This window comes from Streptomyces sp. NPDC059679, from assembly GCF_042734105.1.
Classification (GTDB): domain Bacteria; phylum Actinomycetota; class Actinomycetes; order Streptomycetales; family Streptomycetaceae; genus Streptomyces.
The window spans coordinates 1-57356 of record NZ_JBHWES010000062.1; the positions used below are offsets into that span (position 1 = coordinate 1).

Here is a 57356-nt window from a genome sequence, read left to right on the forward strand (position 1 = left end):
GGTCTCGTTTTTGTTTATCACCCCCCGGCCCCCCCCCCCCGGGGGGCCCAACTGCGCCCGCCACACACCACCCCCCCGCCGGGGCCCGGCCCCGGGTCCGGCCCCGCTTCCTTCGTCCTGCCGCGCCGATCACTCCTCGGCGCTCAGCCACGCGCTACGGGAAGTTCCAACCGTTGCTGTTCCCGTTCCCGTTTCCGCCGTTGCCGGTTCCGCCCCGGTTGCCGCCGGGAAAGCCGTCGTCTCCGCCGATCACGTCCGGCGGGAGGGTGATGTCCGGCCACGGGTTGTCGCCGCCGTTGTTCCCGCCGTTGTCGCGGCCCGGCTTGTCACCGTGGTCCTTGTCCTTGTCGCGGGGCTTCTCATTCGGGTCCTTGATCGGCACGTCGACGAAGTCCTCCGCCGGCTTGCCCTCCAGGGCGCCGGTCATGGCGTCCTTCCAGATGGGGCCGGGGGTGTCCGCGCCGTAGACCTTCTCGTGGAAGACGCCGCCGATCCGGATGTTCTCCATCTTGACGCCCTTGGAGCCGGAGCCGCCGACCCAGACCGCGCCGGCGAGGTTCGGGGTGTAGCCGACGAACCAGGCGGCCTGGCGCTCGTCCGTCGTACCCGTCTTACCGGCGCTCGGCCGGTTCCCCAGACCCGCCTTCTGGCCGGTGCCGTCCTCGACCACGCCGCGCAGCAGGGTGTTCATGGTGTCGGCCGTCTTCTCCGACATGGCGCGGGTGCAGGAGGACTTGGGGACCTGGAGGGCCTTGCCGCCCGGGCCGGTGATCGACTCGATGAACACCGGGGTGCAGTAGACGCCGCGGTTGGCGAAGGTCGCGTACGCGTTGGCCATCGTCAGTGGCGAGAAGCCGTCCGTGCCGAGGGTGATGGCGGGCACCTGGTTGAGCTTCTTGCCGTCGGCGCGGTGCACGCCCATCTTGCCGGCCATCTCGGTGACCGGGCAGACGCCGATGTCGCTGATCATCTGCACGAAGTAGGTGTTGATCGACTTCGCGAGCGCTTCCTCCAGGCCGTACGGGCCCTTCTCCTTCGGGTCCTCGTTCTCGACGGTCGCGCCCTCGGTGTTGGACCAGGTGCCGTTGCAGGTGGACACCGGGCTCGGGTAGTCCATGTCGTACGGGGCCGAGTAGCGCTGGTACGGCTTCTTGCCCTGCTCGAGGGCTGCCGCGGCAGTGATCGGCTTGAACGTCGAGCCGACCTGGAAGCCGTAGTTCGAGCCGCCCATGGCCTTGTCCGCGGACAGGTTGATCTGGAGCTCGTTGGAGCCGAAGCCGTACGGCTTGGACTGGCCCATGGCGACCACCTTGCCGGTGCCGGGCTGGACGAGCGTGACGGCGGTGGCGACCGGGTCGTCCTTGTAGACATGGGTCTTGATCGAGTTCTGGACCGACTGCTGGGCCTTCGGGTCCAGGGTCGTACGGATCGTCAGACCGCCGCGGTTCCAGCGCTGGGAGCGCTCTTCGCGGGTCTTGCCGAAGACCGGGTCGTTGAGGAAGACCTCGCGGACGTAGTCGCAGAAGAACCCGGCGCCGCTCACGGCCGTGATACAGCCGTTCTTGGGCGAGCTGACCTTGAGTCCGAGAGGCTTCTTCTTCGCCGCGTCGGCCTGGGCCTGGGTGATGTCCTTCACATCGGCCATGCGCTGCAGCACGGTGTTGCGGCGGGCCTTGGCCACCTCCGCGTTGTTGACCGGGTCATAGGTGCTGGGCGACTGGACGAGACCGGCCAGCAGCGCGGCCTCCTCCAGCTTCAGGTCCTTGGCGTGCTTGCTGAAGTAGCGCTGGGAAGCCGCCTCGACGCCGTAGGCCTGCTGGCCGAAGAAGGTGATGTTGAGGTAGTTCCGCAGGATCCCCTGCTTGCCCAGTTCCTTCTCGACCTGGATCGCGTACTTCAGCTCCTTGATCTTGCGGCCTATGGACTTCTTCTGGGCCTCGGCGACCGCCTTCTCGTTGTCGCCCGCTTCCTCTACGAAGACGTTCTTCACATACTGCTGGGTGAGTGTGGAGGCGCCCTGGGAGGCGCCGCCGTCCTGCGCGTTGCTGTTGAGCGCGCGCAGCACACCCTTGGGGTCGATCGCCCCGTGCTCGTAGAAGCGCGCGTCCTCGATCGCGACGATCGCCTTCCGCATGTACGGGGAGATGTCCTTGAGGTCCACGATGGTGCGGTCGCGCGAGTAGACCTTCGCGATCTCGCCGCCCTTGGCGTCCAGGATGGTGGTCCGCTCGCTGAGCGGCGGCCTTTTGAGATTGGCCGGAATTTCGTCGAATTGCTCGACCGTTCCCTTGGCCGCGAGCCCGATCGCGCCGACGGCGGGCAGCGCGAGCCCGGCCAGCACCGCTCCCGCGAGCACGCTGACGCCGAGGAACTTCGCGGCCTGCTGAGCGGGGGACAGACCTCCGCCCGAACGCTTGTTACCCATGGGGGCAGCCTACGTGCCGAATCGCCGGACAGGGGACCACCTGTTCGCATACGCTGATTCACGCCAGTCACTTCGGTGCGGTCGAGCACCATCACCCCTCTCACTCAAGTGAGTGATGAGACCTGCCCTATTTGTCAGCTTGTGTCACATCCCGCCCCTTTTAGAGCGGGTGAACTGCCCCTATTTGTGCGGCAAGTCGCACATGTCGTCAGCTCACTCCGTTGGGTGATCTGCCGCGTACCCATAGTCCGTTCGGGCCATCCAAGATTGGGCCCGCAGGGGGTGTTGCACCCTGTCCGCCTTCCGTAACGTCCTCAACTGGCGACGGTGAATATGCCGTTTGTCGCCGTGGGGGAGCTCCGAATCGGGAGAGGACGGCGCCAGCATGGGCTGGGTAACCGACTGGAGTGCGCAGGCCGCCTGTCGCACGACTGATCCAGATGAACTATTTGTTCAAGGCGCGGCACAGAACAGGGCCAAAGCGGTCTGCACCGGGTGTCCGGTGCGCACCGAATGCCTTGCCGACGCGTTGGACAACCGCGTCGAGTTCGGCGTATGGGGTGGCATGACCGAGCGTGAGCGGAGGGCGCTGCTGCGCCGCCGCCCCATGGTCACCTCTTGGCGCCGACTGCTGGAGACCGCACGCCTCGAGTACGAGCGCGGCGCGGGCATCCTGCCGCTCGACGACGAGGAATACGAGCGCTTCGCCGCCGTCGGGTAGCGGGCGGTGGGCGCTCGGGCGGGCGACGGCCGACGTTCGACGGCTGATGTTCGGGCGGTCTGCGGTCTGCGGTCGGTTGGCCGGCCAAGGGCCTCAGGGCGTTGGGGCGTTGAGTCGCTTGTGTCCTTGCGCTTTCGGACAGCTTGGGCCGTCAGGCAATCCATCCTGACGGTGTGACGTTTCGTTTCTCTCATCACCACGTCACGACCCAGGCGGTGGACAGGCGCGCATGCGCGAGTTCCGTGCACATGCGTGAGTTCGGGGTGCCGTGATGCGCTCGCGCGGCTAGCCCGCCGCGCTCTTGGGCTGCCGCTCCGGCTGCTCCGCCAAGCGCTCGCCGATCGCTCGCAACCCCGCGAGGTCATGTACGTCGCCGGGGAGCGCGGCCACTTCCGCCACGGGAACCTCGGGGTGCAGTGTCGTGAAGCGATGGTGTGTGCGCTGCTCTCGGGCGAGCACCTGCATGCGCTCCGCGTGCAGCCGGAGCAGTCCCACGGCCAGCCGCTCTGCCGACGTGGGGGAGCCGTCGGGATCAGATGCCGAGGAGTCGTCCGCCGCTGAGGCGTTCTGCTCTTGAGCATGCCCTGAACCGGGGTCGACAATGCCGTCTTCGGCAAGATTTTCTGGGCTGTTGACGGTAAGGGTCGCGCCCTCGGCCTCGCTCACCTCACCTGCCCCGCCCGCCAGGTCCGCCGGGTCTGCCAGGTCTGTCGAGCCCGCTGGGTCGGCTGAGAGCGCTGTGTTGGCTGACCGTACTGGGTTCGACGCGCCCGATGTCTCCGCCAGGCCCAGGGACAGCGTCTCCGCGGCCGCCAGCGCCCGCTCCGCCGAGAGCTGCACGGCACCGCTCCCGTGCACCCGGTTCAGCACCAGCCCCGCCAGCGGCATCCGGTCCGCGGCCAGCCGCTCCACGAAGTACGCCGCCTCGCGCAGTGCGTCCCGCTCCGGGGCCGCCACCACCAGGAAGGCCGTGCCCGGCGCCTGCAGCAGCCGGTAGGTGGCCTCCGCGCGGGTGCGGAAGCCGCCGAACATCGTGTCCATGGCGGCCGCGAAGGTCTGTACGTCGCGCATCAGCTGCCCGCCCAGGACCTTGCTGACCGTGCCGGTCATCATCGACACGCCCACGTTCAGGAACTTCATCCCCGCCCTGCCGCCGACCTTCGCCGGGGCCATCAGGATTTTGATGAACTTCCCGTCCAGGAAGGAGCCGAGGCGCTTGGGCGCGTCCAGGAAGTCCAGCGCCGACCGGCTGGGCGGCGTGTCGACGATGATCAGGTCCCATTCGTCGCGGGCCCGCAGCTGGCCCAGTTTCTCCATGGCCATGTACTCCTGCGTGCCCGCGAAACCGGCCGAAAGTGATTGGTAGAAGGGGTTGGCCAGGATCGCGCGGGCGCGCTCGGGGTCGGCGTGCGCCTCGACGAACTCGTCGAAGGTCCGCTTCATGTCCAGCATCATGGCGTGCAGCTCGCCGCCCGCCGCGCCGTCGATGCCCTCGACCCGGCGCGGCACGTTGTCCAGCGCGTCGATGCCCATCGACTGGGCGAGCCGGCGGGCCGGGTCGATGGTGAGGACGACGGCCTTGCGGCCGCGCTCCGCGGCCCGTACGCCCAGGGCGGCGGCCGTCGTGGTCTTGCCGACGCCGCCGGAGCCGCAGCACACGACGATGCGGGTCCCGGGGTCGGCCAGCAGTGCGTCGGTGTCCAGCCGCGGTGCCATGTCCATGCTTCTACCGCCTCCTGCGTACGGCGCGTACGGCGCGTCCCGACGCGTACCGCCCGCTCGTACCGTTCATGCTGATTGCGCCGATTGTGTGGATTGCGCTGCTCGTGTCGCCGCCGTCGCCCGTGCGGCTCACATCGGCCACTGCTTGCGCAGATCCGCTGCGAGCCGGTACAGGCCGGCCAGGTCGACGCCGTCGGTGAGCAGCTCCAGCTCGTACAGGGGTAGCTCCAGGCCCGTCAGCTCCGCCCGCTGCGCCCGCTCCAGGGCGACCCGCTCCGCATGTTCACGGGCCTGCTCCAGCAGCGGGTCCACCAGGCGCTCGGCGAGCCCACCGCGGCGCGCGCCGCCCAGCCCCGCCTGGGACAGGGCCTTGGCGACGGCGGCGCGCTGGCCGTCGGCGGCGGCGTCGACGGCCGCGTGGTCGAGGATCGCGGGCCGCACCATGTTGATGATGACCGCGCCAGTCGGCAGGCCGTCGGCGCGCAGCTCCCCGATGCCGTCCGCGGTCTCCTGGACCGGCATCTCCTCCAGCAGCGTGACCATGTGGACCGCCGTCTCGGGGGACTTCAGCACGCGCATCACGGCCTGCGCCTGATTGTGTATCGGGCCGGTCCTGGCCAGCCCCGCCACCTCGTGGTTGACGTTCAGGAAGCGGGTGATCCGGCCGGTCGGCGGCGCGTCCATCACGACGTAGTCGTAGACGAAGCGGCCGTCCTTGCCCTTACGGCGCACCGCCTCGCACGCCTTGCCGGTCAGCAGGACGTCCCGCAGCCCGGGGGCGATGGTGGTCGCGAAGTCGATGGCGCCGAGCTTCTTCAGCGCCCGTCCGGCCGAACCCAGCTTGTAGAACATGTGGAGGTAGTCGAGGAGCGCGAACTCGGGGTCGATGGCGAGCGCGTGCACCTCACCGCCGCCCGGCGCGCCGGCGATCTTCCGCTCCTCGTAGGGCAGCGCCTCGGTCTCGAAGAGTTGTGCGATGCCCTGGCGGCCTTCGACCTCGACCAGCAGGGTTCGCCTGCCGTCGGCCGCGAGGGCCAGCGCGAGTGCCGCGGCGACCGTGGTCTTGCCGGTTCCGCCCTTGCCACTGACGACATGGAGCCTGCTCACACTGGGGAGCCTAACCAGTCGTCGTCCGGGCTACGCACCAGGCCCCGGCAGACAGGCATTACAGTCGGCCCTATGACCAAGTGGGAATACGCGACCGTGCCGCTGCTCGTACACGCCACAAAGCAGATTCTGGACACCTGGGGCGAGGACGGCTGGGAGCTCGTCCAGGTCGTGCCGGGGCCGAACAACCCCGAGCAGTTGGTGGCCTACCTCAAGCGGGAGAAGGCCGCATGAGCGCGGTCGAGGACAAGCTCGCCGAGCTGGGCCTGACCCTGCCGGAGGTCGCGGCTCCGCTCGCCTCGTACGTGCCCTCGCTCCGCTCCGGGGCGTATGTGTACACCTCGGGCCAGCTGCCCATGGTCGACGGCAAGCTCGGCGTGACCGGCAAGGTCGGCGCCGAGGTGACGCCGGAAGAGGCCAAGGAGCTGGCGCGGATCTGCGCGCTGAACGCCCTGGCCGCGGTCAAGTCGGCCATCGGCGACCTGGACAAGGTCGTACGGGTCGTGAAGGTCGTGGGCTTCGTCGCCTCGGCCCCGGACTTCACAGGGCAGCCGGGCGTCGTCAACGGCGCGAGCGAGCTGCTCGGCGAGGCGCTGGGCGAGGCGGGGGTGCACGCCCGCAGCGCCGTGGGCGTGGCGGTGCTGCCGCTGGACGCGCCGGTCGAGGTCGAGATCCAGGTCGAGGTCGCGGACTAGGTCCGGAGGGGCCCGAAACGGGTCCGCCTGGACAGCGCCGGGCGTGGGCGGTCGGTTCCGCCAGTCGGGCGTACGCGGTCGGCCCGGGCAGCCGTCGTGGGTGGTCGGTATGGGCTCTTCGTGGGCCGCTCTCGTGCGCTGCTTCGTGTGCGGCTTCGTGTGCGGCTTTCGCGGGCTCAGCCGGGCGCCGGGGCGAGCACCACGAAGTCCGCGCTGGACGGATCGAGGCAGACGGCCAGCCGCCCCACGTCCGGCATGTCCACCGGGCCCATCTGCACGCTGCCGCCGCCCTCGGTGACCTTGGCGACGGTGGCGTCGCAGTCCGCGACCGCGAACACCGGGTGCCAGTACGGCCGGCCGCCGGTGAGCGCCAGGTGGTCCGCCGGGAGCCCCATGATGCCGCCCTGCGCCCGCTCGGGGCCCAGGCCGGCCGGGGCGATCAGCGTGTACGCGCCGCCGTCGCCCGGCAGCGGCATGTCCTGGGTCTGCCAGCCGAAGAGGGAGCCGTAGAACTTCTTCGCGGCGGCCGCGTCCGTCGTGTACAGCTCGATCCAGCAGAGGGAGCCCGGCACGTCCACCGCCTCCAGGCCCCGCATCGTCCCCGGCTGCCAGACGGCGAACTGGCCGCCCTGCGGATCGGTCAGCTGCGCCATCCGGCCTTCGCCGTCCGGGGCGAACGGAGCGACCCGTACGGAGCCGCCGGACCGCTCCACCGCCGCGGCCGTGGCCTCGACGTCGGGGGTCTGGAAGTAGATCATCCAGGCCGAGCGGGCCCCCTCCTGGGTGAGCCGGCCCAGACCGCCGACGCTCTTTCCGGCCAGCCGGAAGACGCCGTATCCGTCGGCCTCCAGCTCCGGCGGGTCGAGCTGCCAGCCGAAGACCGAGCCGTAGAAGCGGGCCGCGGCGGCGACATCGGGCGCCCCGAGGTCGACCCAGCACGGGGAGCCGGGCACATAGTCAGTGGTGATCATGGCGCTTCCCTTCCCGACCGGTCCCTTGGCGGCCGCTTTCCTTCCGCATCGTTTCCTTCTCCGCCGTTTCCTTCTCCGTCGGATTTCCGACTTGCGCAGGTCCGTATGCAGTCAGGGTGACACCCGCCACTGACATCCGCCCTCCGACGCCTGCCCCGGAGGCCGCCGGGCGGGCCGAGCGGTCCAGGGCGCGCCTCTGACCAGGTCGGACAGTCCCGGACTGTCCGGGACGCCAGGAGACCTTGCCGGACGGCACGGCACAGAAAACGCTCCTTCATGGGCCCATCGCGAGGCCCGTGAAGGAGGTCGTGATGACGGAGCAGACGCGGTCGGCCGGGCCCCCGTCCTCGCAGGTCGTCGGCCACCGCCATATCGGATCCTGAGACGAGGGGAAACGCCTCACCGTGAACACGTCGTCCGTAGACATGCCCTGGCCAACTCGTATGCGCATTAGGCTGCTTGGACAGCCTGAACGCATAGGAGCGGTCATGGAGACGGGGCCTGACCCGAAGGCGGCACGTACTGCGGCCGAGTTCGTCGTCGCGATGCGGCAGTTGCGCAGCTGGGCCGATCTGAGCTACCGCCAGCTGGAGCGGAACGCGGAGGCCGCCGGGGATGTGCTGCCGCGCGCCACCATCTCGGGTGCGCTCAGCCGGGACGACCTGCCCCGGGAGCAGCTTCTCACCGCGTTCGTACGGGCGTGTGGCGGGGACGAGGAGACCGTGGCCGTATGGCTGGCGGCCCGTCGGCGGCTGTCCATAGCCGGTCCCGGGGCCGCCTCGGCCCCGGACGAGCCCGTCGCCTCCTCCGCGCCCGTCGCCTCCTCCGCGCCCGCCTCCGACGGTGCCTCCGCGGCCCTCTCTGAGGCCGCGCCGGAACCCGACGCCACCGACGCCACAGCCGGGCACGCCCCAACGCCCGCATCCGGACCCGTACCCGCCCACGCCGCCGAGACCCGGCAGACCCGGCCCGGCGGCCCCACGCCGCCCGACCCGGACGAGCGGAGCCACGAGATCGGCCCTCCGGCCGAGGTGACCGAGGTGCTTGCCTCCGGCGAGGCGCCCGGCCCGGGACCCGGGAAGCCCACGTCCGGCTCGGCGTGGAGAAGGCGGTATCTGCCCACGCTCGCGGTCGGCCTTTCCGCCGCCATCGGGGTGCTGCTGCTGGCTTACGGGCCGTTCTCCGGCTCCGACGACGGCGGCGGCCCCGACGCCCGGTCCGGAGCCGGCTCCAGCTCGTCAGGCGGCGGGTCGTCCAAGGACGCCGACGCGCCTTCGGACGTCTCGGACACATCGAAGACCCCGGATACCTCGGACAACTCGGAGACGCCGGACACCAAGGAGCCCGTCGCCGACGACACCCCGACCACGTCGCCGACCCGCGACGCTTCCTCGTCGAAGCCCGAGCCGACGGCCACGGGCGCCGCTTCCAAGCCCCGGCTGCCCGCAGCGGGCCCGACGCGGATCCACCCCCTCTCGGCCCCCAGCCTCTGCCTCACCGAGGGCCAGGAACGCAAGACCGGGAGGAAGGAGATCGCGGCGCAGATGCCGTGCGCCGACGTCCCGCTGCCCCGCGTGTCCTTGGACGCGGTCGGCGACGGCGTCTACCGCATCCAGTGGTACCACCCCGGTGAGGGCAGGGGCCTCGGCTGCCTGGCCGTCGACAATAACGCGATGGAGTCGGGCGCCCTGCTCGCCCCGCGCTCCCCCTGCACGAACGCGGACAACATGAAGTTCCGGCTGGAGCCCTCCCACGGCGGGTTCCGGCTGCGCCCGGTCCACAGTGGGCTGTGCATCGGGATCCTGCCGCCCCGTACGGAGGGCGCCGAGGCGATTCAGAACACCTGCACCGGCGAGGCGAACCAGGCGTTCCGATTCACCGCGTCCTGAGGCGGCTTCCCGCGTCCTGAGACGGCGCGCCGCCCCCGGGCCCTCGAACATCCGCGCGCCAGCGCATAGCATCCGGCCATGTCCACTACGAATGGTCAGTGGTATCCGCCCGACTGGCCGGAGCGCATCCGGCGGCTGGCGGTCGGCGAGCTCACCCCGGTGACCCCGCGCCGGGCGGCCACCGTGCTGCTGCTGCGCGACGGGGCCGAGGGCCCCGCCGTGCACATGCTGCGCAGACGGACCTCCATGGCCTTCGCCGCCGGGGCGTACGCGTATCCGGGCGGCTCGGTGGACCCGCGCGACGAGCGCGGGGTGGCATGGGCCGGGCCCTCGCGCCGGGAGTGGGCGCGGCGGCTGGGCCTCTCGGCCGATGACGGGACGGCGGCCCAGGCCATCGTGTGCGCGGCGGTCCGGGAGACCTTCGAGGAGGCGGGCGTGCTGCTCGCGGGCCCGACGCCGCATACGGTCGTCGCGGATACGACGGGCGAGGAGTGGGACGCGGACCGCGCGGCGCTGGTCGCCCGGGAGCTGTCGTTCGCCGATTTCCTGGACCGCCGCGGGCTCGTGCTCCGTTCGGACCTGCTCGGGTGCTGGGCCCGCTGGATCACCCCGGAGTTCGAGCCGCGCCGCTACGACACCTGGTTCTTCGTGGCCGCCATGCCGCACGGCCAGCGCACCCGTAACGCCTCGACCGAGGCGGACCACACCGTCTGGATCCGGCCCGCCGAGGCGGCCGCGGGGTATGACCGGGGCGAGCTGTTGATGATGCCGCCGACCATCGCGACCCTGCGCGATTTGGAGCCGTACGGCGCGGTCGCGGACGTCCTGGCCGCGGCCCCGGACCGGGACCTCACGCCCGTACTGGCGCGGGCGCGGCTGGAGGAGGGCCAGGTCGTACTGAGCTGGCCGGGGTATGACGAGTTCACCAAGCACATTCCCACGGGACCCGGGCCCATGGGGGGAGCGAGCTGATGACGTACGGAGCATCCCTGCCCGGCCAGCCGCGAGGCGGCGCCATCGGCGGCCCGGCCACCGATCGGGCGGTGTGCGTCCTCGCGCCGAACCCCTCCCCGATGACGCTGGACGGCACCAACACCTGGATCGTCTCCGAGCCGGACTCCGACCTGGCCGTCGTCATCGACCCGGGCCCGCTCGACGACGCCCACCTCAAGGACGTCCTGGCCACGGCGGAGCAGGCGGGCAAGCGGGTCGCGCTGACGCTGCTCACCCACGGCCACCCGGACCACGCGGACGGCGCGGCGCGCTTCGCCGAGCTGACGCGTACGCGCGTACGGGCCCTGGATCCGGCGCTGCGGCTGGGGGAGGAGGGGCTGGGGGCCGGGGACGTCATAACCACCGGCGGGCTGGAGCTGCGGGTGGTGTCCACACCCGGTCACACGGCCGACTCGCTCTCCTTCCACCTCCCGGCGGACGCCGCGGTCCTGACCGGTGACACGGTGCTGGGGCGCGGTACGACGGTGGTGGCGCATCCGGACGGGCGGCTCGGCGACTATCTGGACTCGCTGCGGCGGCTGCGCTCGCTGGCGGTGGACGACGGGGTGAGCACCGTGCTGCCGGGGCACGGGCCGGTGCTGAACGACGCACGCGGCGCGGTGGAGTACTACCTCGCGCACCGGGCCAACCGGCTGGCGCAGGTGGAGACGGCCGTGGAGAGCGGCTACCGCACGCCCTCGGAGGTCGTGGCGCATGTGTACGCGGATGTGGACCGGTCGCTGTGGCCGGCGGCGGAGCTGTCGGTCCGCGCCCAGCTGGAGTATCTGGGCGAGCACGGCCTGATCTGAAGCCTGGTGCCTGGTGCCGGGCGCTTGGTGGCGGGCGCTTTCCGCGCCACGCGCGGAAATACGAGGAGGGCCCTCACCGACTGCAATCGATATGCGGCTACCGCCGCGTGGCGATCGCCGCCCGGTGAGGGCCCTCCTCGTAACGCGTCAGCGGGACCGCTTGGCGAGCCGCTCGACGTCCAGCAGGATCACCGCGCGCGCCTCCAGCCGCAGCCAGCCGCGGCCCGCGAAGTCGGCGAGCGCCTTGTTGACCGTCTCACGCGAGGCGCCGACCAACTGGGCCAGCTCTTCCTGCGTGAGGTCGTGGACGACGTGGATGCCCTCCTCCGACTGCACGCCGAAGCGGCGCGAGAGGTCGAGGAGCGCGCGGGCGACACGCCCGGGGACATCCGAGAAGACCAGGTCGGACATCTGGTCGTTGGTCTTGCGCAGGCGCCGGGCGACCGCGCGCAGCAGCGCCGTGGCGACCTCGGGCCGGGCGTTCAGCCACGGCTGCAGGTCGCCGTGGCCGAGGCCGAGCAGCTTGACCTCGGTGAGGGCGGTGGCGGTGGCGGTACGCGGGCCGGGGTCGAAGAGCGACAGCTCGCCGATCAGCTCGCCGGGCCCGAGCACGGCCAGCATGTTCTCGCGGCCGTCGGGAGAGGTGCGGTGGAGCTTCACTTTGCCTTCGGTGACCACGTACAGGCGGTCGCCCGGGTCCCCTTCGTGGAAGAGGGCGTCACCTCGCGCGAGGGTGACCTCTCCCATGGAGGCGCGCAGCTCAGCGGCCTGCTCGTCATCGAGCGCCGCGAAAAGCGGGGCGCGCCGCAGAACGTCGTCCACGAGACTCTCCTTGTCGACATGCACAGGGGACCGTCGTCCCCATGATGCCGGACGGTAAAACAGTGCGATCAATCACAAGTTTGACGCACCTGCCTGCGGCACTGTACGGCAGGGGTCCGATTGAGCGGCTCTTTCCTGTGGTCGGAGCGTATGTCAGTGCCGGGGCTTAGGCTGGCTGGGTGTCCAATAGGCCGGTGAAAGCACGGGGCAAGGGGGCCGGACGGGTGAGCGCACCTCGTAATTCCGCTGTGGGCGAACAAGGGTCGGCCGAGCCAGCGGAAACGGCAAATCCACACAAAACCATCAAGCGGACAAAAGCCGCTAAAACAGCTAAAGCTGCTAAAGGTGCCGAAGTCGGCAGTGCCGCCAAGGCTGCCAAACCCGCCGGCGCCGCCAGACCCCGTAAGGCCGCCGCCGCCCGCCCCGAATCCCGGCTCGCACTCGTCCGCCGGGCCCGCCGGATCAACCGCGAGCTCGCCGACATGTATCCGTACGCGCACCCCGAGCTGGACTTCGAGAACCCCTTCCAGTTGCTGGTCGCCACGGTCCTGTCCGCCCAGACCACCGACCTGCGGGTCAACCAGACCACCCCCGCCCTGTTCGCCGCCTATCCGGCGCCCGAGGACATGGCCGCCGCCGACCCCGAGGCGCTGGAGCAGCTGATCCGGCCGACGGGCTTCTTCCGGGCCAAGGCGAAGTCCCTGCTGGGGCTGTCCGCCGCGCTGCGGGACCGCTTCGACGGCGAGGTGCCGGGCCGCCTGGAGGACCTGGTGACGCTGCCGGGCGTCGGGCGCAAGACGGCCAATGTGGTCCTCGGGAACGCCTTCGGGGTGCCGGGACTGACCGTGGACACTCACTTCGGGCGGCTGGTGCGGCGCTGGAAATGGACCGGTCAGGAGGACCCGGAGAAGGTCGAGGCGGAGATCGCCGCGCTCTTCCCGAAGAGCGAGTGGACGATGCTCTCGCACCGGATCATCTTCCACGGCCGCCGCGTCTGCCACGCCCGCAAGCCCGCCTGCGGCGCCTGCCCGATCGCCCCGCTGTGCCCGTCGTACGGGGAGGGGGAGACGGATCCGGACAAGGCGAAGAAGCTGCTGAAGTACGAGCTGGGCGGCCAGCCGGGTCAGCGGCTGCGCCCGCCGACCGACTATCCGGGCCGGCCCGCCGCCCCTCTGGGGGCCACCGCCTCCCTGGAAGCCGCCGGTCCCCTGGAGGCGGCCACTTCCCTGGGGTCGGCCGGATCGGCCGCTCCTGTGGAGGCCGCCGAGTGACGAGCACGTACGGCGGTATGGCCGGTGTGACCAGTGATGGGCTGCCCGAATGGCTGATGCCCGTGGCCCGCGCCGCGGAGACGGTGGAGGCCCGGCAGCTGAGCCGGTTTCTGCCGCCCGCGCGGGGCGGCGGCCGCCCCTCCGCCGTCCTGGTGCTGTTCGGGGAGGGCGAGCGCGGGCCTGAGCTGCTGCTTCTGGAGCGTGCGGGCTCGCTGCGCTCGCATGCGGGCCAGCCATCCTTCCCCGGGGGCGCGCTCGACCCGGAGGACGGCGATCCGGAAGGGGCCGGCCCGGTGCGCGCGGCGCTGCGCGAGGCCGAGGAGGAGACGGGCCTGGACCCGGCCGGGGTGCAGCTCTTCGCGGTGCTGCCGCGGCTCTACATCCCGGTGAGCGGCTTCGTGGTGACCCCGGTGCTCGGCTGGTGGCGCAAGCCCAGCCCGATCCGGCCCGTCGACCCCGCCGAGACGGCCCGGGTCTTCACCGTGCCCGTGGCGGATCTCACGGATCCGGCGCATCGGGCGACCACCGTCCACCCGAGCGGTCACACCGGCCCCTGCTTCCTCGTCGAAGGGGCTCTGGTCTGGGGATTCACGGCCGGAGTGATTGACCGGATCTTGCACTACGCGGGCTGGGAAAGACCTTGGAACCGTGACAACCGCGTCCCGCTCGACTGGCGTGCATGAGACGGTGTCCCGGTGAATGTGCTGGACATCCTGCTGCTGCTCGCCGCCGTGTGGTTCGCGGTCGTCGGTTACCGCCAGGGCTTCGTCGTCGGCGTTCTGTCGGTGATCGGCTTCATCGGTGGTGGCCTCGCCGCGGTCTACCTGCTGCCGGTGATCTGGGACGGCACCACCGATCAGGCGTCCCCGGGCACCTTCGGCGCGGTCATGGCGGTCGTGCTGGTGATCGTGTTCGCCTCGGTCGGCCAGGCCGCCACCACCCACTTGGGCAACAAGCTGCGCCGTCACATCACCTGGTCACCGGCGCGCGCCCTGGACGCGACCGGCGGCGCGCTGGTCAACGTGATGGCGATGCTCCTGGTCGCCTGGCTGATCGGCTACTACCTGGCGGGCTCCTCGCTGCCCACCGTGAGCAAGGAGGTCAATAACTCCAAGGTGCTGTTCGGGGTCTCCCGGGTGGTCCCGGACGAGGCGACCACCTGGTTCTCCGACTTCCGCTCGGTGCTCGCGCAGAACGGCTTCCCACAGGTCTTCTCGCCCTTCTCGAACGAGCCCATCACCTCCGTACCGGCGCCGGACCCGGCGCTCGCCTCGAGCCCGGTGGCCACCAACGCCAAGCAGAGCATCGTCAAGGTCGTCGGCACCGCCCCCAGCTGCGGCAAGGTCCTGGAGGGCTCCGGTTTCGTCTTCGCGCGGCATCGGGTGATGACCAACGCCCATGTCGTCGGCGGGGTCGACCACCCGACCGTGCAGATAGGCGGCGAGGGTCGGCTGTACGAGGCGAGGGTCGTGCTCTACGACTGGAAGCGCGATATCGCCGTCCTGGACGTGCCCTCGTTGGACGCGCCCGCGCTCAAGTTCGCCGAAGGCGACGCGCGCAGCGGCGACGGCGCGATCGTCGCCGGATTCCCCGAGAACGGCGCGTTTGACGTGCGCGCGGCCCGCGTCCGCGACCGTATCGAGGCCAAGGGCCCGGACATCTACCACAACGGCACGGTGCACCGCGATGTCTACTCACTGTTCGCGACCGTGCGGCAGGGCAACTCCGGCGGCCCGCTGCTCACCCCGCAGGGCCGGGTGTACGGCGTGGTCTTCGCCAAGTCCCTCGACAACGCGGACACCGGATACGCGCTGACCGCGGACGAGGTGCGCCAGGACGCCCAGCAGGGCCGTACGGCACAGGCCCCGGTGGACACCAAGGGCTGCGCGCTGTAAAAACGCCGACCCCGCTGGTCGTTCCCCTGTGGCCGCGAGAAGCCTCGCGGCCACAGTGCGTGTTATGTCGCGCTGTGTGAACGGTCGCTACTGAGGGCCGCTACTGACGGCCGCGTGGATGGCGCAGCCGAGCCGAGACCCAGCGGGCCCTGCGGCGGATGATGCGCGGGATCCCCATATCGGGGTCATGGCCTACGGAAGGCCCGGGACCGCCCCGCTCGGAAACGCTCAGCGCGGTATTGGCAGCAGCGGCGGCTTCGGAGCCGCGGTCGCTTGGTGCGTCACGGTAGTCGTGCGTCCAGCCCATACCTGGGTCTCTGCCCGGGGCCCAAGGTCCGTAATCGCCCCTGGCTGCGGCAATTGGCCTATGCTCCAGGCAAGTGGCCGTTCGAAAAACAGGTGTTCGCTCAACGTGCCGACAGCGGACAGCATGCGGACACCGAGCCGGCGGCTTGTACGCGGAACGGGCGGTCTATTGCCTCAGCGGTCGGGCTCGGGATCCTTGAGCCAGTTGATCAGCTCGGTGGAGAAGGCGACCGGATCCTCCTCGTGCGGGAAGTGCCCGAGGCCGTCGAAGAGCCGCCAGCGGTAGGGCGCCTCCACGTACTCCCCGGAACCCGCCGCGCTGCGGGTGCGCATCACCGGGTCGAGTGACCCGTGCAGATGCAGCGTGGGCACCCGCACCGGCCGCCGCATCCGCCGGTTGAACTGGAAACCGTCCGGCCGCGCCAGCGACCGCACCATCCAGCGGTACGGCTCGATCGAGCAGTGTGCCGTCGACGGGATGGTCATCGCCCGACGGTAGATCTCCACGGCCTGGTCCTCGGGCAGCCGAGGCCCCGACCAATCCCGGATCAGCCGCCCCACCAGCGCCCCGTCGTCCGCGGTCAGCTGCCGCTCGGGCAGCCAGGGCCGCTGGAAGCCCCATACGTAAGAGCTGGCCGCGCTCTGCTTGACGTCCCGCAGCATGGCCGAGCGCCAGCGCCGCGGATGCGGCATCGAGGCCACCGCGAGCCGCCGGACCAGCTTCGGCCGCATCACCGCGGCCGTCCAGGCGAGGTATCCGCCCAGGTCATGGCCGACGAGTGCGGCGTCGGGCTCACCGAGCGAGCGGACCACCCCGGTGATGTCGAGGGCGAGGTTGGCCGGGTCGTAGCCCCGGGGCGTACGGTCGCTGCCGCCCACCCCGCGCAGATCCATCGCCACCGCCCGGAAGCCGGCCTCGGCCAGGGCGGTCAGCTGGTGCCGCCAGGCCCACCAGAACTGCGGGAAGCCGTGCAGCAGCAGGACCAGCGGGCCGTCACCCAGCTCGGCGATATGGAAGCGCGCGCCGTTGGCCGCGACGTCCCGATGGGTCCAGGGTCCGTCGAGCCGTACGACCGAGGCGGAGGTGTCAGGGGCCGTCATGCGGTCGAGCGTGTCACATCCCGTGCCGGGCGGCCGCCATTGGCCGCGGCGCGCGGGTGTGGCTTGACGCTCCCCAGCACGGCCGCCGTCTCCTTGGCCGAGGCCATGGACTTCTTCGGCGCCTTGACCCGCTTGAACTTGGCGAGCGCGACGCCGCCGAGGATCCCGGCGATCAGCCAATAGATGCCACCGACGATCAGAAAGCACCAGGCGAGGCCGAGGCCGGTCCAGGCGCGCAGGCCGTAGGCGAGGGCGAAGCTCAGCACCGGCAGCGAGAACAGCAGCAGCACCCCCGCCACGATGGCCGCGCCGCTGCCGAACAGGGTGCGCCGGGCGCTGTCCCGGAATTCGGCCTTGGCCAGCGCGATCTCGTCGTGCACCAGCGCGGACAGTTCGGTGGTCGCCGTGGCCACCAGCTGGCCGAGGCTGCGGTTGCCGCCGTCGTCGGCTGCGCTCATCGCCATCTCCCTCTGCTCTCGCACGTCTTATGCGTCCCGCACGTCTTACACGTCGTCGTACGCGTCGTCTTGCTCGTCTTCCGCGTCTTCCGCGTCTTACTCGTCGTCTTGCTCTCGTCTTGCGCGTCTGCCACGTCTTCTGCGCTTCTCCGCGGTCGTCAAGCCTCTCAGATCATGCCGGACCATCGTCACCGGAGTCGGATGCGGCAGCCACTTCGGCAAGTCGACGGTGCTCGGCGGCCTTGGCCTCGTGGATCGCGGCCATCCGCAGGTGGTAGTCCGGGCTGTCGAGTTCGTAGATATCGGGGATGCCGTCCTGGTCCTCGTCCCGCTCCTCTTCCTCGCACAGCTTCCGGTAGGTGTTGTTACGCATCTTCAGCAGGACGCCCGAGACGACGGCGGCGAGCAGCGAGCCGATGAGCACCGCCGCCTTCACCTCGGCGGCGAGGGTGGGGTCGGTGGGGAAGGCCAGCTCGCCGATGAGCAGGGAGACGGTGAAGCCGATTCCGGCGAGCGAGGCGATCGCGAACACATCCGCCCAGGCCAGGTCCTCGTTCAGCTCAGCCTTGGTGAAGCGGGCGGCGAGCCAGGAGCCGCCGAGGACGCCGATGGTCTTGCCCACGACGAGGCCGAGGACGACGCCGAGCGTCTCGGGGCGGGAGAAGACCTGCCCGATGGTTTCGCCGGAGGCCGGCACCCCGGCGGCGAAGAGGGCGAACAGCGGGACGGCGAGTCCGGCCGACAGCGGGCGTACGCGATGCTCGATGCGCTCGGCGGGGGAGCGCTCCTCGCCCTCGCGCACGGTGCAGCGCAGCATCAGGCCCATGGCGACGCCGGCGATCGTGGCATGCACCCCGCTCGCATGCATCAGAGCCCAGATGACGAAGGCCAACGGGACATAGATGTATGCGCCGCGGATGCCCTTGCGGTGCAGCGTCCAGAACACGACGAGACCGGCAAAGGCCAGACCGAGGGCGACGAAGTCGATATGCGTCGTATAGAAGATCGCGATGATCAGGATCGCGCCGAGGTCGTCCACCACCGCGAGGGTGAGCAGAAACGCGCGCAGGGCGGCGGGCAGGGCGGTGCCGATGACGGCGAGTACGGCGAGGGCGAAGGCGATATCGGTTGCGGTGGGCACCGCCCAGCCCCTGAGGTTTCCGCCGCCGGCCGCGCCCACGGCCACATAGACGAGGGCGGGCATGGCCATGCCGCATATCGCTGCCACGACGGGGAGCGCGGCAGCCCGGGGGTCGCGCAGCTCGCCCGCGATCAGCTCACGCTTGAGCTCGATGCCGGCCACGAAGAAGAAGATGGTGAGCAGGCCGTCCGCGGCCCAGGAGCCGATCGACAGCCGCAGATGCAGCGCGTCGGGGCCGAAGGAGAAGTTTCTGACGTCCTGGTAGAGGCCGCTGAGCGGGGTGTTGGCGAGGAACAGCGCGGCGATGGCGGCGACCAGCAGGATGATGCCGCCGACGGTTTCGGTGCGCAGCGCGTCGGTGACGAAGGTCCGCTCGGGCAGCGACAGACGTCCGAGGAACTTGCGGCGGATGGGCGCGGCCACGGGGAAGCCTCCTGGAGCGGGGATACACGTGTGGTGTGTGCCGACCAGACTTCCCGGCGCGCCCTCGAAAGCTTGTTCTTGTCGTGTTCTTGATGTGACGGCTTTCCAGCCTATCCGGAATGCCCGGAGGGCGCCCCGCCAGGCCGGGCGCCCTCCGTTTTCCGCATGCCGTATGCGCCGAATATTGGCGATGTGACCGGGTCAGTCCTCGCTGGCGGCGGACGGCAGCTTGCTCTGGATGAGCTCCATGACGGAAGAGTCGGTGAGGGTGGTGACATCGCCGAGGGTGCGGTTCTCGGCGACATCGCGCAGCAGTCGACGCATGATCTTGCCGGAGCGGGTCTTGGGCAGCTCGGCCACCGGCAGAATCCGCTTGGGCTTGGCGATCGGGCCGAGGTGCTTGGAGACGTGGGCCCGCAACTCCTCGACCAGACCGTCTTCCTCCGCGGCGCCGCCGCGCAGAATGACGAAGGCGCAGATGGCCTGGGTGGTCTGGGGGTCGGTGGCCCCGACGACCGCGGCCTCGGCGACCTTGGGGTGCGAGACGAGCGCCGACTCCACCTCGGTCGTGGAGATGTTGTGGCCGGAGACCAGCATGACGTCGTCGACCCGGCCGAGCAGCCAGATGTCGCCGTCGTCGTCCTTCTTGGCGCCGTCGCCCGCGAAGTAGCGGTTGGCGAAGCGCGACCAGTAGGTGTCCAGATAGCGCTGGTCGTCGCCCCAGATGGTGCGGAGCATGGACGGCCAGGGCTCGGTGAGGACCAGGTAGCCGCCGGAGCCGTCCGGCACCTCGTTGGCATCGTCGTCGACGACGGTGGCGGAGATACCGGGGAGCGGGACCTGAGCCGAACCGGGCTTGGTCTCGGTGACGCCCGGCAGCGGGCTGATCATCATCCCGCCGGTCTCGGTCTGCCACCAGGTGTCGACCACGGGCGTCTTGTCCGCGCCGATGTGCTTGCGGTACCAGACCCATGCCTCGGGGTTGATCGGCTCGCCGACCGAGCCGAGGATGCGCAGCGAGGACAGGTCGAACTTGGCCGGGATGTCGTCGCCCCACTTCATGCAGGCGCGGATCGCGGTCGGGGCGGTGTAGAGGACCGTGACGCCGTACTTCTGGACGATCTCCCACCAGCGGCCCTGATGCGGGGTGTCCGGGGTGCCCTCGTAGAGCACCTCGGTCGCACCGTTGGACAGCGGTCCGTAGACGATGTACGAGTGGCCGGTGACCCAGCCGACGTCGGCCGTGCACCAGTACACATCCGACTCCGGCTTGAGGTCGAAGACGGCGTGGTGGGTGTAGGAGACCTGGGTGAGATAGCCGCCGGTGGTGTGCAGGATGCCCTTGGGCTTACCGGTGGTGCCCGAGGTGTAGAGGATGAAGAGCGGGTGCTCGGCCTCGAACGCCTCGGGGGTGTGCTGCTCCGGCTGGCGGTCGACGAGCTCATGCCACCACACATCGCGGCCCTCGGCCCAGGCCACTTCCTGGCCCGTGCGGCGGACCACCAGCACATTGCGCACGTTCTCGGTGCCCGGACGGGTCAGGGCCTCGTCGACGGCGGGCTTGAGTGCGGAGGGCTTGCCGCGGCGGTAGCCGCCGTCCGCGGTGATCACGACCCGGGCGTCGGCGTCCTCGATGCGGGTGGCGAGAGCGTCGGCCGAGAAGCCGCCGAAGACCACGGAGTGGGGGGCGCCGATGCGGGCACAGGCCAGCATCGCGACGACGGTCTCCGGGATCATCGGCAGATAGATCGCGACCCGGTCACCGGTCCGGACCCCGAGCTCGGTCAGGGCATGCGCCGCCTTGGAGACCTCGCGCTGCAACTCGGCGTAGGTGACGGAGCGGGTGTCGCCGGGCTCGCCCTCGAAGTGGATGGCCACCCGGTCGCCCAGCCCGTTCTCCACATGGCGGTCGACGCAGTTGTACGCCACATTGAGCTTGCCGTCGGCGAACCACTTCGCGAACGGCGGGTTCGACCAGTCCAGCGTCTCGGTCGGCTCGACGGCCCAGGTCAGCCGACGGGCCTGCTCGGCCCAGAAGCCCAGGCGGTCAGCCTTCGCCCGCTCATACGCCTCCGCCGTGACATTGGCGTTGGCGGCCAGGTCGGCGGGTGGAGCGAAGCGACGCTCCTCCCGAAGAAGGTTGGCCAGGCTTTCGTTGCTCACGACATCTCCCTTTCCCAGGGTGACCGTTGTGTCCCAGGCCATAGCTCATCAGCCCGCGGTGCACCCTGACAAGGGTCGTCGGCAAAAATTGGTTTAGACCTGTAATCACATGAGTCCCACGCCCCCGGCCAGGGAACCGCCGCCCAAGCCCGCCGCCGCGGCCCCGCCGCTCGCACAGGCACCCGCTGCCGCGCCATGATCCGGCCGCACAGCCGAGAATCTGCCCGCTCCCCCGGCCTCCAGCACATACGCCTGAGCCTCCCCCACATGGAAGTACATCCCCTGAAGCACCAGCCCGCCCTCCGCCACCCGGCGGGCCACACAACCGTGCGCCATCAGATGGTCGAGCTGCTGCACCACATTGACCAACGCCAGCCGCTCCAGCTCATCGGCCACGGGCCTGTCCCCGAGCGCCACCTCCCCGCGCCCCAGCCGCCCGATCCGCTCCATACGGGCCAGGCTCGGGCGCCCATGGCGCAGCCATCGCACAAGCGGCGTCTGCGCGACGGCGGGCGCGTGTGTCTCGGACGGCGTCTGCCTGCTGGATGGCATCTGCCTGCCCGACAGGGTCGGCGCCGCGGGTGGTGTCTGCGTCCTGGACGGCGCCTGCCTGCCGTGCAGTGTCTGCTCGCCGGACGGTGCGGGCACCACCGAGCCCAGCAGCGCCTGCATCGCCCCGCATCCCGAGTGTCCGCACACCGTGATGCTGCCGACCTTCAGCACCTCCACCGCGTATTCGAGGGCCGCACCCACTGAGTCACAGGCATCCCCGGAGCCGGGCGGTGGCACCAGATTGCCCACATTGCGCACGGTGAACAGGTCGCCGGGCCCACTGGAGGTGATCATGCTGGTCACCAGCCGGGAGTCGGCGCAGGTCAAGAAGAGCTGAGTGGGCCGCTGCCCCTCCCGCGCGAGCCGCGCCAACTCCTCCCGCACCAGCGGCGCGGTGTGCCGCTGGAAGGCGCTCACCCCGCCGAGCAGCTGTCCTCCGCCGTTCTGCACGGCCGTCGGGGCGGGACGGGTGCAGTGATGGTTGCGCCAGGGTGTCCACGGCCGGCAGGCATGGGCGCTGGCCGGCTCGGCGATCGGCCGCCCCGACCGGCCGCCGAGCCTGACCCAGCCTCCGCGCGCCCGATGCCCCTCGGCCCAGGACTGCAGCGCGTCATACGCGGCGTGGTCCATGAACCAGCCGCCCAGCTCCACCACCACGCTCGCCCCGGCCGGCAGCTGCGCCAGGGCCCGGCTGAGCCGGGGCACCGCCAGAAACGTCAGCTGCCCGCTCACCCGCACCCGGTGCAGCCCGGCCTCCTCGGCCACGGTGATCCGGGTGTGGGCCAGGCGGCGCAGCGCCGTGACGACCGCGACCACGATCCCGACCACCACCCCCTGCAATACGCCCAGCAGGACGACCGCGCCCAGCGTCGCCGCATACACCGGGAACTCCCGATTCCGCTGCACGTTCTTGATGTGCGCGAAGCTGACCATCTTCACGCCGACGACCAGGACCAGCGCGGCGAGCGCCGCGAGCGGAATCAGCTCGAGCACCCCGGCGAGCAGCCCCGCGCACAGCGCCACCCATACGCCATGGAGCACCGTGGACCGGCGGGTCACGGCACCGGCCCGGACATTCGCCGAGCCGCGGATCGCGCCTCCCGCGATCGGCAGCCCGCCCAGGAGCCCGGAGACCATATTGGCCGCGCCCTGCCCGACCAGCTCGCGGTCCAGCCGGGTCGGCTGCTTTTCCGGCGCCGGGTGCGGTGCCATGCCCGGCGCCTCCGTCCGCGGGCCGGGTCCCGCGGTCTGCAGCCGGTCGACGGCGACGGCGGACAGCAGCGATTCCATGCTCGCGACCAAAGTGACCGTCAGCACGGCGGCGACCAGCCCGAGCACTGGTCCCTCCGGAAGCCCGGGCAGCGCCGGGACCTCCCAGGACGGCAGATCGACGCGCGGCACCGTCATGCCCGCGCTCATCGCGGTGGCCGCGACGACGGCGACGAGTGCCGCCGGCACGGTACGCGCGACCCGCCCGGCCTTCCCCGGCAGCCAGGGCCACAGCACGAGCACTGCGACGGTGATCGCACCCACCAGAAGGGCGGCCGGGTGCGGATGTCTCAACTCCGTGGGCAGCGCGGCGATGTTGTCGATCACTGAGCTGTCGGGGCTGTCGCCGAGCACCACATGCAGCTGGCCGACCGCGATGACGACGCCGATGCCCGCGAGCATCCCATGGACGATGGCCGGGCTGATCGCGAGCGCGGCCCGCGCCACTCGCAGGGCGCCGAAGGCCAGTTGCGCCGCGCCGGCGAGCACAGTGATCGCGCAGGTGGTGCGCCAGCCGTAGCGCTGCACGAGATCGGCGGTGACCACGACCAGGCCGGTCGCGGCGCCGCTCACCTGGAGAGGGGCGCCCCCGAGCAGCCCGGCCACGATTCCGCCCACGACGGCGGAGACCAAACCGGCCTGCAGTGGGGCGCCTGTGGCCATCGCGAGCCCGAGGGAGAGCGGGATCGCGATCAGAAAGATGACGATCGAGGCGGAAAGGTCCCGTCGGCAGGAGACCCCACCGATCCGGTTCAAGAGCTGCGACATTCCCGTCTCCTCCGGGGCTTCGCGGCCGGGCATGAGAGCGCGGCCGTGGGTCACGGCGTACTGCGGTCTGATTCCCAAGCCCGGCATCGACCCCCAAGCATTGGTAAATGAATCGTAATGCTGAGTAAAGTCGACAGGAAGTCTTTTCGGGTAGAACGGGTCTATATTCCACCTTACGGGTGAATAATCATTTGAAATGGCTTGTCATGCTCTGTCTTTTCTCTGTTCCGTGCGAGCTTGGCTCTCCTTCCGAGTTCCCGCGACGCGGAACGACGAGAGAGGCGAGGTGGCGGCATGAGGGCCAGAAGAAACGTCACTGCAGGGTTGGCCGTCATGTCCGTGCTGGCCGCGTTGGCCAACTGCACGGGGAGCTCGCACGACTCACAGCGCTCAGGCAACCCGGGCCAGCCGCGGACGGACCGCGACGCGCAGCGGAACGGGCCGGCGGCGCCCAAGCACCCCAAGCGGGGCGGGAAACAGGGCCGGCTCATCGGTGACGGATCGACCTCCTACACCGGACCGCAGCCGGGGCAGCTCAGACCCCGCCGCCTCAAACCGGGCGACAAGCCACCGCAGTTCGTCGTCTTCTCATGGGACGGCGCGGGCCAGGACGGCCAGAAGCTCTTCTCCCGCTTCCGCGCCGTCGGCAAGAAGTACGACGCGACGATGACGTACTTCCTCAGCGGCGTCTACATGCTGCCCACCAAGAAGAAGGACCTCTACGATCCGCCGCGACATGCGCGCGGCTCCTCGGCCATCGGCTTCAACGACATCAAGGGCGTCAAGGACACCGTTGAGCAACTCGGCGCCGCCTGGCTCGAAGGCAATGAGATCGGCACCCACTTCAACGGCCACTTCTGTGGCCCGGACGACGGGGTGGGCACCTGGAGCCCCAAAGAGTGGATCGACGAGACCCGGCAGGCCGTGTCGTTCGTCAAACACTGGAAGACCAATACCGGCCTGCGGGACGGCGAACCACTGCCTTTCGACTACGGCAAGGAGCTCGTGGGCGGCCGCGCCCCCTGCCTGGAGGGGCAGAAGAACCTGATCAAGGCGGGCAAGAAGATGGGATTCCGCTACGACGCCAGCTCCGTGGGCGGCCGCCAGGTCTGGCCGAAGAAGATCCACGGAATCTGGGACTTTCCGCTGCAGGAGATCCCCGTGCCCGGCCATACCTTCGAAACCCTGTCGATGGACTACAACTTCCTCGCCAACCAGTCCGGCACCACCAAGGGCGACCCCTCCAAGCGCGCCGCCTGGGGCAAGCAGATGCGCGAGGGACTGCGAGCCGCCTTCCGCCGGGCGTACAAGGGCAATCGGGCACCGCTGTTCATCGGCAACCACTTCGAATCCTGGAACGGCGGAACGTATATGAACGCCGTCGAGGACACCATCAAGAAGGTCTGCCCGAAGAAGGGCGTGCGCTGCGTCTCCTTCAAGCAACTGGCCGACTGGCTGGACGCGCAGGACCCCGGAGTCCTGCGCCGACTGCGCAAACTGGACGTCGGGAAGCGGCCGAAGGGCGGCTGGGCGGGCTTCTTCGCCGCCGAGCCGGCCTCCACACACTCCGCGCTGCCGGTCAAACGGAAGCGGAAGTAGCCGCCGGCCGCCCGGCCAGGACGGATTCGCCCAGCATGAAGGCGGGGTCGACCTGGGCCGCCAGGTCGGCGCCCGTCTTCTCGTTGCCCCAGCTCTCCGCGTTCCTCAGATGGAAGTGCACCATCTGGCGGGTGTAACGCCGCCAGTCCCGCCGCTCGTACGATGCGTCCGCCGCCTCGTACAGCGTCCGCAGGGCGCGGCGGTTGACCTCCTCGAGCTCCTCGAAGCGCGGCGGGCGGCCCCTTTCCATGGCCCGCACCCAGTCCGAGTGGCCGACCGTGACCAGCAGGTCCTCGCCCACTTCCGCGCGCAGAAAGGCCAGGTCCTCCGGACCCTGCACCTTGTTGCCGACCACGCACAGCGCCACGTCGAAGTCGGCGGCGTACTCCTTGTACTGGCGATAGACCGCCACGCCCTTGCGCGTGGGCTCGGCGACCAGGAACGTCATGTCGAAGCGGGTGAAGAGGCCCGAGGCGAAGGAGTCGCTGCCGGCGGTCATGTCGACGACGACGAACTCGTCGCGGCCGTCCACCAGATGGTTCAGGCACAGCTCGATCGCGCCGACCTTGGAGTGGTAGCAGGCGACGCCGAGATCGGACTCGGTGAACGGGCCGGTCACCATCAGGCGGACCTGCCCGCTGTCGAGCCCGACCCTACGGGCGCATGCCTCGTACACCGGGTTGTCCTCGTCGATCCGCAGGAGCCGTGAGCCCTCGCCCGGCGGAGTCGTCTTGATCATCGTGTCGGCGCCGGAGATACGGGGGTTGGTGCCGCGCAAGTAGTCCTTGATCAAGGGGAGGTGGGCGCCCATGGCGGGCAGTGCGGCCGCTTCCGGCTCGTCCAGACCGAGGGCCGCACCGAGGTGCTGGTTGATGTCCGCATCGACGGCCATGACGGGGGCGCCGGTGGCGGCGAGGTGGCGGATGAACAGCGAGGACAACGTCGTCTTTCCGCTGCCACCCTTGCCCACGAAAGCGATCTTCATGTTCACCTAGCGTAGGTGAGTGATCGTCCCGGAGGCGGATACGGTGAAGAAGACCACTCCAATGAGGGGTGGCGGCGGTGGGTACTGGTAGGTGCGTAGGGTCGTACTCATGAGTACGACAGCAGATCCGCTTGCCGCCCTGGCCGCGCTTCCCGGCGTCGCCGACTCCGTGGACGCCGTGCGCGAGGCGGTGGACCGGGTCTATGGCCACCGGGTGATGCGCCGCCGCAGCAATGAGGTCACATCCGAGGCGGCCCTGCGCGGGGCGCGCGGCTCCGCCGCCCTGGCCGGGGCCGACTGGGCGCTGGAGGAGGTGCGGCGCCGCAGCGACTTCGGACCGGAGGGCGAACCGCGCACGGTGGGCGCGGCGCTGCGGCTGACCGCCGAGGCCGGACAGCTGCTGAGCGTATGGCGGCAGTCGCCGCTGCGGGTGCTGGCCCGGCTGCATCTCGTCGCGGCGGGGGGCGCGGAGGTGGCCGACACGGTGGGGCGGCCGCGGCTGGCGGGTGAGCCGGTCGAGGAGCCACTGATCGAACTGACGCTGCCGGACGCCGACGAGGTGGCCGGGCGGCTGGATGGGCTGGCGCGGCTGCTGCTCGCGGGGAGCCAGGCCCCGGCGCTGGTGACGGCCGCGGTGGTGCACGGCGAACTGCTGGCCCTGCGGCCCTTTGGGTCGTACAACGGTCTGGTGGCCCGTGCGGCGGAGCGGATCGTGCTGGTGGGCAGCGGACTTGACCCGAAGTCCATCTGTGCGGCCGAGGTCGGACACGCGGAATTGGGCGCTGCGGCATACGTCGAGGCGTTGAAGGGCTATGTCTCGGGGACGCCTGAGGGCATGGCGGCGTGGATCGCACAGTGCGGGCGTGCGGTGGAGTTGGGGGCCCGTGAGAGCACCGCGGTCTGCGAGGCCCTGCAGCGCGGCGCCGCCTGAGTCGCCGCAGGACGGGGGCGCTGCGGCGGGCCCGGACATGGTTGCGGCGGTACCGAGTTCGGTACCGCCGCTGGCACGGCCACCGGGTTACCATGCGTGCACGAGAATTCGCCCATCAGGTCGGGATCTTCGCCCGTAACCTGGTGCGGCTGGCCCGTAATCGACGGGTCGGCGTCGCGTGGGTGCCCAGTATTCATGCTAGGTCCGTGGGCCTTGGTGCGTCTGGGGGAATCCTCCGGATGCCCCTGGTCTCGCGGGCCTTCGATTCCTTTCTACTCCTGTGTCAGCCCAAGCGGAAGCTCTCATCGCAGATCTTTGTGATTGGCTTCAAATACGGGCATACGGTGCGCGGCGTCGACTGGCGTACCACATCAGCCCGGCGGTGGCTGCGGCCGCGCCCACCGCCGCCGCCACGGCAAGCACCGGACGCGGCGGCATGGACAGCGAGGGCACGCGCTGCTTCAGCCGCACCGGCTTGTTGAAGGAGAGGACCGGCCAGCCACGGGCGGCGGCCTCGCGGCGCAGCGCGCGGCTCGGGTTCACCGCGTGGGGATGACCGACGGACTCCAACATCGGCAGGTCGGTGGCCGAGTCGCTGTATGCGTAGCAGCGGGAGAGGTCATAGCCCTCGGACTCGGCCAGCTCGGCGATGGCTTCCGCTTTGGTCGGCCCATAGGCGTAGTACTCCACCTCGCCGGTGAACACCCCGTTCTCCACGACCATACGGGTGGCCACGACTCGGTCCGCGCCCAGCAGCTCGCCGATCGGCTCGACGACCTCGGCGCCCGAGGTACTGACGATGACCACATCGCGGCCGGCGGTGTGGTGTTCCTCAATGAGGGAGGCGGCCTCGTCATAGATGATCGGGTCGATGAGGTCATGCAGGGTCTCGGCGACGATCTCCCGCACCTGCTCGACATTCCATCCACGACACAGCGCCGAGAGATACTCCCGCATCCGTTCCATCTGCTCGTGATCGGCTCCGCCGGCGAGGAAGACGAACTGCGCATATGCGGTACGCAGTACGGCGCGGCGGTTGATCAGCCCACCTTGGTAGAAGGACTTGCTGAAGGTGAGCGTGCTCGACTTCGCAATGACCGTCTTGTCCAGGTCAAAGAAGGCGGCTGTCCGAGGCAACGAGTGGTTTTCCACGACGCCGAGCATAGGGCCCACCATTCGGCGTAAGCTGGGCGCGTGGGTTTGCCTGAGAAGGCTCTCGGGTACACCATGGAAGTCACGGATCGTTCGCGACCGTGCTAACCCGGTCCGACTCCTCCCCCCCCGAGTCGGCCGTGGGGACGACCCCCGCTCTCCCCCCCGGCGGGGGTCGTCGCATGTCCGGACGCATTTGCGGTCTTTTCACCTGATCATTTCCCCCTTCCGGGCCTCGGCTGGCGACTGCCGCCCCACCACATTGATCCGTGACTGTGCGTAATCGCAAGGCTGCTCTCCGGAAGTCACTGGTTTAGGTGACTGGGATATTCACAACTGATGAGTTGTCCACAGTTTTGGACCAAGATCCCCAAGATTTCCTGGATCGCCGGACGCTGATTCTCCACGGCGTTCGCGCTCATCGTTCGCGGAAGTGAGAGCGCGTAACGAGATGGGTGCGTAAGGAGAAGGGGAGGGGATCGTGGCTGGATCCATCACACCGAATCGACCGGCGGCGGATGGGCGACTGTGCAGACCGCTGATCGTCACGGAGGACGAGGAGCTTCTCGACGACTTGTTACGGCTGTGCGCGGCGGCGGGGGCCGAGCCCGAAGTGGTGCATGGCTTGCCCGTGCGCCGGGGGAGTTGGGAGGGCGCCCCGCTCATTCTGGTCGGTGACGACGCCGCGGCCCGGCTGCGCGGTGGCACCCGCAGGGAGGGGGTGCTGCTCATCGGACGGGACCTCGACGACCACGGCATCTGGCAGCGAGCTGTCGCCCTCGGCGCGGACAATGTGGCGTTTCTGCCGGATGCCGAGACCTGGCTGGTGGACCGCATCGCCGACGTGGCCGAGGGCGTCGGCCGCCAGGCCTTCACCATCGGAGTCGTCGGCGGGCGCGGCGGTGCGGGGGCCAGCACCCTCGCCTGCGCCTTGGCGGTCACCGCCGCCCGCGCGGGGCGGCGCACCATGCTCATCGACGGAGACCCGCTGGGCGGCGGTCTGGATGTGCTGCTCGGCGGGGAGGGCGCGGAGGGGCTGAGATGGCCCGCCTTCGCCGAATCGCGCGGCCGGGTCGCCGGGAGCGCGCTGGAGGAATCGCTCCCCGAACTGCACTCCCTGCGCGTGCTCAGCTGGGACCGCGGCCAATCGGTGGCCATCGCGCCGTCCGCGATGAGGGCGGTGCTCGCGGCCGCGCGGCGGCGCGGCGGGGTCGTGGTGGTGGATCTGCCTCGGCGGGTGGACGACACGGTGGCCGAAGCCCTCGACCAGCTGGATCTGGGTCTGCTGGTCGTGCCCGCCGAGCTGCGCGCGGTCGCCGCCGCCCACCGCGTGGCCTCGACGGTCGGCATGGTGCTGCGGGATCTGCGCGCGGTGGTGCGCGGGCCATGCGGACCAGGGCTCGACGACGAGGAGATCGCCCGGCTTCTGGACCTGCCGCTGGCCGGTGAGCTGCCGTCGGAGCCCGGGCTGTCGGATGCGTGGGACGGCGGTGAGCCGCCGGGCGGCAGCGCCCGCGGGCCGCTCGCCCGGTTCTGCGCGGAGTTCTGGGGGCGGGTCCTGGCAGACGCGGAGCAGCAAGGGGGCGGGGCATGAGCCTCAGGACGAGCGTCACCTGGCGCGAGCGCGGTGGCGCGGGTGTGGAGCCGCCGGAGCTGCTGGACGCGGTGCGGCTGCGGCTGGCGCAAAGCGGGGCGGAGCCGACGCCCGCGCGGGTGGCGGCGGCCCTGCGCGAGGAGGGGAGGCTGCTCGGCGACACAGAAGTCCTGGGTGTCGTCGCGGCCCTGCGCTCGGAGCTGGTCGGCACCGGGCCGCTGGAGCCGCTGCTCGCCGCCCCCGACGTCACGGATGTCCTGGTGACCGCCCCCGACGAGGTGTGGGTGGACCGGGGAGCCGGACTGGAGCGGACGGACGTGGCATTCACCGACGCGGCCGCGGTGCGCAGACTCGCCCAGCGCCTCGCCGCCGTGGCCGGCCGGCGGCTGGACGACGCCAGGCCGTGGGTGGACGCCCGGTTGCCGGACGGCACACGGCTGCATGCGGTGCTCCCTCCGGTGGCCGTCGGGTCGACTTGCCTGTCGCTGCGCGTGGTGCGGCCCCGGGCGTTCTCCCTGGAGGAGCTGGTGGCGGCGGGCACCGTGCCGCCCGGCGGCCAGGAGCTGCTGCGGGCGATGCTGGACGCCCGGCTGTCGTACCTGATCAGCGGTGGCACGGGCTCCGGCAAGACGACTTTGCTCAGCACGCTGCTGGGGTTGGTCGGACCGGACGAGCGGATCGTCCTCGCCGAAGACTCGGCCGAGCTCAGGCCGGACCATCCACATGTGGTCCGGCTGGAGACCCGGCCCGCCAACCAGGAGGGCCGGGGCCAGGTCACCCTCCGGGACCTGGTGCGCCAGGCGCTGCGGATGCGTCCGGATCGGCTGGTGGTCGGAGAGGTGCGCGGTCCCGAGGTCACCGATCTGCTGGGCGCGCTCAACACCGGGCACGAAGGCGGCTGCGGCACGGTGCACGCCAACACCGCGGCGGATGTCCCGGCCCGGCTGGAGGCGCTGGGATCGACGGCCGGTCTCGACCGGGCGGCGCTGCACAGCCAGTTGGCGGCCGCCCTGTCGGTGGTGATCCATCTGGTGCGGGACCGCGGCGGGCGGCGCAAGATCGCCGAGCTCCATGTCCTGGACCGGGACCGGGCGGGCTACGTCACGACCGTCCCAGCCGCGGTGTGGACCCCCGAGGGTTTCGGGAGGGCGGCGGGCTGGGACCGGCTCCAGCGGCTGTGTGTACGCGGCGGGGGTGCGGCATGACGGGCGTGGGCGGTGGAGTGGCCCCAGAGGCGCTGCCGCTGTGTGCGGCCGTGCTGTGCGCGGGCGCGGCGGCGTGGCTGCTCTCCGGGCGGGACAGGGATCTGCGGCGGGCCAGGCTGCTGTTCGCGGGCGGCGGAGCCGTCGGGCCCGCCGGGGCGGATCCACAGCGCCGGCTGACCGAGACGGTCGCCTGGCTGCGGGAGCGGTGGCGGACCGCATACGGCGGGCGGATGGGGCGCGAGCTGCTGTGTCTGCCGGCGGGATGTGTGCTCGCGCTGGTCGGCGCGTCGGTGTTGCCGCTGCTGGCCGGGGCGGCGGCCGTGCCGCTCGTCGGCCGGTGGCGCCGGGCGCGTAAGCGCGACAGGTGGCGAGATCGGCGCGCCGCGGCGGTGATCGAGCTGTGCGGGGCCGTGGCGGGCGAGCTGCGTGCCGGACGGCAACCGGTCGAGGCGCTGTTGGCCACGCCCCCAGGACACATCGGGGAGCGATGGGGCCTGGTTTCTGCGGCGGCGCGGTTCGGCGGTGATGTGGCGGAGGCCCTGCGCAGGGCGGCCCGTTCGCCGGGTGCGGAAGGACTCATCGGGGTCGCGGCCTGCTGGCAGGTCGCGGTCGACGAGGGGGCGGGCCTCGCGGCCGGCCTCGACCGGGTCGCGGCGGCGCTGCGGGCCGAGCGGGACCAGCGGCAGAGCCTGCGCTCCCGGCTGGCGGGCGCCCGGGCCACGGCCGTCGCGCTGGCGCTGCTGCCCGTCCTCGGGCTGCTGTTGGGCACCGCACTGGGTGCGGACCCCCTGCATGTACTGCTCCACACCCCGGCTGGTCTTGCCTGCCTGCTGGTGGGCGGGCTGCTGGAGTGGGCCGGGTTTGCCTGGACCTCGAGGGTGATCCGGACGGCGGCCGGCCAGGAAGGACGCCGGAGCCATGAGAGCTGATGTCATCCACAGCCTGTGGATCACTACGGCCTTCGCCGCCGCCACCGTGTCCGTCGTAGGAGCGGTGACCGAGGCCGGCCGGGTGCGGACCGCCCGGCGCCGGCTCGCGGTGCTGCTGCCGGAGGCCCACCAGGAGCGGAGGCCGGGGCTGCGGGAGAGATGGCGCGCCGACGGGGCGGCCGATGCGATCCGGGACTGGGCCTGGGCCGCCGGTGCCCTGCTCGGCTGGTGCTACCTGCCCGCGTTCCTGCTGATCGGGGTGGCGCCGGTGATGCTCGGGCTTGCGGGCGCCCTGGTGGGCGGCGGCTGAGGAGGGGGCTGTCCGGCAGAACGAGTGCGGACGTCGCGACCACGCACGGAAACGGAAGCGCGGCAGCCGGAAGTCCGGCAGTCACAAGACACGAGTCAGAACTACGCGAGTCAGACGTACGGGATTCAGCGACGTACGGGATTCAGCACAGAACGGAGAGGCCGACATGGTGATGCGGTGGTGTCTGCGGCGGTACGCGGCAGCGAAGGCACGAGCCGACGCGGGGATGGCGACCGCCGAGTATGCGATGGGGACACTCGCGGCATGCGCCTTTGCCGCGGTTCTGTACAAGATTGTGACCGGCGGAGCGGTCGACGAAGCGCTGCGGTCGGTGATCGGGAAGGCGCTCGATGGACAGTTCTGATGCGACCGGCCGATCCAGTCCAGGCAGTCGGCGCGGCCTGCGTCGGCGTGGCGTGGCCGGACCGGGTGACCGGGGGTTCGTCACGGCGGAGGCGGCCGTCGCGCTGCCGGTCCTGGGGCTGTTCGCACTGATGCTGATCTGGGGCCTGATGGCCGCGGCCGGGCAGATGCGGTGTGTGGACGCGGCGCGGGCCGGTGCGCGCGCCGCCGCGCGATCGGAGCCGCGCGCGGCCGCGTTGGCCGCCGCCCGGTCCGCCGCGCCTCGCGGGGCCCGGGTCGAGCTGCGGCGGGAGGGCGACCTGGTGCGGGTGCGGGTCGAGGCCCGCGCGCCCGGCCCCGGCCAACTGGCGGTGCGCCTCCATGGTGAGGCGGTCGCCTTCGCCGAGGAGTCGGTGGGCCGGGCCGAGGAGGCGCCGGGACCGGCCGCGGCACCGGCAGGCGAGGCGGGGCCGTGAGGAGGGACTGGGGAGACCGTGGGTCGGCGACGGTGTGGGCCGCCCTGACCGCCACGGCGCTGTGCGCGGTGTTCGCGGTCGTGCTGGCGGCCGGACAGGTCATGGTGGCCCGCCACCGGGCCGGCGCCGCCGCGGACCTGGCGGCGCTCGCAGCGGCGGACCACGGGCTGGAGGGCCCCGAAGTCGCCTGCGGGCTCGCCCGGCGGGTAGCCGCCGCACAGGGCGCCCGCGTGGTGAAGTGCGCCCTGCGCGGCGCGATCGCCGATCTCAGGGTGGAGGCACGCGCCGGTCCGTTCGCCCCCCAAGTCCGGTCCCGGGCCGGCCCCGCAGAGCGGCCTGAGCCCCAGGCCGAGCGAAACGCGCCCAGGTGAGGCGCCGACTGGGAGGCCGCGGGGGCGGGACGGTGGCGGGACCCGATCAGCGGCCGGGCGGGTCGGCACGGGCTCGGGTCGTACGTCCGCGAACCGGGCGCGGACCCCGATACCGGCCCGTCAGGGTGCGAGCCGTCAGGCGCCCGGCGCCCGGCGCCCGGTGAAGGCTGTCAGGCGTCTCAGGCGCCCGGCATCGGGTGCCGGACGCCCCACCGTCGGCTACCGGCTACCGGCTACCGGCTACCGGCTACCGGCTACCGGCTGCCCGGCGCCCCGCGTCAGGTGCCAGAGGCCCGGCCCCAGCTGTCGGACGCCGGCGCCGGCCGTCCGGCGTCAGGTGTCGGTCGGCTGGGGTGGGGCCTTGGTGAGGAGGGTGGTCAGGAGGCGGATGGCGGCCTTCTTGTCGAGCGGGTCGTTGCCGTTGCCGCACTTGGGGGACTGGATGCAGGACGGACAGCCGGATTCGCACTCGCAGGCGGCGATCGCCTCGCGGGTGGCCGTGAGCCAGCGGGCGGCGGTGTGGAAGGCGCGTTCGGCGAAGCCCGCGCCGCCGGGGTGCCCGTCGTAGACGAACACGGTCGGAAGGAGCGTGTCGGGGTGGAGCGGGATGGAGACCCCGCCGATGTCCCAGCGGTCGCAGGTCGCGAACAGCGGCAGCATGCCGATGGAGGCGTGCTCGGCGGCGTGCAGGGCGCCGCCGAGGGCTTCGGGGGCGACCCGGGCGTCCTCGAGCTGGTCGTCGGTGACCGTCCACCACACGGCCCGGGTGCGCAGCGTACGGGGCGGGAGGTCGAGCCTGGACTCGCCGAGGACCTCGCCGCTGATCAGCTTGCGACGCAGAAAGGAGACGACCTGGTTGGTGACCTCGACGGAGCCGAAGCACAGCCGTGCGTCGCCCCACGGGACCTCGGTGGTGGTCTCCAGGATGGAGATCGCCGTGGTGTCGCGGGCGGTGGTCGAATACGGCGGGGAGGCCTCCTCCACGAGCGCGACCGAGTCCTCGAGGTCGAGCTGTTTGACGAGGTAGCTCCGGCCCTGGTGGAGGTGGACGGCGCCTTCGTGGACGGTGGCGTGGGCGGCTGAGGCGTCCACGGTGCCCAGCAGCCGCCCCGTTGTGGCCTCCACGATCTGCACCGGCCGGCCGCCTTCGCCGCGGATGTCGGTGAGGTCGGCGGCGCGCTCGCGGCGGGTCCAGTGCCAGGCGGTCGCCCGGCGGCGGAGCAGTCTGCGCTGCTCCAGCTGTGGCATCAGCTCCTCGGTGGCAGGGCCGAAGAGTTCGAGGTCCGCCTCGGTGAGCGGCAGCTCGGCGGCGGCCGCGCAGAGGTGGGGCGCGAGGACGTACGGGTTGTCCGGGTCCAGCACGGTGGATTCGACGGGCTGTCGGAAGAGCGCTTCCGGGTGGTGGACGAGATAGGTGTCCAGCGGGTCGTCCCGGGCCACGAGGATCGCCAGCGCACCCTGGCCGGCGCGCCCGGCCCGCCCCGCCTGCTGCCACAGGGAGGCGCGGGTGCCCGGGTATCCGGCGAGGACGACGGCGTCCAGCCCGGCCACGTCCATGCCCAGCTCCAGGGCGGTGGTGGCGGCGAGTCCGAGCAGGTCCCCGGAGTGCAGGGCGCGCTCCAGGGCGCGGCGCTCCTCGGGGAGATAGCCGCCGCGGTAGGCGGCGACCCGGTCCGCCAGGGACCGGTCGACCTCGGCGAGCCGTTCCTGGGCGATCAGGGCGATCAGCTCGGCGCCGCGCCGGGAGCGTACGAAGGCGACCGTACGGACGCCCTGGACGGCCAGGTCGGTGAGCAGGTCCGCGGATTCCGCCGTGGCGGTGCGGCGGATCGGGGCGCCCTGCTCGCCGTGCAGCTCGGTCAGCGGCGGCTCCCACAGGGCGAAGACCACCTCGCCGCGGGGTGAGGAGTCGTCGGTGATCTCCACCACAGGAAGGCCGGTCAGTCGGGTCGCCGCGACGGCCGGGTCGGCGGCGGTCGCGGAGGCGAGCAGGAAGACGGGAGAGGAGCCGTAGCGGGCGCATACGCGGCGCAGTCGGCGCAGCACCTGGGCCACGTGGGAGCCGAAGACGCCCCGGTAGGTGTGGCACTCGTCGATGACGACATAGCGCAGTGCGCGCAGGAAGGAGGACCATCTGGGGTGCCCGGGCAGGATGCCGCGGTGCAGCATGTCGGGGTTGGTGAGCACGTAGTTCGCGTACTGGCGGACCCACTCGCGCTCCTCGACCGGGGTGTCCCCGTCGTACACCGCGGCGCGGATGCCGGTGCCGAGCGGGGCGGCGAGACCGGCCACGGCGCGCCGCTGGTCGGCGGCCAGGGCCTTGGTGGGCGCCAGGTACAGGGCGGTGGTGCCGCGTCCGCTGGGCGCCTCCGAGCCGTCCAGGAGGGCGCTGAGCACGGGGGCCAGATAGGCCAGGGACTTCCCCGACGCGGTGCCCGTGGCGACGACCACGGATTCGCCTCGCAGCGCGTGCTCGGCCGTACGCGCCTGGTGGGCCCACGGGCGCTCGATTCCGGCGGCCTGGACGGCATCGACGACTTCCGGCCGGATCTGGCGAGGCCAATCGGCATGGGTCCCGATACGCGGGGGCAAGTGCTCCGTATGAGTGATGCGCGCAGCCCGGCTCGCCCCGGTGGTGAGCCGACCGAGGACGGTCCGGGGTGAGGTGCGTATGCCCGCCTGCCGCGGGAGTTGGTTGTGGGCCATCGACACCGAGTCTGTCACTGGTCTGACGGACAATGGGCTCAAGGCGTCGTGCGCGCCTGCTGGTAAGTGATTGAATGCCATCGCGGCTGCCGATCCATGGGGGGCGACCGCTCGATGCAAGGTGCTGGAGGATCCGTGGACCTGTCCCTGTCGACCCGGACCGTTGGCGACCGCACGGTCGTCGAGGTCGGTGGCGAGATTGATGTATACACCGCGCCCAAGCTGCGCGAGCAGCTGGTCGAGCTTGTCAACGACGGCAATTACCACTTGGTCGTCGACATGGAGGGCGTCGACTTCCTCGACTCCACCGGACTCGGCGTGCTCGTCGGCGGGCTCAAGCGAGTGCGGGCCCATGAGGGCTCGCTGCGCCTCGTCTGCAACCAGGAGCGCATTCTCAAGATCTTCCGTATCACCGGTCTGACCAAGGTGTTCCCGATTCACACCTCGGTCGATGACGCCGTCGCGGCGACCGACTGATCAGCCACCACCGGAAGAACGAGGGGGTACCGGGCGGCTCCGCCCGGCCCCCTGAGATGCACGCCCATACGCCCGAGGGGGATGGCATGGCCACCGTCGAACTCCGCTTCAGTGCCCTGCCCGAGCACGTCAGAACCGCACGCCTGGTGGCGGCGGCCGTGGCGCGTCGGGCCGGGGTGGACGAGGCCGTGCTCGACGAGGTGCGGCTTGCGGTCGGCGAGGCATGCACGCGCGCGGTCGGGCTCCACCTGAGCAATGGGGTGGAGGCCCCGGTGCGGGTGGTCCTGACCGACGAGGAGAAGAAGTTTTCCATCGAGGTCGGCGACGAGTCGCCGACATCCGCCGGGCTGACGCCCGGCTCCCATCCCGACGTGGACGAGGAGCCGGCGGCCGAGGGAGAGGACGAGATGGGGCTCGCGGTCATCAGCGGGCTGGTCGACGACGTCGAGGTGACGACGAGCGAGACCGGCGGCCGTATTCGGATGAGCTGGCCCACCGCTCCCCAGTCCCTTCTGCCGTAGCTCCACAGCTCGCGCCGGGGTCCGATCGCGGACGTCGGCGCAGGGTGCTCCGCCCTGCTCTGGCCATGCGCTGAGCAGGGCTTTTTATATGACACTGAGATCGTTTATAGAGATCATTATCTATGCGTCAGCGAATTAGGTGCCTTCCTTCATCCGAGGGAATTACTGAGGCCGAAACCTATTGATCTTCGCTGGTGCAGGCGAATTCCTATTCCGGCGCCCTGTTTTGATCTGGTGCCGCTCCCTACAATCCGTCCACATCTTGAGCTCAGGACGCCTGAGCGTGGCGGCTCTTCTGCGGTCGCAGAACTGCTGCGCGCCCATGTGCCAAACGTCAAGGAGGACGAATGGCGGGGCAACTCACCCCTCATCCACTGGACCTTCCCCCAACCCTGGCCGCCGCAGAACTGACCGATGACAACAGAGTGATCGTGCTGGTGATCGCCGCGGTCGCGGTGGCGGCACTCGCGGTCGCGGTGACGCTGGTACGACAAGTGCTCGCGGCCGGCGAGGGCACCGACACCATGAAGAAGATCGCCGCGGCGGTCCAGGAAGGCGCGAATGCCTATCTGGCCCGGCAGCTGCGCACTCTCGGCGTATTCGCCGTCGTGGTGTTCTTCCTGCTCATGCTGTTGCCGGCGGACGACTGGAAGCAGCGCATCGGGCGATCGGTGTTCTTTCTGATCGGCGCCGGATTCTCGGCGGCCACTGGCTATATCGGGATGTGGCTGGCGGTGCGCAGCAATGTGCGAGTCGCGGCCGCCGCCCGTGAGGCGACACCGGAGAAGCCGTCCGGGGCGGCTCCCGTCAATGGGAGTTCTCCCTCTTCCACGCCCCCTTCCGCGGGCGAATCGGGTGTCGATCTGACGGCCGTCTCGCACAAGGCCATGAAGATCGCATTCCGCACGGGCGGCGTGGTCGGCATGTTCACCGTCGGTCTCGGCCTGCTCGGCGCGTCCTGCGTGGTGCTGGTTTACGCGGCCGACGCACCCAAGGTGCTCGAAGGCTTCGGCCTGGGCGCGGCCCTGATCGCGATGTTCATGCGTGTCGGCGGCGGCATCTTCACCAAGGCCGCCGACGTCGGCGCCGACCTCGTCGGCAAGGTCGAAAAGGGCATCCCCGAGGACGACCCGCGCAATGCCGCGACCATCGCGGACAACGTCGGCGACAACGTCGGGGACTGCGCGGGCATGGCGGCTGACCTGTTCGAGTCGTACGCCGTGACCCTGGTCGCCGCGCTGATCCTCGGCAAGGCCGCGTTCGGTGACTCGGGCCTGGCGTTCCCGCTGCTGGTCCCGGCCATCGGCGTGGTCACCGCCATGATCGGCATCTTCGCGGTGGCCCCGCGGCGCGCCGACCGCAGCGGCATGAGCGCCATCAACCGTGGCTTCTTCATCTCCGCGGTGATCTCGCTGGCGCTGGTGGCGGTCGCGGTCTTCGCATATCTGCCGTCCAGCTACGCGGACCTGGATGGCGTCACCGACCGCGCGATCCTCGGGCACGGCGGGGACCCGCGCGTGCTCGCGCTCGTCGCCGTCGCCATCGGCATCGTGCTCGCCGCGCTCATCCAGCAGCTCACCGGCTACTTCACCGAGACCACCCGGCGGCCGGTGCGGGACATCGGCAAGACGTCCCTGACCGGTCCCGCCACGGTCGTGCTCTCCGGGATCTCGGTCGGGCTGGAGTCCGCGGTGTACTCGGCGGTGCTGATCGGCCTCAGCGTCTATGGCGCGTTCCTGCTCGGCGGCACCTCGATCATGCTGGCGCTGTTCGCGGTCGCGCTGGCCGGCACTGGCCTGCTCACCACCGTGGGCGTCATCGTCGCCATGGACACCTTCGGCCCGGTCTCCGACAACGCCCAGGGCATCGCCGAGATGTCCGGCGATGTCGAGGGCGCGGGCGCGCAGGTGCTCACCGACCTCGACGCGGTCGGCAACACCACCAAGGCGATCACCAAGGGCATCGCCATCGCCACGGCGGTGCTCGCCGCCTCCGCGCTCTTCGGCTCGTACCGCGACGCCATCGCGGAGGCGATCTCCGAGACGCATACGACCGTGGCCGGGAAGATGAACCTGAGCCTGGACATCTCGCAGCCGAACAACCTCGTCGGGCTCGTCCTCGGCGCCGCCGTCGTCTTCCTCTTCTCGGGGCTGGCGATCAACGCGGTGTCGCGGTCCGCGGGTGCCGTGGTCTTCGAGGTGCGGCGGCAGTTCCGCGAGAAGCCCGGGATCATGGACTACAGCGAGACGCCCGAGTACGGGCGGGTCGTCGACATCTGTACCAAGGACGCGCTGCGCGAGCTCGCCACGCCCGGGCTGCTCGCCGTGCTGGCACCGATCGCGGTCGGGTTCACCCTCGGGGTCGGCGCGCTCGGCTCGTTCCTGGCCGGTGCGATCGGCACCGGGACGTTGATGGCGGTCTTCCTGGCGAACTCCGGCGGCGCGTGGGACAACGCGAAGAAGCTGGTGGAGGACGGTCATCACGGCGGCAAGGGCAGCGAGGCGCATGCGGCGACGGTGATCGGCGACACGGTCGGCGACCCGTTCAAGGACACGGCGGGCCCCGCGATCAACCCGCTGCTGAAGGTCATGAACCTGGTGGCGCTGCTGATCGCCCCGGCGGTCGTGAAGTTCTCCTACGGCGACAACGCCAGCCCGGGCCTGCGGGCCGGGATCGCGACGCTGGCCTTGTTGATCATCATCGCAGCCGTGTACATGTCCAAGCGGCGCGGTATCGCGGTGGGTGACGAAGGCAACTCCGAGCGGGTGGGGAAGTCAGCCGACGCCGCGGTGGTGTCCTGACCCGGGGGAGCAGGCCGTGGGCCGGCGGGGGAGAGCCCTGCGACAGGCGGGCGGACAGCGTGCGTCGGCACGCTGTCCGCCCGTTTCCGCGTCGGCCCCGGGTGAGAGCGTCCGGCCTCAGGGCGAGCGCGTCCGGGCTCGGGCTCCGGGCGCAAACAGGCTTCCGGGCACAGGATCTGGGCTCAGGATCCGGTCCCAGGGTTTGGCCCCAAGGTGAGGCGGAAAGCACACCTGGCTTGGTTCAAATGGCTTCAGAAGGGCCTATAAGGGACGCTCATCCCAGGGCCCCGGCCGCTCGGCCGTGTATGTTCCGGGGCCGAGAAGAGCCATGGAAGGGACCAATCCGGTGAACAAGAAGCTTGTGGCGGCACTGTCCGGCGGTGCGGCACTCGTCGTGGCGCTGACCGGCTGCGGAGGCGGCGGGGGCGAGAGCAACAAGAAGGTCAACGACTGGGCCAAGACGGTCTGCGACGAGGTGCAGCCGCAGCTGAAGAAGATCCAGAGCGCCAACGCCGCGATCCAGGCCGCGTCCGATGAACCGGACTCCAAGAAGCTTCAACAGACCGACTCCCAGGCATTCGGCGATATCTCCGAGGCGTACGCGGCGCTCGGCAAGGCGGTGCAGAACGCGGGCGCCCCGCCCGTCAAGGGCGGCGAGCAGACCCAGAAGCAGGCGGTCAAGGAGCTGAACAGCACCTCCAAGGCGTACAAGGACCTCCAGACGGCCGTCGACAAGCTCGACACCTCGGACAAGGCGAAGTTCGCCGCGGGCCTCAACAGCATCGCTGACGACCTCAAGACGCTCAGCAATTCGGGTGACAAGGCCCTGCAGAAGCTGCAGGAGGGTGAGGTCGGCAAGGCGATGGCCAAGCAGCCCGGCTGCCAGAAGCCCAAGGGCACCAGCACCGCGTCGCCCTCCTGACCGACGCAGCCGACACAACCGTCGTAACCGACGTCACCGCGCGGGCGGCGCGCCCTCACCATCGCGCCGCCCGCTGCCCGCCGCCGACCCGCGAGACGGCCGGGCGCCGACCCGCCGCCGGCCGCCAACCAGCAGGCGTCACCCCCCCAACTGCCCCGGCCCGGCGTCGCCCGCTGTCAGTGGTGCCCCCGACAATGGGGGCGTGAGTACGCACCGTCTTCCCAGCCCCGCCGACCCCGAGCGCATCGCCCGCCTGCGCGGAGCGCTGCTGGCTGCCGCCTTCACCGCCGACGGCCTGCTGGACCTGCTCGGCGCGCCCGCCTACGCCGCCCTGGCGCGCAGCGAGACCGTCCCCGCCCTGCGAGCCACGCGGGGCGACAGCCCGCTGGAGACACTGGTGCGGCTCTTCCTGCTGCAGCGCCCGGTGGCGTACGGGCGGGCGGCCGCCGCCCTGCCCGCCGAGGACTGCCTCGCCGACGGCTGGCTGGTGCGCGACGGCGACGAGGTGCGGGCGACGGTGGACGTGCGCCCGTACGGCGGCCCGCAGGGCGAGGACTGGTGGATCGTCTCCGACCTGGGCTGCGCGGTGGGCGGCGCGGGAGGCATCGGCGGGCCCGGCGGCGCGCCGGGCGGCGTGGACCGCTCCGGGCTCGTCCTCGGGGTCGGCGGGGCGTCCACGACTCTCGCCGGTCTCACCGTCCGCGTCCCGGTGGCCCGGGCCCTCGACCTGGGCACCGGCTCGGGCATCCAAGCGCTGCACGCGTCCCGCCACGCCGCCTCCGTGACCGCCACGGACACCAATCCGCGCGCCCTGCGCATCGCGCGGCTGACCCTCGCCCTGTCCGGCGCGGCGGAGCCCGATCTGCGGGAGGGCTCGCTCTTCGAGCCGGTCGCCGACGAGACGTACGACCTGATCGTCTCCAATCCGCCCTTCGTGATCTCGCCGCCTTCCTCCGGGCGGGACCGGCTGGTCTACCGGGACGGCGGGATGTCCGGCGACGATCTGTGCCGCACTCTGGTCCAGCGGTCCGCCGACCATCTCACCGACGGCGGTTGGTGCCAACTGCTGGCCAACTGGCAGCACGTGGAGGGGGAGGACTGGCGCGAGCGGATCGCCTCCTGGGTGCCCAGCGGATGCGATGCGTGGATCGTGCAGCGCGAGGTGCAGGACATCACGCAGTACGCCGAGTTGTGGCTGCGGGACGCCGGCGCGCATCTCGCCGGCCCCGCCGAGTACGCCGCGCGGTACGACGCCTGGCTGGAGGAGTTCGAGGCCCGTAAGACCAGGGCCGTCGGGTTCGGTTGGATCACCCTGCGCAAGTCCGGGGCCGACCGCCCCGCCGTGACCGCGGAGGAGTGGCCGCACCCCGTGGAGCAGCCGCTGGGGGACGCGGTCGTGGGCCACTTCGCGCGGCAGGACTTCCTTCGTACGCACGACGACGCGGCGCTGCTGGCCGCCCGCTTCCGGCTCGCCGACGAGGTCGTCCAGGAGCAGGTGGGGCTGCCCGGGGCGGAGGACCCCGAGCATGTGGTGCTCCGTCAGAACCGCGGCATGCGGCGGGCGACGAAGGTGGACACGGTCGGCGCGGGGTTCGCGGGGGTGTGCGACGGCACGCTCAGCGCGGGCCGGATCCTGGACGCCATCGCCCAGTTGCTCGGGGAGGACCCGGTGGTGCTGCGCGACCGTACGCCTGACTCGATCCGCCTTCTGGTCGAGCAGGGGTTCCTGCATCCGGTGGACGAGCCGGCCGAGGGTGCGGCGGACGGGACAGTGGATTAGTCGCGGACGAGCCGACGCGACGGACGGAGGGGAGCAGCCGATGGACGAGCCAGTGGACGGATGGGGGAGCGGGGGGTAGTGCGCCGGAGCGCGTGCGACGTTCCGGGAGCCGCCCGGATGGCAAGAAGTTGCCACTCGGGGGCGTGATCATGGCCGGAAGCGCCGGGAAGGCGGGTCGTGCGCTGTTCACCCGTGGTTCGCGCGTACGCCTTCCGTGGGTGCCACGCTCTGCCCATGGAGAGGGGACCCGCGATCTTCGCCGGTACGGCATTTGTCGTGTTCGGCGCCGCGCTGCTGCTGTGGACAGCGGCGCGAACGCGGCTGCGTGCGCCGGTCGCGCACGGTGTGAGCCCTGTCGCTTCCGCGGTCTTCTCCGTTCTCTTCGGCACCGCCGCGCTGGGCGGCGGGATCTGGTGCCTGGTTTACGCCTGACAGGGCCCTTGCGGGGCGCCGAGTGCCGGTCCGGGCGGCAGACAGGACGCTTGTCGGGTTACCGTTCGAGTGGCGTTGCGGGCTTTTTCCGTTTGACACGGGGCCGGGAGGTACCGTCACACTCCGCAGCGTCACCGTAGTGGTGTACGTGTACGCGTAACCCGTGAGTAGTGCCCGTTCACCGAGCGTCGACCGGAGAGAAGAGCGAAGTTGTCCCCGACCAGCGAGACCGCACAGGGCGGCCGCCGACTCGTCATCGTCGAGTCGCCTGCCAAGGCGAAGACGATCAAGGGCTATCTCGGCCCGGGCTACGTCGTCGAAGCCAGCGTCGGGCACATCAGGGACCTGCCGAACGGTGCGGCCGAGGTGCCCGACCAGTACACCGGGGAGGTCCGCCGCCTCGGTGTGGACGTCGAACACGACTTCCAGCCCGTCTATGTCGTCAACGCTGACAAGAAAAGCCAGGTCAGGAAGCTCAAAGAACTGCTCGCCGACTCGGACGAGCTCTTCCTGGCGACCGATGAGGACCGCGAGGGCGAGGCCATCGCCTGGCACCTCCAGCAGGTGCTCAAGCCCAAGGTCCCGGTCCGCCGGATGGTCTTCCACGAGATCACCAAGGACGCGATCCGCGCCGCCGTCGCCAATCCGCGCGAGCTGAACCAGCGGCTGGTCGACGCCCAGGAGACCCGCCGTATCCTCGACCGCCTCTACGGCTACGAGGTCTCGCCGGTCCTGTGGAAGAAGGTCATGCGCGGCCTGTCCGCGGGCCGCGTCCAGTCGGTGGCCACCCGCCTGGTCGTCGAGCGCGAGCGCGACCGCATCGCCTTCCGCTCCGCCGAGTACTGGGACCTGACCGGCGTTTTCGCGACCGGCCGGACCGGTGACACCAGCGACCCCGGCACCTTCGGCGCCCGGCTGACCGCCGTCGACGGCCGCCGTGTCGCCCAGGGCCGCGACTTCACCTCGACCGGGCAGCTCAAGGGCGGCGCCCAGGTCCTGCACCTGGACGAGGCGGGGGCCCGCGGGCTGGTCACGGCCCTCGCGGACACCGCCTTCACGGTGCGTTCCGTCGAGTCCAAGCCGTACCGCCGCTCGCCGTACGCCCCGTTCCGTACCACCACCCTGCAGCAGGAGGCCAGCCGCAAGCTGGGCTTCGGCGCCAAGGCGACCATGCAGGTGGCGCAGAAGCTGTACGAGAACGGCTTCATCACCTATATGCGTACGGACTCCACCACCCTGTCGGAGACGGCGGTGGCGGCGGCCCGGGCGCAGGTCACCCAGCTGTACGGCGCCAATTTCCTGCCGGACAAGCCGCGCACCTACGCGGGCAAGGTCAAGAACGCCCAGGAGGCCCACGAGGCCATCCGCCCCTCGGGCGACCGCTTCCGCACCCCGGCGGAGACCGGCCTGGCCGGCGACCAGTTCCGGCTGTACGAGCTGATCTGGAAGCGGACCGTCGCCTCCCAGATGAAGGACGCGGTCGGCAACTCCGTCACCGTCAAGATCGGCGGCCGGGCGAGCGACGGCCGTGACGCCGAGTTCTCCGCCTCCGGTAAGACGATCACCTTCCACGGCTTTATGAAGGCCTATGTGGAGGGCGCGGACGACCCGAACGCCGAGCTCGACGACCGCGAGCGGCGCCTGCCGCAGGTCGCCGAGGGCGACCGGCTGGCCGCCCAGGAGATCACCGCCGACGGCCACGCCACCAAGCCCCCGGCCCGCTACACCGAGGCCTCGCTGGTCAAGGAGCTCGAAGAGCGTGAGATCGGCCGCCCCTCGACCTACGCCTCGATCATCGGGACCATCCTGGACCGTGGCTATGTGTTCAAGAAGGGCACCGCGCTGGTCCCGTCCTTCCTGAGCTTCGCCGTGGTCAACCTGCTGGAGAAGCACTTCGGCCGGCTGGTCGACTACGACTTCACCGCCAAGATGGAGGACGACCTCGACCGCATCGCGCGCGGCGAGGCCCAGGCCGTGCCGTGGCTCAAGCGCTTCTACTTCGGTGAGAGCGCCACCGAGCCCGGGGGCGGGGCCACCGCGCCCGGCGCCGAGAGCGGCGCCGCACCGGGAGCCGTGGGCGGCGCGGCCGATGCCGGAAACGGCGACGGCGACCACCTCGGCGGTCTGAAGGACCTGGTCACCGACCTCGGCGCGATCGACGCCCGCGAGATCTCGTCCTTCCCCGTGGGCGACGGCATCGTGCTGCGGGTCGGCCGCTACGGCCCGTACGTCGAGCGGCCGACCGAGACCGAGGGTGCGACCGGACAGCGCGCCGACGTGCCCGACGACCTGCCGCCGGACGAGCTGACCGTCGAGTACGCGGAGGAACTGCTCGCCAAGCCGAGCGGCGACTTCGAGCTCGGCACCGACCCGGCGACCGGCCGCAAGATCGTCGCCAAGGACGGTCGTTACGGCCCGTACGTCACCGAGGTGCTGCCCGAGGACACCCCGAAGACCGGCAAGAACGCGGTCAAGCCGCGCACCGCCTCGCTCTTCAAGTCGATGTCCCTGGACACGGTGACCCTTCAGGACGCGCTGCGGCTCATGTCGCTGCCGCGCGCGGTGGGCACCGACGCCGAGGGTGTCGAGATCACCGCGCAGAACGGCCGCTACGGCCCGTATCTGAAGAAGGGCACCGACTCGCGCTCGCTCGAAAGCGAGGAGCAGCTCTTCACGATCACCCTCGACCAGGCGCTCGCGATCTACGCGCAGCCCAAGCAGCGCGGCCGGGCCGCGGCCAAGCCGCCGCTGAAGGAGCTGGGCACCGACCCGGTCAGCGAGCGGCCGGTCGTCGTCAAGGACGGTCGCTTCGGCCCGTACGTCACCGACGGCGAGACCAACGCGACGCTGCGCCGCGACGACGACGTCGAGACGATCACCCCGGAGCGCGGCTACGAGCTGCTGGCCGAGAAGCGCGCCAAGGCCCCGGCCAAGAAGACCGCCAAGAAGGCGGCGGCCAAGAAGACGACGACGGCCAAGAAGGCGGCGGCGAAGAAGACGACCACCGCCAAGAAGACCGCCGCAAAGAAGACGACCGCGGCCAAGAAGACCGCGGCGAAGAAGACGGCGACGGCGGCCAAGGCGGCCACGAAGCCGGCGGCCAAGGCCGACTGACCCGGGTCGGCTGCGGTCGGCTGGTCCGGGTCGTGCCGAGGTCGGCTGGTCCGGGTCATCTGAGGTCGGCTGAGGCCGGCTGGACCAGGTGGCCGAGGCCCGCCGGACCCGGTCGCCGACGGCGGCCGAAACCGGCGGATCACGCGGACGCCCGCCCGTCTGTTCGGGCGGGTGGCCGTCTATTCACGTGATCCGGATAGGCTTGCGGGATGACGCGAGAGCAGCCAACGGACGTGACCACCACATCCGGCGCCCTTGCCGCGGATTCCCGCGAGCGTGCCGTACGAGCCCTGCTGCGCCATCCGCCGCTGCGCCGCCTGTGGAGCTCCCAGCTCGTCGGTGGCACGGCGGACGCGCTGGCCGTACTGGTGCTCGTCCTGCTGACGCTGCAGGCATCCGTCGCCACGGGCGCCTTCGGCGACGGCTACCGCGGCGCGGCCTTTGCCGTCGCGGCGGTCCTGGGCGTGCGGCTGCTGGCGACGCTGCTGTTCGGGGCGGTGCTGCTCGGTCCGCTGTCCGCGCTGGTCGGGCCGTCGGGCCCGCTGGACCGCCGCTGGACCATGATCGGCGCGGACGCGGTGCGGATGGCGCTGCTCGTCGTCGCCCCGCTGTGGATCGACTGGACCCCCGACGACGCCGTCGCCTGGCTGCTCATCACCACCTTCGTCATCGGCGTCGCCGAGCGGCTGTGGACCGTGGCCAAGGACGGCGCGGCGCCCGGGCTGCTCCCGGCCCCGCCCGTCGAGGGCGCGGCCGTCCGCCCGCTGCCGGACCACCTCGACGCGCTGCGCCGGCTGTGGCTCCGTACGAACTTCGTCACGCTGCCCATCGCCGCCGCCGCACTGCTCGTCGCCACGCTCGTCGCCAGGCTGCTGGCCACCGGCGTCGTGTGGTTCGACGGCCACCAGGCGGCCCTGGGCTCGTACGTCGGTGCCGGACTGTTCTCCGCCTCCGTGTCGATCCTGTACTTCGTCGAGCTGCCCGGCGTGCAGACCCCCCGCACGCGCTCCCCCCTGGAGGGGCTGCGCCGTCCGCGCGCCGCGTCCGGCTCCGGCCCCGACAAGGGCCGCACCGGCGCCATCCCGCTGCTGGTCCTCGCCTGCGCCGCCGTCGCGGCCGCGGTCGCCGCCGCCGTGGGCGTGGCCGCGCTGCAGGCGGTCGACCTCGGCGGCGGGCCGGCCGGCTTCTCGCTGCTCGTCCTGGCTCTCAGCGGCGGCCCGGCTGTCGGCATCCGCTGGGCCCCCAAGGTTCTGCCCGGACTGTCGCGGCGCCGCCTGCTCGCGCTGGCGATCGCGCTGACCGGGCTGTCGCTGCTGGTCGCGGGCCTGGTCCACGACGCCACGACCGTGGTGCTGATCGTCGTGGTCGCCGGGGTCTCGGCGGGAATCGCCGCCAACATCGGCCACACCCTGCTCGACCAGGAGGCCGAGGAGTCCCGCCGGGCCCGTACGACCGAGCATCTGCACGCCGTCGTCCGCGTCTTCGTCGGGCTCGGCACGGTCGCCGCCCCGCTGCTGGCCGCCGCGATCGGACCGCACCGGCTGGGCAGCGGCGACTTCGTCTTCGCCCACGGAGGCGCGGCCTTCACTCTCATGCTCGTCGGCGCGCTGCTGCTGCCCGTCGCCGCCCTCGTCCTCGGCAAGACCGACGACCGCCAGGGCGTACCGCTGCGGCACGATCTGCGCGAGGCGCTGCGCGGCGCCGACCCCGTGGAGGCACCGGCCGGGAGCGGCTTCTTCATCGTCGTCGAGGGCGGCGACGGAGCGGGCAAGACCACCCAGGTCGAAGCGCTCGCGGAGTGGATAAGGGGCAAGGGCCACGAGGTCGTGGTGACCCGCGAGCCGGGCGCGACCGCCATCGGCAAGCGGCTGCGCTCGATCCTGCTCGACGTCTCCTCGGCCGGGATCTCGCACCGGGCGGAGGCGCTGCTGTACGCGGCCGACCGCGCCGAGCACGTCGACTCCGTGGTCCGCCCGGCGCTGGAGCGCGGCGCGGTCGTCATCTCGGACCGCTACATCGACTCGTCCGTCGCCTACCAGGGCGCGGGCCGCGACTTGGCCCCGACCGAGATCGCCCGCATCTCGCGCTGGGCGACCAACGGCCTCGTGCCGCATCTGACCGTGCTGCTCGACGTCGCGCCGGAGACCGCGCGGGAGCGTTTCACCGAGGCCCCGGACCGGCTCGAGTCCGAGCCCGCCGAGTTCCACCAGCGGGTACGGAACGGATTCCTGACCCTCGCGGCCGCCGACCCGGCCCGCTACCTCGTCGTCGACGCCGGCCAGCTGCCCGAGGCCGTCACCGCGGTCGTACGCCACCGCCTGGACCTGGTGCTGCCGCTGTCCGAGGCGGAGGTGAAGGCCCAGGAGGAAGCCCGGCGCAAGGCCGAGGAAGAAGCGCGCCGCAAGGCCGAGGAGGAGGCCCGCCGCAAGGCGGAGGAGGAGCGGCTGGAGCGCGAGCGGCAGGAAGCCCTCGCCAAGGCGCGCGCCGAGGAAGAGGAGCGCAAGCGCCGCGAGCTGGAGGAGGCCCGGCAGCGCGAGGCCGAGCGGCAGGCGGAGGAGGCCCGCAAGCGGGCCGAGGACGCCCGCCGGCGCGCCGAGGAGGAGCGCAAGCGCATCGAGGCCGAGGACCGGGCCCGCGCCGCCGAGGAGGAGCGGCGCCGCATCGAGGCCGAGGAGGAGGCCCGGCTGCGCGCCGAGGCGGAGGAGCGCCGCCTGGAGGAGCAGCGCAAGGCGGAAGAGGCGCTGCTGCGGGCCGAGCAGGCGCGGCTGGCGGCGGAGGCGGGCCGGTCCCGCTCCGCGAGCACGCCGTCCGCCTCCCCCGCGGAAGGTGCTTCCGCGGGTGCTTCCCCGACGGCCGGGGCTGACGCGCCGACCGTCGAGACCCCGGCCGCGGTCCCGCCGCCGGCCCCCGCTCCGACCGACGACGCGGACACGACGGACACCGTCCAGACGCCGCGCGTCGACCCCCGGAGCGCTCGCCCCGGCGAAGGGGCCGCGGACGCCGACGCGACCGCCGTGCTGCCGCCCGTACGGCCGCAGGGTGGCTCGGACGCGGAGGAGACGGCCGTACTGCCGATGCCGCCCTCCCCGCCCGCTCCGCCGACGGGCGCGGCCGATGAGACGGCCGTGCTGCCGCCCGTACGGGACGACCGGCCCGCGGATGCCGGAACGGCCGAGTCCCGGTCCGGCGACCCGGCCGACCGGGTGCCGCCGTGGCTGTTCCGGCCGGAGGAGCGGCAGGGTGGCCAGGGCGGACAGGGTGGACAGGGCGGTGAGCAGGGGAACGAGCGCACCCGCGAGCTCCCGCAGTTCGGCGAGGGGCAGCCGCCCCGCCAGGCCGAGCCGTCGAGTCGCCCCCGGCAGCGCCGCCGCCCGGAGTGGGCGGAGGAGACCCCGCTGGACGACCTGCCGACGCTGGCCGACGAGCTGCTGGGCCCGCGTGACGACGAGGACGGGCGCCGCCGCTGACCTGGTGGGGCCACCCGTGCCGGCAGTGCTTGTCAGTGCCTGTCGGCGCTTGTCAGTGCCTGTCGGTGGAGTGGCCCACAATGGGATGCCGTAGGGACGAGCGGCGGAGGCGGGCATGGCGGTGTGGGACGACCTGGTCGGACAGGACCGGGTGGCGAGCCAGCTGACCGCTGCCGCGCGTGACGCGGACGCGCTGGTCACGGCCGCCGTGTCTGCCGCGTCCGCCGCGTCCGAAGGCAGGTCGGCCGGCGCCGGGAGCGAGCCGCCCGCCTCGTCCGAGGTGCCCCCCGCCGCGTCGAAGATGACCCACGCCTGGCTGTTCACCGGCCCGCCCGGCTCCGGCCGTGCCGCCGCCGCCCGCGCCTTCGCCGCCGCGCTGCAGTGCGTCAGCCCCGACCGGGCGCTCGGCGGCGCCCCGGGCTGCGGCTTCTGTGATGGCTGTCACACCGCACTGATCGGCACGCACGCCGACGTCGAGGTGGTGCGTACGGACCAGCTGAGCATCGGCGTGAAGGAGACCCGCGACCTCGTCCGCCGCGCCCAGCTCTCACCGGCCGGCGGCCGCTGGCAGGTGATCGTCCTGGAGGACGCCGACCGCCTGACCGAGGGCGCGGGAAACGTTCTGCTGAAGGCCGTCGAGGAGCCCGCGCCCCGTACGGTGTGGCTGCTGTGCGCGCCGTCCTTGGAGGACGTGCTGCCCACGATCCGCTCCCGCTGCCGGCTGCTGACCCTCCGTACGCCGCCGGTGGACGCCGTCGCGGACCTCCTCGTCCGCCGGGACGGCATCGAGCCCGGGCTCGCCGCCTCCGTCGCCCGGGCCACCCAGGGCCATATCGACCGGGCCCACCGGCTGGCCACCGACGAGCGGGCGCGGGCCCGCCGTGCGTCGGTGCTCAAGCTGCCCCTGCGGGTCGACGACGTGGGCGGCTGTCTGAAGGCCGCCCAGGAGCTGATCGATGCGGCGTCCGAGGACGCCAAGCAGGTCGCGGAGGAGACCGACGCCAGGGAGACCGAGGAGCTGCGCGCCGCCCTGGGGGCTGCTGCCGGGACGGGCGGACGGCTGCCGCGCGGGACCGCCGGAGCGATGAAGGAGCTCCAGGACCGCCAGAAGCGCCGCGCGACCCGCACCCAGCGCGACAGCCTCGACCTCGCGCTGACCGACCTCGCGGGCTTCTACCGGGATGTGCTCGCGCTCCAGTTCGGCTCGCGTACGGCCCTCGCCAACACCGACGTCCAGGACGCGCTGGAGCGGATCGCGGCCGGCTCCAAGCCGGAGCGGACGCTGCGCCGGATAGAGGCGGTCAGGGCCTGCCGTGAGGCGCTGGACCGCAATGTGGCGCCGCTGCTGGCGGTCGAGGCGATGACCATGGCGCTGCGCGCGGGCTGAGCCCGCGGCACCCGCGCTCACCCGTACGACTGTCCTACGAATGCGCCTTTGTCCACAGACGTTATCCACAGGCGTGTCCGCAAATGAGCACGGAACGCGTCGATGCGGCTACGCTCCGGATATCCGACCGAACCGAGGACTGCCGATGGACATCAGCCGCGGCGCGCTCCGCGCCATCAGTGCCGCCTTCGTGGCCGTCGCCCTGCTGCTCGCCGGCTGCACCTCCGGCGCCGCCTCGCCGCGCACCCCGTCGCCGACGAAGGCGGCGACCCGGGCCGCCCTCGCGGCGTACTACGAGCAGAAGCTGAGCTGGCACGAATGCCGCGGGGGCGCGGGCTTCGAGTGCGCCACGCTGAAGGCCCCGCTGGACTACGCCCGGCCCGACGACGGCCACGACCTGAAGCTCGCGGTGTCCCGCAAGAAGGCCAGTGGCCCCGGCAAGCGGCTCGGCTCCCTCATGGTCAATCCCGGCGGCCCGGGCGGCTCCGCCATCGACTATCTGCAGAGCTATGCGGGCATCGGCTACCCGGCCCGGGTCCGTGCCCGCTACGACCTGGTGGCCATGGACCCGCGCGGAGTGGCTGCCAGCGAGCCCGTCACCTGTCTGGGCGACAAGCAGATGGACGCCTTCACCCAGACCGACCAGACCCCCGACGCCCCCGCCGAGACCCGCAGCCTCGTCGCCTCGTACCAGAAGTTCGCGCGCGGCTGCGCGGCCCGCTCGGGCGAAATCCTCGGCCATGTCTCGACCGTGGAGGCGGCGCGCGACATGGATCTGCTGCGGGAGGTCCTGGGCGACCGGAAGCTCACCTACGTCGGCGCCTCGTACGGCACCTTCCTCGGCGCGACCTACGCCGACCTCTTCCCGCGCCGCGTCGGCCGCCTCGTCCTCGACGGCGCGCTCGACCCGGCGCTGACCTCCGAACAGATCAACCGTGACCAGACCGCCGGCTTCGAGACCGCCTTCACCGCCTTCGCCAAGGACTGCGTGCGCCGGACGAGCTGCCCCCTGGGCACCCGGGACGTCCCCCAGGCCCGCGAACGGCTCACGGCCTTCTTCACCCGCCTGGACACCCACCCCGTGCCCACCGGCGAGTCCCGCCGCCTCGGCGAGTCCCTGGCCACCACCGGCGTCCTCGCCGCCCTCTACGACGAGGGCGCCTGGCCCCAGCTGCGCACCGCCCTCCGCTCGGCGATGCGCGGCGACGGCAGCGGCCTGCTCACCCTCGCCGACCTCTACTACGAGCGCGACGGCGACGGCTCGTACGCCAACCTCATGTACGCCAACCCCGCCGTCAACTGCCTCGACCTCCCACCCGCCTTCCGCACCCCCGCCGACGTCCGCAAGTCCCTCCCCGCCTTCCAGAAGGCGTCCCCCGTCTTCGGCAAGGCCCTCGCCTGGTCCGCCCTGAACTGCGCCTACTGGCCCGTGCACCCCACCGGCACCCCCCACCCCCTGCACGCCAAGGGCGCCGCCCCCATCGTCGTCGTCGGCACCACCCGCGACCCCGCCACCCCCTACACCTGGGCCCGCGCCCTGGCCTCCCAGCTCACCTCCGCCACCCTCCTCACCTACAACGGCGACGGCCACACCGCCTACGGCCGCGGCAGCGCCTGCATCGACACCGCCATCGACACCTACCTCCTGACCGGCACCCCGCCCCCCTCCGGTAAACGCTGCACCTGACCTGCGCCAACGCTGCGCACCCCGGCAGCGATCAACCCCGTACGGAGCACCCGCCGAAACTGTGTAGACTTGGCGACGCTGCTGATGCCAGCCTGGCCAAGCAGCATGCCGCCTTAGCTCAGTCGGCCAGAGCGACGCACTCGTAATGCGTAGGTCAAGGGTTCGATTCCCTTAGGCGGCTCCATTGGAACCCCAGCCCAGACACAGTCTGAGCTGGGGTTTTTCATGTAGCCGTGGCGCCTGGGCCGGGACCGGCAGGGTTACGGCGTCTGGAAGTGCCTCTTGCGGTACTCGCCCGGCGAGATTCCGTAGGCCTTCTTGAAGGCTCTGCCGAACACCGCGTCGTCCCGGAAGCCCCAGCGGGCACGGATCACGCCGATGGTGCGTCCGGGGTGGGACGGGTCCGTCAGGTCGGCCCGGCAGTGTTCCAGGCGCTGTTCTTGGAGGAAGCCGCGGACCGTGCGCTTGTCGTGGTGGAAGAGGAGGTGCAGATAGCGCACCGAGATGTGATGCTCTGCGGCGATCTGCTGGGGTGACAGGTGTGGTGCGCCGAGATTCCGGATGATGAAAGCCTTGATTTCTTTGAGGAGTTCGGACCTTCGGGGGTGAGGCGACAGCAGTCCGTGTGCCTCGGCCAGGCTCATGAGGAATGCGACCGAGAGATCGACCACGGCCGAGCCGAGCCGTTCGGTCGGAGTGGACTCAAGGCCTTCCCAATGGTCGGCGAGTCCTTCCAGGAATCGGGCCAGGATCATTCCGGGTCCGGGCCTGGGAGGTACGGGGCGGGTTGTCAGGCTTCGCAGCGCATGGTCCGGTATCGGTACCGCGCCGCGGGGGAGGTTCACCACCACGGCTTGTGCCGGGCCGAGGATCGGGGCAGGGGTCTCGAATGGCCGTGAGCCCTCGTGCAGCGTCAGGGTGCTGATTTCCGTGGTTCCAGGCCGTGGGCGGGAGGACAGGAGAGAGAGCTGCCAGGTCTCCGGAGTTGGGCTCAGGAGCGGGCGGCGTGGTCGTGGGCGTGGTCGTGTTGGTGTTGACGTTGGGTTGGGGAGATGCACCAACGTAACGCGCACCCGGCCGAGGTCCAGGGCGCGTATCTCTTCGGGCGTCTCATGGGGCGGCCTTACGGTCGTGGGCTCTGAAAGGGAGTCGTGCGCTATCAAGGCCGGAAGGTGCCTTTCGGTCGGCCGAGTCCTGGCCGGGGGCATGCCACAGGACGCGAGCAGTCAGGGAGATGCGCATGAGCCGGGCGTGGTGGGCGCCCGGGCGCTCGAACGTCAGCCGCAGCGCGGGGCTGACCCCTACACTCTTGACCGCTCAGGGCGTCCCAGGAAGGAAAGGGGCGTCTCATGGGATGTCTTGAGACGCCGCACCAACTCCGGATGGCCGCCCGCATACGGCACACAGGGGGGGGCACAGCATGGGGCAACGCAGGTCGGACACTTCGGAGGCGCCCCGTCAGGCGGCTGTCGCCCTGACCTCTTCCGCGGGACGGCGGCTGGCGGCCGAACTGCGGCGTATCAAGCAGGCGTCCGGGCTGAGTTTCGCCAGGCTCGAGGCGCGCACCAACTACAGCCGCGCTTCGCTCGAGCGCTATGTCAACGGCAAGCTGTTCCCCAGCCGCGACGCCGTCGAGGACATCGCGCAAGCCTGCGAGGCCGATCCGAGGCCGCTGCTGGAACTGTGGGACGACGCGCTGGAGGCCGGTGCCCAGCCGCCACCCGATATGGCATCCCCAGCCGAAGCGGGGATTTCGCCCGAGGCGGCGACCTCGCCCGAGACTGCGGCCTCTTCCGGCGAGGAGTCTGGGCGTTCCCCGCGCGCTGTGCGGCGGCCGTTCCTGTTCGTGGGGCTGGGGGTGGTGCTCCTGGCCCTCGGTCTTGCCTTGCTGCCGTTCAGCCCGTTAAGTCCGTTCGGCTCCGAACCGTCATCCAAGGCCGCTCCGACGAGCGGATGCCGCGACTACAGCGCGGAAATGCGCGCCTATGCCGTCGGGACGATCTGTTGGAAATCGGCCAGAGCCACGGTGACCGGATATGTGAAGAACCCGGATGGCACCGGCAAAGCGGTGGCCCAGCTGTGTATCTCCAATCAGCCGAACGTCTGCTCGCAGACCATTGATCTGGCTGCCGCGGGGCCGGGCGGCACCTCCCGTTACCGCCGGACGGTCACCCTTCCGGCCGGGCACGGGGCGTGGGTCCGCGCCTGCGCGGAGGATCTGTGCACCCAATGGGACTGAAAGGAGTTTCTCCACTACGGCGCGGGGCGTCATTGACACCAGGCGCACGGTTTTTGACGTCCAGCGCACTCACATCAGCTGCGCTGACCGGTTCCTATGTCGGCGCGCATGGCCGAGCGCAGAGCCGCCATCGCGTCGATGTACGCACGGTGGGCGTCCCGCCATTCGGCGGATCCGGGGTCTTGGTCCCCTGACGTGCCGGGATTGCCGAGGGTGACCTCCGCCCTGCCCAGGACGTTCCGCATTGACCGCAGCGAGCGGTAGGCCGTATCGGCGGCGTCGGCCACTGGCGGTGGGCCGACGAGCGCGATCTCGTAATTCAGGGACAGCAGGGAGTGGTTGCGCCAGGCGGCCCGAAGGTCGGCCTCGTCCAACGGGGTCTGCTCGCGGATGGCGAGCAACTGTAGTTCGCTGTCGGTGTTGGTGAGGGCTTCGAGATAGCGGGCGTACAGCTGCCGCCTGAGTTCGTACTGCTGGTGTCCTCGATCACGTTTTGAGCGAACGGTCTCGCCCAGCAGTGTTGATCCGACCCCAACCACCGCGCCGAGCAGCGTGCTTATGGGCGTAGTCCAGTCCATGAGCCGTAAGCGTAGGTCGGATGCGCAGGACCAGCTCTTGGCGGCTGCGGCATGCTTGCTGCCCGGCAGGCGTGCGCGAGGCAGGGAGCGACAGGCATGGGGACGCGCGAGTCCGTCGTGGCCACCGGGACGAAGGCGGCGGGGGCTGCGCCGTCCCGGGCGCGCCGGCTGGTCAACTCGCTGCTGTGGGCCGTGTCGGTGCCGCTGATGTTCACCGTGGCGGCGTGGCTGGCACAGGTCCCGTCGGTGGGCATCTACGTCGGAGTCGTGGTCGCGCTGGGGACGTTCGGCGCCGCGGCGTCCGTGGTGGGCGGCATCTGGCACCGGGCGGGGGCGGCGGTGCTGGTGTCGTGCGCGGGGTTCGCGTTGACGCTGTTCGCCGGGCAGGGGCTGTACGAGCTCTATATGAAGACCGTGGGGGAGAAGATGCCCGCCGTGGTCACCGAGGTCGAGTACCGCGACGAGCGGCAGTACTGCACGGTGGAGGAGACCGCCGGGGACCACGCCGTGCATGAGATATCGCAGCAGCAGAACTGCTTCGACCACATCAAGCGGCACCAGCGCGTCACGCTCCGCAAGGACCCGATGGGGGTCCTTGCGCCCCGGCTGCCGGACGGGCCCGACCAGGAGGGCCAGACCGCTGTCACGCTGGCAGTCTCCGGCGGGCTGTTCGTGGTGACCGGCGCCTCGATGTTCTACGCGGGGCAGCGCAGGCGCTGACGCGCGCTGGAATACGGGGCGTACGGAACTGGAGCCCGACCCTGGAGCATCAATTGAGACAACTGGATGCCGCCATTCCGCCTGCCTTTCCCATAGATCCAGCCAATCTGCGTCCGCATGCACGGAAAAATATGCGGGCCAAATGGTGGAGAATAGTTAAAACTTGTCAACGCGTGGCGCGTAATGTCTCTGGCTGAAAACACCCTGACCTCTCGCCAGATTCGTACATACGCTCGACGAGCACATCACGGTGGGACGTCATGAGGATGACGCCCGCAGAGCAAAGGGAAACGCGTTGAAGAGAAGCAAGATGTGGGCAGCGGTCGCTCTGCCTCTCCTGGTGGGCTCGGCCACCCTGACTGCCGCCCCATCGGCCGGTGCCGCCACCACGGGCACCGCCGCATGTACCCACCCGTCCTGGCGCGACGTGGACACCGGGACCGGCTACCTCCTGAACCGGGACGGCTCCGCGCCGCTGCGCAGCGGCCCGAACGCCGAGTGCTCGACGAACATCACCGTCTTCGCGGGCCGTCTCTCCTACGACTGCTACGTGGTCAACTCCGCAGGTAACACCTGGACCCACGCGAAATACGACGACACCGGGACCAGGGGCTGGATCTACGACGGCAACCTGAACGACGGCGGTGCGCAGACGCCCTGCTGACGTGATGACGTCGTGAGGCAGGGGCGCCGAACGTCGCTGCCCCGCCCCCGTAGGGAGCAGGGGCACCTCGATCGGGTGCCCCTGGAATACGGGGCGCCGACGGGCGGGTTTCCTCGCTGTGGTTGCCAGGGAGCGATTCAGACGGCTGTCGGAGGCCGTCCGGCGGTCCTCGCGGGTCGGCGGTGGGCGCCGGCGCCGGGGAGCGGGCCGCCCCGGGCCGCCTGGGATGGCCGAGGACTGCCGCTGTCGTACGGCTACGGAACCGGAGTCCGGCGCTGACCCGGCCCCCGACCCCGACGCCGTCTCACGGCTGCGCCGCTTCGGGGAGTCGCTGCTCCGCGGCGACCAGCGGGGACGCGGCCGGGGCTGAGGCCAAGGACGGTACGGCCGGGCGGTCGCGCGTCACCACCTCGCACAAGTCCTCCAGCGCACGCCGCGCCGCGCACGCGGGCAGCGGTGCCAGCGC

General features: G+C 71.2%; 48 protein-coding genes and 1 tRNA gene (1 of these 49 running past the window's edge). 32 read left to right on the forward strand and 17 right to left on the reverse strand.

Features of this window, described 5'->3' with window-relative positions:
* Nucleotides 1–154: 154 nt before the first annotated feature.
* Nucleotides 155–2425 carry a transglycosylase domain-containing protein gene (locus ACFV2X_RS42540; RefSeq protein WP_385626761.1) on the reverse strand — a complete coding sequence of 757 codons (2271 nt, stop codon included), beginning with the start codon at nt 2423–2425 and terminating at the stop codon, nt 155–157.
* Between the two features lie 385 nt (nt 2426–2810).
* Here ACFV2X_RS42540 and ACFV2X_RS42545 point away from each other — a divergent pair, with 385 nt between their 5' ends.
* Nucleotides 2811–3146 carry a WhiB family transcriptional regulator gene (locus ACFV2X_RS42545; protein WP_089512787.1) on the forward strand — a complete coding sequence of 112 codons (336 nt, stop codon included), beginning with the start codon at nt 2811–2813 and terminating at the stop codon, nt 3144–3146.
* 285 nt (nt 3147–3431) lie between these two features.
* Here the strand turns inward: ACFV2X_RS42545 and ACFV2X_RS42550 are convergent, their stop codons facing one another.
* The gene (locus tag ACFV2X_RS42550) at nt 3432–4868 is read right to left on the reverse strand and encodes an ArsA family ATPase (RefSeq protein WP_385626763.1); all 1437 of its coding nucleotides are present in this window, start codon (nt 4866–4868) and stop codon (nt 3432–3434) included.
* A 129-nt stretch (nt 4869–4997) separates the two neighbouring features.
* Nucleotides 4998–5975 (reverse strand): ArsA-related P-loop ATPase, encoded by a 978-nt coding sequence (locus ACFV2X_RS42555; RefSeq protein WP_385626765.1) that lies wholly within the window; start codon nt 5973–5975, stop codon nt 4998–5000.
* Nucleotides 5976–6047: 72 nt separating this feature from the next.
* Here ACFV2X_RS42555 and ACFV2X_RS42560 point away from each other — a divergent pair, with 72 nt between their 5' ends.
* Nucleotides 6048–6209, forward strand: coding sequence for a DUF4177 domain-containing protein (locus ACFV2X_RS42560; RefSeq protein WP_014178397.1), 162 nt, complete (start codon nt 6048–6050; stop codon nt 6207–6209).
* Nucleotides 6206–6670, forward strand: coding sequence for a RidA family protein (locus tag ACFV2X_RS42565; RefSeq protein WP_385626767.1), 465 nt, complete (start codon nt 6206–6208; stop codon nt 6668–6670). The genes ACFV2X_RS42560 and ACFV2X_RS42565 overlap by 4 nt, the downstream gene beginning before the upstream one ends.
* Before the next feature lie 176 nt (nt 6671–6846).
* On the opposite strand, the gene ACFV2X_RS42570 is transcribed toward ACFV2X_RS42565, so the two are convergent.
* The gene (locus ACFV2X_RS42570; RefSeq protein ID WP_385626769.1) at nt 6847–7641 is read right to left on the reverse strand and encodes a VOC family protein; all 795 of its coding nucleotides are present in this window, start codon (nt 7639–7641) and stop codon (nt 6847–6849) included.
* Between the two features lie 488 nt (nt 7642–8129).
* Here ACFV2X_RS42570 and ACFV2X_RS42575 point away from each other — a divergent pair, with 488 nt between their 5' ends.
* The 3 genes from ACFV2X_RS42575 to ACFV2X_RS42585 all read left to right on the forward strand — a co-directional run bounded on the left by ACFV2X_RS42575 (nt 8130) and on the right by ACFV2X_RS42585 (nt 11332).
* Nucleotides 8130–9530 carry a hypothetical protein gene (locus tag ACFV2X_RS42575; RefSeq protein ID WP_385626770.1) on the forward strand — a complete coding sequence of 467 codons (1401 nt, stop codon included), beginning with the start codon at nt 8130–8132 and terminating at the stop codon, nt 9528–9530.
* A gap of 78 nt (nt 9531–9608) precedes the next feature.
* Nucleotides 9609–10502: an NUDIX hydrolase gene (locus ACFV2X_RS42580; RefSeq protein ID WP_385626771.1), complete on the forward strand. Its 894-nt coding sequence runs from the start codon at nt 9609–9611 to the stop codon at nt 10500–10502.
* The gene (locus ACFV2X_RS42585; RefSeq protein ID WP_385626773.1) at nt 10502–11332 is read left to right on the forward strand and encodes an MBL fold metallo-hydrolase; all 831 of its coding nucleotides are present in this window, start codon (nt 10502–10504) and stop codon (nt 11330–11332) included. Before ACFV2X_RS42580 ends, ACFV2X_RS42585 begins: the two co-directional genes overlap by 1 nt.
* 147 nt (nt 11333–11479) lie before the next feature.
* On the opposite strand, the gene ACFV2X_RS42590 is transcribed toward ACFV2X_RS42585, so the two are convergent.
* Complete coding sequence (locus ACFV2X_RS42590; protein ID WP_003981529.1) at nt 11480–12154, reverse strand: Crp/Fnr family transcriptional regulator; 675 nt, start codon at nt 12152–12154, stop codon at nt 11480–11482.
* Between the two features lie 248 nt (nt 12155–12402).
* Here ACFV2X_RS42590 and nth point away from each other — a divergent pair, with 248 nt between their 5' ends.
* The 3 genes from nth to ACFV2X_RS42605 are packed head-to-tail and all read left to right on the forward strand — an operon-like array spanning nt 12403 to nt 15320.
* Complete coding sequence (nth, locus tag ACFV2X_RS42595) at nt 12403–13425, forward strand: endonuclease III (protein ID WP_385626833.1); 1023 nt, start codon at nt 12403–12405, stop codon at nt 13423–13425.
* 17 nt (nt 13426–13442) lie between these two features.
* Complete coding sequence (locus ACFV2X_RS42600) at nt 13443–14108, forward strand: CoA pyrophosphatase (RefSeq protein WP_358638928.1); 666 nt, start codon at nt 13443–13445, stop codon at nt 14106–14108.
* A gap of 12 nt (nt 14109–14120) precedes the next feature.
* Nucleotides 14121–15320 carry a MarP family serine protease gene (locus ACFV2X_RS42605; RefSeq protein WP_089512777.1) on the forward strand — a complete coding sequence of 400 codons (1200 nt, stop codon included), beginning with the start codon at nt 14121–14123 and terminating at the stop codon, nt 15318–15320.
* A 100-nt stretch (nt 15321–15420) separates the two neighbouring features.
* On the opposite strand, the gene ACFV2X_RS42610 is transcribed toward ACFV2X_RS42605, so the two are convergent.
* The 6 genes from ACFV2X_RS42610 to ACFV2X_RS42635 all read right to left on the reverse strand — a co-directional run bounded on the left by ACFV2X_RS42610 (nt 15421) and on the right by ACFV2X_RS42635 (nt 23501).
* Nucleotides 15421–15627, reverse strand: a complete 207-nt coding sequence (locus ACFV2X_RS42610) for a hypothetical protein (RefSeq protein ID WP_385626775.1) — start codon at nt 15625–15627, stop codon at nt 15421–15423.
* Nucleotides 15628–15800: 173 nt separating this feature from the next.
* Nucleotides 15801–16727 carry an alpha/beta fold hydrolase gene (locus ACFV2X_RS42615; protein WP_014178407.1) on the reverse strand — a complete coding sequence of 309 codons (927 nt, stop codon included), beginning with the start codon at nt 16725–16727 and terminating at the stop codon, nt 15801–15803.
* Nucleotides 16724–17185, reverse strand: a complete 462-nt coding sequence (locus tag ACFV2X_RS42620; RefSeq protein WP_385626778.1) for a phage holin family protein — start codon at nt 17183–17185, stop codon at nt 16724–16726. The genes ACFV2X_RS42615 and ACFV2X_RS42620 overlap by 4 nt, the downstream gene beginning before the upstream one ends.
* Nucleotides 17186–17357: 172 nt before the next feature.
* Complete coding sequence (gene nhaA / locus ACFV2X_RS42625; protein WP_385626779.1) at nt 17358–18749, reverse strand: Na+/H+ antiporter NhaA; 1392 nt, start codon at nt 18747–18749, stop codon at nt 17358–17360.
* Nucleotides 18750–18950: 201 nt separating this feature from the next.
* Complete coding sequence (gene acs, locus ACFV2X_RS42630) at nt 18951–20912, reverse strand: acetate--CoA ligase (protein ID WP_385626781.1); 1962 nt, start codon at nt 20910–20912, stop codon at nt 18951–18953.
* 105 nt (nt 20913–21017) lie between these two features.
* A complete protein-coding gene (locus ACFV2X_RS42635) occupies nt 21018–23501 on the reverse strand; it encodes a bifunctional SulP family inorganic anion transporter/carbonic anhydrase (protein WP_385626783.1) in 2484 nt (827 codons plus the stop codon).
* Nucleotides 23502–23834: 333 nt separating this feature from the next.
* On the opposite strand from ACFV2X_RS42635, the gene ACFV2X_RS42640 reads away from it, so the two are divergent.
* Nucleotides 23835–25100: a hypothetical protein gene (locus ACFV2X_RS42640; RefSeq protein WP_385626784.1), complete on the forward strand. Its 1266-nt coding sequence runs from the start codon at nt 23835–23837 to the stop codon at nt 25098–25100.
* Here ACFV2X_RS42640 and ACFV2X_RS42645 read toward each other — a convergent pair.
* Nucleotides 25081–26085, reverse strand: coding sequence for an ATP-binding protein (locus tag ACFV2X_RS42645; RefSeq protein ID WP_385626786.1), 1005 nt, complete (start codon nt 26083–26085; stop codon nt 25081–25083). The genes ACFV2X_RS42640 and ACFV2X_RS42645 overlap by 20 nt on opposite strands.
* 109 nt (nt 26086–26194) lie before the next feature.
* Between ACFV2X_RS42645 and ACFV2X_RS42650 the strand changes: the two genes are divergently transcribed.
* Nucleotides 26195–27016, forward strand: coding sequence for an oxidoreductase (locus ACFV2X_RS42650; RefSeq protein WP_385626787.1), 822 nt, complete (start codon nt 26195–26197; stop codon nt 27014–27016).
* A gap of 327 nt (nt 27017–27343) precedes the next feature.
* Here the strand turns inward: ACFV2X_RS42650 and ACFV2X_RS42655 are convergent, their stop codons facing one another.
* Entirely contained in the window at nt 27344–28180 is an 837-nt protein-coding gene (locus ACFV2X_RS42655; protein ID WP_089512770.1) for an HAD family phosphatase, read from the reverse strand.
* A gap of 469 nt (nt 28181–28649) precedes the next feature.
* Here ACFV2X_RS42655 and ssd point away from each other — a divergent pair, with 469 nt between their 5' ends.
* The 7 genes from ssd (at nt 28650) to ACFV2X_RS42690 (ending at nt 33395) form a co-directional block, all read left to right on the forward strand.
* Nucleotides 28650–29762: a septum site-determining protein Ssd gene (gene ssd, locus ACFV2X_RS42660; protein WP_385626789.1), complete on the forward strand. Its 1113-nt coding sequence runs from the start codon at nt 28650–28652 to the stop codon at nt 29760–29762.
* A gap of 59 nt (nt 29763–29821) precedes the next feature.
* The gene (locus tag ACFV2X_RS42665; protein WP_385626835.1) at nt 29822–30967 is read left to right on the forward strand and encodes a TadA family conjugal transfer-associated ATPase; all 1146 of its coding nucleotides are present in this window, start codon (nt 29822–29824) and stop codon (nt 30965–30967) included.
* Nucleotides 30964–31896 (forward strand): type II secretion system F family protein, encoded by a 933-nt coding sequence (locus ACFV2X_RS42670; protein WP_385626791.1) that lies wholly within the window; start codon nt 30964–30966, stop codon nt 31894–31896. The genes ACFV2X_RS42665 and ACFV2X_RS42670 overlap by 4 nt, the downstream gene beginning before the upstream one ends.
* Entirely contained in the window at nt 31886–32206 is a 321-nt protein-coding gene (locus ACFV2X_RS42675; RefSeq protein ID WP_385626792.1) for a hypothetical protein, read from the forward strand. The genes ACFV2X_RS42670 and ACFV2X_RS42675 overlap by 11 nt, the downstream gene beginning before the upstream one ends.
* Before the next feature lie 166 nt (nt 32207–32372).
* Nucleotides 32373–32570, forward strand: a complete 198-nt coding sequence (locus ACFV2X_RS42680) for a DUF4244 domain-containing protein (protein WP_089512767.1) — start codon at nt 32373–32375, stop codon at nt 32568–32570.
* The gene (locus ACFV2X_RS42685; protein ID WP_385626793.1) at nt 32557–33024 is read left to right on the forward strand and encodes a TadE family type IV pilus minor pilin; all 468 of its coding nucleotides are present in this window, start codon (nt 32557–32559) and stop codon (nt 33022–33024) included. Before ACFV2X_RS42680 ends, ACFV2X_RS42685 begins: the two co-directional genes overlap by 14 nt.
* Nucleotides 33021–33395 (forward strand): Rv3654c family TadE-like protein, encoded by a 375-nt coding sequence (locus ACFV2X_RS42690; protein WP_385626794.1) that lies wholly within the window; start codon nt 33021–33023, stop codon nt 33393–33395. The genes ACFV2X_RS42685 and ACFV2X_RS42690 overlap by 4 nt, the downstream gene beginning before the upstream one ends.
* Nucleotides 33396–33728: 333 nt before the next feature.
* Here ACFV2X_RS42690 and ACFV2X_RS42695 read toward each other — a convergent pair whose 3' ends face one another.
* Entirely contained in the window at nt 33729–36182 is a 2454-nt protein-coding gene (locus ACFV2X_RS42695) for a DEAD/DEAH box helicase (protein WP_385626796.1), read from the reverse strand.
* A gap of 54 nt (nt 36183–36236) precedes the next feature.
* On the opposite strand from ACFV2X_RS42695, the gene bldG reads away from it, so the two are divergent.
* From bldG to ACFV2X_RS42750, 11 genes are all read left to right on the forward strand, one after another.
* Nucleotides 36237–36578: an anti-sigma factor antagonist BldG gene (gene bldG, locus ACFV2X_RS42700; protein WP_014178436.1), complete on the forward strand. Its 342-nt coding sequence runs from the start codon at nt 36237–36239 to the stop codon at nt 36576–36578.
* 86 nt (nt 36579–36664) lie between these two features.
* Nucleotides 36665–37099, forward strand: a complete 435-nt coding sequence (locus ACFV2X_RS42705) for an ATP-binding protein (RefSeq protein WP_089512875.1) — start codon at nt 36665–36667, stop codon at nt 37097–37099.
* 347 nt (nt 37100–37446) lie between these two features.
* The gene (locus tag ACFV2X_RS42710) at nt 37447–39900 is read left to right on the forward strand and encodes a sodium-translocating pyrophosphatase (protein WP_385626797.1); all 2454 of its coding nucleotides are present in this window, start codon (nt 37447–37449) and stop codon (nt 39898–39900) included.
* A 328-nt stretch (nt 39901–40228) separates the two neighbouring features.
* Complete coding sequence (locus ACFV2X_RS42715; RefSeq protein ID WP_385626799.1) at nt 40229–40822, forward strand: small secreted protein; 594 nt, start codon at nt 40229–40231, stop codon at nt 40820–40822.
* Between the two features lie 202 nt (nt 40823–41024).
* Entirely contained in the window at nt 41025–42602 is a 1578-nt protein-coding gene (locus ACFV2X_RS42720) for a methyltransferase (RefSeq protein ID WP_385626800.1), read from the forward strand.
* A 234-nt stretch (nt 42603–42836) separates the two neighbouring features.
* Nucleotides 42837–43034 carry a hypothetical protein gene (locus ACFV2X_RS42725; protein WP_385626802.1) on the forward strand — a complete coding sequence of 66 codons (198 nt, stop codon included), beginning with the start codon at nt 42837–42839 and terminating at the stop codon, nt 43032–43034.
* Nucleotides 43035–43244: 210 nt separating this feature from the next.
* Nucleotides 43245–46148, forward strand: coding sequence for a type I DNA topoisomerase (gene topA / locus ACFV2X_RS42730; RefSeq protein WP_385626803.1), 2904 nt, complete (start codon nt 43245–43247; stop codon nt 46146–46148).
* A 209-nt stretch (nt 46149–46357) separates the two neighbouring features.
* On the forward strand, nt 46358–49615 hold the full coding sequence (gene tmk / locus ACFV2X_RS42735; RefSeq protein WP_385626805.1) for a dTMP kinase: 3258 nt from the start codon (nt 46358–46360) through the stop codon (nt 49613–49615).
* 115 nt (nt 49616–49730) lie between these two features.
* A complete protein-coding gene (locus tag ACFV2X_RS42740) occupies nt 49731–51002 on the forward strand; it encodes a DNA polymerase III subunit delta' (protein ID WP_385626807.1) in 1272 nt (423 codons plus the stop codon).
* 145 nt (nt 51003–51147) lie between these two features.
* Nucleotides 51148–52689, forward strand: a complete 1542-nt coding sequence (locus tag ACFV2X_RS42745) for an alpha/beta hydrolase (RefSeq protein ID WP_385626808.1) — start codon at nt 51148–51150, stop codon at nt 52687–52689.
* Between the two features lie 107 nt (nt 52690–52796).
* A tRNA-Thr gene (locus tag ACFV2X_RS42750) sits at nt 52797–52873 on the forward strand.
* A 76-nt stretch (nt 52874–52949) separates the two neighbouring features.
* Here the strand turns inward: ACFV2X_RS42750 and ACFV2X_RS42755 are convergent.
* Entirely contained in the window at nt 52950–53444 is a 495-nt protein-coding gene (locus ACFV2X_RS42755) for a helix-turn-helix domain-containing protein (protein ID WP_385626810.1), read from the reverse strand.
* Between the two features lie 665 nt (nt 53445–54109).
* Between ACFV2X_RS42755 and ACFV2X_RS42760 the strand changes: the two genes are divergently transcribed.
* Nucleotides 54110–54928 (forward strand): helix-turn-helix domain-containing protein, encoded by an 819-nt coding sequence (locus ACFV2X_RS42760; RefSeq protein WP_385626811.1) that lies wholly within the window; start codon nt 54110–54112, stop codon nt 54926–54928.
* 74 nt (nt 54929–55002) lie between these two features.
* Here ACFV2X_RS42760 and ACFV2X_RS42765 read toward each other — a convergent pair whose 3' ends face one another.
* Nucleotides 55003–55506, reverse strand: coding sequence for a hypothetical protein (locus ACFV2X_RS42765; protein ID WP_385626812.1), 504 nt, complete (start codon nt 55504–55506; stop codon nt 55003–55005).
* 96 nt (nt 55507–55602) lie between these two features.
* Here ACFV2X_RS42765 and ACFV2X_RS42770 point away from each other — a divergent pair, with 96 nt between their 5' ends.
* Nucleotides 55603–56226 (forward strand): hypothetical protein, encoded by a 624-nt coding sequence (locus ACFV2X_RS42770; protein ID WP_385626814.1) that lies wholly within the window; start codon nt 55603–55605, stop codon nt 56224–56226.
* Between the two features lie 295 nt (nt 56227–56521).
* On the forward strand, nt 56522–56890 hold the full coding sequence (locus tag ACFV2X_RS42775; RefSeq protein WP_385626816.1) for an SH3 domain-containing protein: 369 nt from the start codon (nt 56522–56524) through the stop codon (nt 56888–56890).
* 304 nt (nt 56891–57194) lie between these two features.
* Here ACFV2X_RS42775 and ACFV2X_RS42780 read toward each other — a convergent pair whose 3' ends face one another.
* Nucleotides 57195–57356, reverse strand: the 3' end of a protein-coding gene (locus ACFV2X_RS42780; RefSeq protein WP_385626817.1) for a polyprenyl synthetase family protein. The gene runs 948 nt beyond the window's last position; 162 of the gene's 1110 nt are visible here — the last part of the coding sequence; the start codon falls outside the window, past its right edge — the gene reads right to left on this strand; it ends in the stop codon at nt 57195–57197.

Bases quoted from the DNA above. Each gene is read 5' to 3' on its own strand.
- ACFV2X_RS42550 (WP_385626763.1), bottom strand. From the start codon at position 4,868: ATGGACATGGCACCGCGGCTGGACACCGACGCACTGCTGGCCGACCCC.
- ACFV2X_RS42570 (WP_385626769.1), bottom strand. From the start codon at position 7,641: ATGATCACCACTGACTATGTGCCCGGCTCCCCGTGCTGGGTCGACCTC.
- ACFV2X_RS42680 (WP_089512767.1), top strand. From the start codon at position 32,373: ATGGTGATGCGGTGGTGTCTGCGGCGGTACGCGGCAGCGAAGGCACGA.
- ACFV2X_RS42640 (WP_385626784.1), top strand. From the start codon at position 23,835: ATGTCCGTGCTGGCCGCGTTGGCCAACTGCACGGGGAGCTCGCACGAC.
- ACFV2X_RS42620 (WP_385626778.1), bottom strand. From the start codon at position 17,185: ATGAGCGCAGCCGACGACGGCGGCAACCGCAGCCTCGGCCAGCTGGTG.
- ACFV2X_RS42695 (WP_385626796.1), bottom strand. From the start codon at position 36,182: ATGGCATTCAATCACTTACCAGCAGGCGCGCACGACGCCTTGAGCCCA.
- ACFV2X_RS42770 (WP_385626814.1), top strand. From the start codon at position 55,603: ATGGGGACGCGCGAGTCCGTCGTGGCCACCGGGACGAAGGCGGCGGGG.
- ACFV2X_RS42560 (WP_014178397.1), top strand. From the start codon at position 6,048: ATGACCAAGTGGGAATACGCGACCGTGCCGCTGCTCGTACACGCCACA.
- ACFV2X_RS42655 (WP_089512770.1), bottom strand. From the start codon at position 28,180: ATGCTCGGCGTCGTGGAAAACCACTCGTTGCCTCGGACAGCCGCCTTC.
- ACFV2X_RS42545 (WP_089512787.1), top strand. From the start codon at position 2,811: ATGGGCTGGGTAACCGACTGGAGTGCGCAGGCCGCCTGTCGCACGACT.
- ACFV2X_RS42675 (WP_385626792.1), top strand. From the start codon at position 31,886: ATGAGAGCTGATGTCATCCACAGCCTGTGGATCACTACGGCCTTCGCC.
- ACFV2X_RS42575 (WP_385626770.1), top strand. From the start codon at position 8,130: ATGGAGACGGGGCCTGACCCGAAGGCGGCACGTACTGCGGCCGAGTTC.
- tmk (WP_385626805.1), top strand. From the start codon at position 46,358: ATGACGCGAGAGCAGCCAACGGACGTGACCACCACATCCGGCGCCCTT.
- ACFV2X_RS42715 (WP_385626799.1), top strand. From the start codon at position 40,229: ATGGAAGGGACCAATCCGGTGAACAAGAAGCTTGTGGCGGCACTGTCC.
- ACFV2X_RS42580 (WP_385626771.1), top strand. From the start codon at position 9,609: ATGTCCACTACGAATGGTCAGTGGTATCCGCCCGACTGGCCGGAGCGC.
- ACFV2X_RS42740 (WP_385626807.1), top strand. From the start codon at position 49,731: ATGGCGGTGTGGGACGACCTGGTCGGACAGGACCGGGTGGCGAGCCAG.
- ACFV2X_RS42585 (WP_385626773.1), top strand. From the start codon at position 10,502: ATGACGTACGGAGCATCCCTGCCCGGCCAGCCGCGAGGCGGCGCCATC.
- ACFV2X_RS42650 (WP_385626787.1), top strand. From the start codon at position 26,195: ATGAGTACGACAGCAGATCCGCTTGCCGCCCTGGCCGCGCTTCCCGGC.
- ACFV2X_RS42685 (WP_385626793.1), top strand. From the start codon at position 32,557: ATGGACAGTTCTGATGCGACCGGCCGATCCAGTCCAGGCAGTCGGCGC.
- ACFV2X_RS42705 (WP_089512875.1), top strand. From the start codon at position 36,665: ATGGCCACCGTCGAACTCCGCTTCAGTGCCCTGCCCGAGCACGTCAGA.
- ACFV2X_RS42765 (WP_385626812.1), bottom strand. From the start codon at position 55,506: ATGGACTGGACTACGCCCATAAGCACGCTGCTCGGCGCGGTGGTTGGG.
- ACFV2X_RS42645 (WP_385626786.1), bottom strand. From the start codon at position 26,085: ATGAAGATCGCTTTCGTGGGCAAGGGTGGCAGCGGAAAGACGACGTTG.
- ACFV2X_RS42725 (WP_385626802.1), top strand. From the start codon at position 42,837: ATGGAGAGGGGACCCGCGATCTTCGCCGGTACGGCATTTGTCGTGTTC.
- ACFV2X_RS42615 (WP_014178407.1), bottom strand. From the start codon at position 16,727: ATGACGGCCCCTGACACCTCCGCCTCGGTCGTACGGCTCGACGGACCC.
- ACFV2X_RS42635 (WP_385626783.1), bottom strand. From the start codon at position 23,501: ATGTCGCAGCTCTTGAACCGGATCGGTGGGGTCTCCTGCCGACGGGAC.
- ACFV2X_RS42565 (WP_385626767.1), top strand. From the start codon at position 6,206: ATGAGCGCGGTCGAGGACAAGCTCGCCGAGCTGGGCCTGACCCTGCCG.
- ACFV2X_RS42610 (WP_385626775.1), bottom strand. From the start codon at position 15,627: ATGGGCTGGACGCACGACTACCGTGACGCACCAAGCGACCGCGGCTCC.
- ACFV2X_RS42760 (WP_385626811.1), top strand. From the start codon at position 54,110: ATGGGGCAACGCAGGTCGGACACTTCGGAGGCGCCCCGTCAGGCGGCT.
- ACFV2X_RS42540 (WP_385626761.1), bottom strand. From the start codon at position 2,425: ATGGGTAACAAGCGTTCGGGCGGAGGTCTGTCCCCCGCTCAGCAGGCC.
- ACFV2X_RS42755 (WP_385626810.1), bottom strand. From the start codon at position 53,444: ATGATCCTGGCCCGATTCCTGGAAGGACTCGCCGACCATTGGGAAGGC.
- ACFV2X_RS42600 (WP_358638928.1), top strand. From the start codon at position 13,443: ATGGCCGGTGTGACCAGTGATGGGCTGCCCGAATGGCTGATGCCCGTG.
- ACFV2X_RS42710 (WP_385626797.1), top strand. From the start codon at position 37,447: ATGGCGGGGCAACTCACCCCTCATCCACTGGACCTTCCCCCAACCCTG.
- ACFV2X_RS42745 (WP_385626808.1), top strand. From the start codon at position 51,148: ATGGACATCAGCCGCGGCGCGCTCCGCGCCATCAGTGCCGCCTTCGTG.
- ACFV2X_RS42670 (WP_385626791.1), top strand. From the start codon at position 30,964: ATGACGGGCGTGGGCGGTGGAGTGGCCCCAGAGGCGCTGCCGCTGTGT.